Below are 57,671 nucleotides of genomic sequence, written 5' to 3'. Positions count from 1 at the left end.
ACTTCAAAGGAGAAACCATGTCCATCATGAAAACCACCCGACGCAGCGCGGTTGCGCTGCTCAGCGTAGCGGCACTCGGATTTTCCCTTGCCGCCTGCACCTCGAACGAACCTCCGGCACCGGCTGAGGGCTCCGAAACTCAACAAGCCGGTGGTTCAGGCGCAGTCAGCGACAATGACGCCCCTGGTGAGAAGGTCGTCATCGGCTTCTCAGCCCCTGCTGCTGACCACGGCTGGATGGGTGCCATCACCAAGGCTGCCATCGCTGAGGCTGAACGACACGAGGACGTTGAATTGCGCCTCGCAGAGGGCACCAATGATGTCTCGCTGCAGATCTCCCAAATCGAGGGTTTCATCAACGACAAGGTCGATGCGATCGTACTGCTCCCCTTTGACGGCGATGCCCTCACCGAGATCGCACTCGAAGCCATGCATGCTGGTATTCCGGTCATCAACGTCGACCGCGAGTTCTCCAGTCCATTTGCCGCACGCACCACGGTACTCGGCGACAACTACGGCATGGGCGTGAGCGCCGGTTCGTACATCTGTCAGGAGCTAGGCGATCAGTCGGATGCGGTCATCGCCGAGATCGCTGGAATCGACAACCTTCCGCTGACGCAGGACCGTTCGCAGGGCTTCGCCGATGCGCTGAGTGACTGCGGCCTGTCCGTCTCCAACCGCGTGGCCGCGGACTTCACGGTGGCCGGTGGCGAGACGGCAACCGCGAACCTACTCCAGTCCGCTCCGAAGATCGATGCGATCTGGAACCACGATGACGACCAGGGTGTCGGTGTCCTTGCTGCAATTGACGCTGCTGGCCGCGACGAGTTCTTCATGGTCGGTGGCGCCGGTTCGAAGAATGTCATGCAACACATCAAGGATGGCGACTCAGTACTGAAGGCGACCGTCATCTACCCGGCAACCCAGGCCGCTGACGGTATCCGTCTGGCTCGCCTTGTTGCGCAGGACAAGTCCGTAAGCGACTTCGTGTCCCACACGGTGCCGCGTTACGTGCAGATGTACGCACCGGTTGTCACGGTCGACAACGTTGACGAGTACATCAACGACGCGTTCGAGTCCTAAACCACCAGCAGCGTTTCCGCGGGTCCCGTACGGGACCCGCGGCCGCACGAAAGGACTCAGGCATGTCCACTGAAACACAGCGTGAACTCGGCGTCGCGATGATCGGCTATGCGTTCATGGGAGCCGCCCACTCACAGGGCTGGCGCACCGCGCCACACTTCTTCGACCTCCCGCTGCGACCTGCCATGCGGGTCGTTGCGGGTCGCAACCCGGACGGAGTCGCGGCCGCAGCCGAAAAACTCGGCTGGTCCGAATCGTCGACAAGTTGGAGTGAACTGCTCGAACGAGACGATATCGACCTGATCGACATCTGCACGCCGGGCGATTCGCACCGCGATATCGCGCTCGCCGCGCTCGCCGCCGGCAAACACGTGCTGTGCGAGAAGCCGCTCGCCAATTCCGTTGCCGAGGCGCAGGAAATGGCGGATGCTGCGGAGCGTGCGGCGGCACGCGGAGTGGTTGCGATGGTCGGTTTCACTTATCGACGAGTCCCCGCCATCCAGTTGGCCCGTTCGCTTGTGGAGCAGGGCCGGTTGGGCACGATTCAGCACGTGCGGGCGCAGTACCTGCAGGACTGGCTCGCGGACTCGCGAGCGCCTCTGACCTGGCGTCTGGACAAGGAGAAGGCGGGCTCGGGGGCGCTCGGTGACATTGGCGCTCACATCATCGACCTGACGCAGTTCATCACCGGGCAGCAGATCACCAACGTTTCGGGGGCACTCAAGACTTTCGTGTCGGAGCGGCCCATCGCGGAGGATCTGTCCGGCTTGTCCGGCACTGCGGGAACGGACATGGGGCCGGTGACAGTGGATGACGCGGCGGTTTTCCTGGCTGAGCTTTCGGGCGGAGCGCTCGGTGTCTACGAGGCGACCCGATTCGCACATGGACGCAAGAATGCGATCCGCATTGAGATCAATGGTTCGCGGGGTTCGCTTGCGTTCGATTTCGAGGACATGAACGTCCTGCACTTCTTCGATGCCACCGAGCCGTCCGAAACCGGTGGGTTCCGGCGCATCGTGGTCACCGAACCTGAGCACGCCTACGTGGCCAACTGGTGGCCTGCCGGTCACGGGTTGGGGTACGAACACGGGTTCACGCATCAGGTCGTCGACCTTGTCACGGCCATTGCGCAGGGCACGCGACCGTCCCCATCCTTTACTGATGGGCTTTACGTGCAAAGGGTGCTCGATGCCGTGGAACGCAGTTCACACAGCCGTGCTGGCTGGACTGAAGTCTAGTTATTTTGAGATAAGGAGCCGAAGATGTCTCGACCAATCACGTTGTTCACCGGCCAGTGGGCCGATCTGCCGTTCGAGGAGGTAGCGCGACTCGCCTCAGAGTGGGGCTACGACGGCCTCGAAATCGCGTGCTGGGGTGACCACCTCGATCCGTGGCGTTGGGATGATGACGAATACGTCGCGTCCAAACTCGCACTGTTGGAGAAGTACAACCTGAAGGTTTACGCGATCTCGAACCACCTGAAGGGTCAGGCCGTATGCGATGACCCGATCGACCAACGCCATCGCGACATCCTGCCGGATGTCGTGTGGGGCGACGGCGACCCTGAGGGCGTGCGCCGTCGGGCCGCCGAGGAGATGAAGCACACGGCCCGGCTTGCCGCGAAACTCGGGGTCAAAACGGTGGTCGGGTTTACCGGCTCGGCCATCTGGAAGTACGTTGCCATGTTCCCTCCCGTATCCCAGGAGGCCATCGATGCGGGCTACCAGGACTTCGCAGACCGCTGGAACCCAATCCTCGATGTGTTCGACGAGGTAGGAGTCCGGTTCGCACACGAGGTACACCCCTCCGAAATCGCCTACGACTACTGGTCGACCGTGCGCACACTCGAGGCCATCGGGCACCGCGAAGCCTTCGGGTTGAACTGGGATCCCAGCCACATGGTCTGGCAGGACATCGATCCGGTCGGTTTCCTGTGGGACTTCAAGGACCGCATCTACCATGTGGACTGCAAGGACACGAAGAAGCGGATGAACAACGGGCGTAACGGCCGGATGGGATCGCATCTTGCCTGGGCCGATCCACGCCGCGGATGGGACTTCATCTCAACCGGCCACGGTGACGTGCCGTGGGAGGATTCGTTCCGCATGCTCAACTCAATCGGCTATACCGGCCCGATCTCGGTGGAATGGGAAGACGCCGGAATGGATCGACTCGTCGGCGCACCCGAGGCGCTTGAGTTTGTGCGGCGGTTGGCATTCGATCAACCGGATGCCGCATTCGACGCTGCGTTCTCCACTCGATAGCGCCCATCGTTACCGCATAGTAACCCGCTTGGTGATTTTCCGGAATCAGGGTCATTTTTCTTGGTCATTGACTCCGGAGAATCACCATGTTGGTTTAGATCCCATGCCCCGAACTCCTTAGCGCGTAAGACAGCGCTGGGAGGAGGGCGTCGTCGGCAATCAGTGAATCAGTTGTCCGTACGTGCGCGCGCCCTCAAACTGATCCGCAGCAGTATAGAGTCTTATGAAAGAGCAGTGTAGTGCGATTCCGCTCCACGGCTTCGAATGTCAGAGGGTGGTGCCAGTGTGTGGACCACCACTTATCCGAATGGAGATGATATGGAAATCGCGCTACTTGTGATCCAGTTGGTCACACTGGTTCTACTCGCACTCGTTTGGCAGAAGTCTGGCGGATCGAAGAGTGATGATCCCGCTACCGCACGGATTCTTGAAATGCTGCAATCAAGCGGACAAGACGTTCAATCTGGACTAAGCGCGCAGCGCACTGAACTTACGCAGAACTTAAGCATTCAGTCGCAGAGCCTTGATGCCCGGATTCAAGGGCTTGCGACCGCTCTAAGTGAGGAGCAACGCAAGTTCACTGAGGGACGTATTACGGCAGAACGGAGCCTTCGTGAAGAGACCTCGAAAACAATCCAAGGACTTACGGAGATGTTCCGCGCACACGCTAAGGAATCATCTGAGCGACAGGACACGTTTAAGGAGCAGATGACGGCACGTTTTGAGTTGTTGAAAGCCGCGAACGAGGAAAAATTAGAGCACGTACGAATCGCTGTCGGTGAGAAACTCCAAACTACGCTCTCAGAGTCCCTCGAAAAGAACTCAAAGAGTATCGAACTACTCAATGAACGCAACGCGAAGAAGCATGCTGAGTTGCAGGAATTGCTCACTGTTGAGCTAACGAAACTACGAGAGGGCAACGAAGCCAAGCTCGAGAAGATGCGTGAGACCGTTGATGAAAAGTTGCAGGGAACCCTAGAGAAGCGTCTGGGCGAATCCTTCCAACTGGTCAGCACCAGACTTGAAGAGGTCCACAAAGGGCTGGGCGAGATGCAAACTCTAGCGTCCGACGTTGGCGGGTTAAAACGAGTTTTGACCAATGTGAAGAGCCGTGGTGGCTGGGGTGAGGTGCAGCTAGCCCGACAGCTCGAGGATCTCCTTACGCCTGAACAGTATGAATCGAACGTTGCGATCAAGCCAAGTTCCTCAGAACGAGTTGAGTTCGCGGTGAAACTTCCTGGGAAGGACCACAATGACAAGCCAGTGTTCCTTCCAATCGATTCCAAGTTCCCGCAAGAGGACTACGAACGCCTCCTTATAGCCGCTGAGCAAGGCGACAAAGAACAAGTTGAACTTGCCGGACAAGCGTTAGAACGCGCGATCATTGCGCAGGCCAAGACGATTAACTCGAAGTACATTGATCCGCCACACAGCACAGACTTCGCAATCATGTACCTCCCAACCGAAGGATTATTTGCTGAGGCGGTTCGGCGGCCTGGTTTGGTATCCAAGCTTCAGAATGAATACAGAATCAACATCACGGGTCCCACTACCCTCTCATCCCTCTTGAATTCACTGCAGATGGGCTTTCGTACACTTGCAATTGAGAAGCGCTCCTCCGAAGTGTGGGAGGTTCTAGGACAAGCAAAGAAGGAGTTCCTCAAGTACGGTGAGGTCTGGGACAAACTGGAAAAACAACTGTCAACTGCACAAAACACAGTCAAGGAGGCGGGCGTTCGTACTCGCGCAATCGGGCGTAAACTCCGCGACGTTGAGACTATTGCAGAAGCTGTAGTTGATGAGGCACCGCTCCTAGAAGATGTGCTTTCTGATCTCGTTGGCGACGATTCAAGCGCATAGAACTTAGGCACAGGACCGGCAGAAACCGTGACAGATACCCCATACCTGTCATGGTTTCTGCTGAGCAGTGTCCGACAGCATGACAGAAGCCCCGAACACGTGGCCGCTTCAGGCAGACGGCTCGAATGTTGACCAACTTGCATGGTGATTTTCTCGTGCTGGAAGGGGTTAACTCTCGCCAGCAGGACATCAACTGTCGTAGGTTGCGCGCAAAAGTCTGCTCTGCTGGTCTGTCAAATAGGTTATCCACCATTCATGAGACGTGATTTGAGATAGAGCGCGCCTGAGAAAGAATGGTTACACACCCCGCGAGATCGCAATGATCAGGAACGAAATGGTAGAGCCACAGTTGACTCGACCGGAGAGAGTCGGATCGTAAGCGACTGGTTCTTTCACGCCTTACCGCTACGGGTGTTACGGCACAGATTTTTCATTGCACGACCAAAGACCCGGTACGTGGCCGTAATATCTGCCTTGCAGAGATCGTCGCTTACGCAGCGGAGGGCTCTTTTACGAAACTCGTGATCGAACGCGACGAATCGATTGAAAAGTCTGATCGCCAAACTCTTTTTCGTGAAGTCCGGCGTCACGGTCTCACCGATGAGCTCAACTATGTCCTGGAGACTCCATATCAGGAGCCACTCCTATGGGTTGCAGATGCCATTGCTTGGAGTTACACGAAAGGTGGCGAATGGCGGCAACGGGTGGATCCGCTGATTGCTGGCATCACGATACTGTCGCCATAAAACGCGAAACTCGGCTCACCGACCGTCCGGAAGGCTACCGAGTTCACTTCACACCGCTACTGCAATGCGCTATCTCATTCTAGCCCAGCGGGGCACTACATTTCTATGGCTTCAGAGAATGGGATAAGCCAGACTCCTGCCCAGCGCGAGGTGGGGCTGGAACAAACCCTGCTCGTCGGCAAGCAGACAACAAAAACGTCACCGACCGTCCGAAAGAACCCACACACTAGTTGTCGTACGTGCGCGTGCCCTCGAACTGATCCGCATTCGAAGCCCACCATTCGAGCAGGCGCTCGCGCGCCACATCCTCGCCCAGTGGACCTTCATCTAGACGCAACGACATGAGGAACTTGTAGGCTGCACCCACTGCTCGACCAGGCTTGATGCTGAGAATGGACATGATCTGCGCACCATCAAGGTCCGGACGGATAGCGTCCAATTCCTCTTGAGCCGCCAACTGTTCAATCCGCGTTTCGAGCGAATCGTAGGCTGCCGAAAGCCTGCGGGCCTTGTTCCTGTTGCGGGTGGTGCAGTCGGCGCGGGTCAATCGGTGCAGGCGTTCCAGGAGTGGACCGGCGTCGGTGACGTAGCGGCGCACGGCCGAGTCGGTCCAGGCACCGTCTCCGTAGCCGTGGAAGCGCAGGTGCAACTCGACCAGACGTGAGACGGCCTTGGTGGTTTCCTTGTCGTATTTGAGTTCGCGCATGCGCTTGGTGGTCATCTTCGCTCCCACCAGTTCGTGGTGGTGGAAGGACACGGTTCCGTTGGCTTCGAACTTGCGGGTTGCTGGCTTGCCGATGTCGTGGAGCAGCGCGGCGAGACGCAACACCAGGTCGGGGCCGGGAACAACTCCGTCCGGGCCAGTCTCAAGATCGATGGCCTGTTGGAGCACGGTCATGGAGTGGGAGAACACGTCCTTGTGCCGGTTGTGTTCATCCGTGGCCGCCTTCATGCCGGGCAGTTCGGGCAGTACCTGGTCAGCGAGGCCGCAGTCAACGAGGACCGTGAGCCCACGCACAGGGTCGGCGGACAGCAGAAGCTTGTTGAGTTCGTCGCGAACGCGCTCGGCGGACACGATCTTGATCCGCTCGGCCATCAGCACGATCGCATCAAATGCCGCTTGCTCCACAGCAAACCCGAGTTGCCCGGCAAAGCGGGCGGCACGCATCATGCGCAGGGGGTCGTCGTCAAAGGACTTGACCGCCTCGATTGGGGTACGCAGCACTCCAGCAGCCAGGTCCCGGACTCCATCGAAGGGGTCCACAAACTCTAGGTCGGGCACTCGGATAGCCATGGCGTTCACGGTGAAGTCTCGGCGCGAGAGATCGCCCTCGATGTTGTCGCCAAACACCACCAGCGGCTTGCGGGAAGCGGGGTCATATTCGTCGGTGCGGTACGTCGTGATCTCAACAACGATCTCTTCGCCGCCAGAGCGCGCGAACCGCTTGGCTCCAATGGTCCCAAACTCCTTGCCGATGTCCCACACGGCGTCACCCCACTGGCCGAGCAGGGCGAGGGTCTCGTCGGGAGAAGCAGAGGTGGTGAAGTCGAGGTCGTTAGAAGACCGGCCCAGAAGCGCGTCACGTACCGGACCGCCAACGATGGCGAGTTCGTGGCCAGCCTTCTTGAAAACCTCGCCGAGTTCTACAACGGTGGGGTTCATGTGCGCCAGTACGGCGGACACACGCCGCTGCAGAAGATCGAGGGTTTCGGACTGTGGCTGGGATGACACGCAAGTCTCCTGGGTGGTGCGCCCTCCACGATGTGAATCGAGTGGGGCTGCACTTGGGTTGGACCGTTACGCAGGCAAACTAGGCTGCCGACCTGACGGCGCCTCGTATGTGAGGCTAAAAACGAACTGAACTTAAAAAGTCTGCCACATCTGCTGGCAGATTTGGTGGTGAATGTGGGGGTCTTACGGGTAGCCGCACCACAAAGTCAGGCAGATAAAGATATGGTTGCAATATGTCCACCAACGAGCGCCCCGAAGACCGTACTGCGGTCCCCGCGCCCCCAGGTGGTCACCCCTTGAGGATAAACCCGAATCGCCCGCGCTACGCCCCGGTCGTGCACAACAATCCGTCTGTGAACTCGAGTGATCTTCCCGTGGTTGAGGAAACCTCGGCTGGTGGTCTCGTGGTGAAGCACGAGTTCGGCACGTTCTACGCGGCCGTGATCGCTCGCCGCAACCGCGCGGGTCGGCTCGAATGGTGTCTTCCAAAGGGGCACCTTGAGGGGGAGGAAACGGCTGAGGAAGCCGCGATCCGCGAGATCCAGGAAGAGACTGGAATCACGGGTGAGATTCGTCGCGCTTTGGGCAAGATCGACTACTGGTTCACGGGCGATGATCGCCGCGTGCACAAGGTCGTGCACCACTTCTTACTTGATGCGATTGGTGGTTATTTGACCGTTGAGGGCGATCCGGATTCCGAGGCGGATGACGTGGAATGGATTGCATTTGAGCGGTTACCGGAGCGTTTGAGTTACCCGAATGAGCGGCGCTTGGCCGCGCTCGCTCATGAGTTGCTGCTGCATCGTCGGGCAGAGAATCTGCGCCGACTGCATGCCCCTTCTATGGGTTCGTTCTCGCAAGATGACGAATCGCGGTCATCGGCGGGACAATAGGGACGATGCTCTTACACAGACGAGAACCGATTACAGCAAAGAGTGCACGGTACGTGCACTCTTTTGTTGCTGTGGTGTTGTTCGCGTGCGCCGTGCTGATGGCGGCACCGGCAACGCCGGCGCATTCGCTTCCCGACGAGCCCTCCCCCTCGTCCGTCACTCCGGCCTCGTCGTCGCAGATCTTGCAGTCCTACTCCTATTCGAGTGGGATGCCGCTGGCCAGCACCGTGGGAAGGTCGGTGGAGCAGCCCGGTTCGAAGCGGTCGATGATGGAACTCTCCGAGCTCTCGCCGACTCTGGTCGAGCAGGATGATGAGCTCCGCGCCTCACTGCGGGTCACAAACACCACAAGCCAGCCGATCAGCAACGCAACGGTTCATTTCAACATGACTCGTGTTCGGTTTATGACTCGATCCGGCCTGGACGTGTGGGATGCTCAGGAACTCGAGGATGCGGGCGGCACGCGCCTCATGTCGGAGACTCTTGACGAGGTTCTTGAACCGGGTAGCACGGCGTCGTTCCAGTTCAAGGTAGATGCACGGCAGTTTGGCCTGCTGACCGGCCTTGAAGGATGGGGGCCGCGCGGTATCACGTTCGAACTCGTGGGGGATGTGGAAGGCCAGACGCAGCGCATCGATGCGTTCTACACCTATGTGCTGTGGTATCCGGCCGCAGATGCGGTTGAGCAGAATCTGAGCGTTGCGACGGTGGCCGCGATCACCGGTGTCACGTCCGATCCATTGAACCCGGATGCCAATGCCGGTCAGGTTCTTGCACAGACCGGATCAGATGAGCGTCTCCCCCGGGTGCTCAAGGCGGTAGAGAACTCCGAGCACGTTGGGCTTGCCGTCGATGCGGCAACGATCCAATCCATCCAGGACGCAGCCACGGTCACGACCGAGGACGACTCCACATCGGAAGAGGCCGCAGCCGAAACGGTTGAGAGCACTCAGGCCTCGTTTGAGCAGGGAGTGGCAAGCCGCTGGGTGGATGCGTTCCTAGAGGTCGCGCCCAAGCATGAGTTACTCTCCCTTCCGACCTTTGACGCGAGTTTCGCCCCCTACCTCGCCACTGCCGCGGACGTTCCCACCCCGCGGACAAGAGCCTATGGGGCACTCGGAGATCTTTCCTTCACCTCACCCATCGCATGGCCAGTTGCGAGTGATTTCAGCACGTCCGTTCTGAATCGAGCCGCGTCTTCGGGTTATCCCATCACCGTTGCGCAGTCTCAGGTGCTCCCCGACAGCGAGGCTCTGCCGTACACGCGCTCGGGTACCTTCAAAACCGAAGAGGACTCTGAGACAACTGTGTTCGATGCGGACGAGCGCATCACCGAGCTCCTGCTCAACCCGGGAACCGAAAACCCGATTCAAGCACGTCAACGGCTCATCGCGGAACTCGCGGTGCTGTCGAAGGAACGACCAAACGAGCAACGCAACGTGGTGATTGCATTGGATCGGTCGTGGAGTCCCGATCCGGCGGTCGCGCAGGCCCAGTTGACGGCAATCTCCGGGTTGCCGTGGATCCGGACTGCCGGGTTGAGCGAACTTGCGGGTCAGGAACAGCCGGTTGATGCTGAACGTGTGACTGTAACCTCACCGCAGAGTCCCGCATTGTTCGCGCAGGGGGAGTTTGCCCAGTTACGCGATAACCAGCGAGCGCTCGTACGGTTCGCAACGGTCACTGAGGATCCCTCACTGATCACTGAACCGCACTGGCGTGCGGTCTCACGCCTGACAAGTCAGGCGTGGTACTCAAACACCTCTGAACATGCGACAGCGGTTGCCGCGTTCAACGAGTCTGTTTCCGGACTCATGAACTCCATCAATATCGTGCCAAGCAGCGACATCAATATGATCAGCACGGGGGCGGAAATCCCGCTCACAGTGCAGAACAACCTGGATCAGGATGTCTCGTTCTCGGTTCAGTTGAGTCCCTCGGACTCGCGTTTGCAGGCTCCGACGACTCTCCCCGTGCAGATCACGGCAAGCTCAACGCAGTCGATCCGCATTCCAGTCACGGCGGTTGGTTCTGGAAACGTCGAGGTGAAGGTCCAGATTCTCGACGAGTCCGGCAAGTATGTGGCCACGTCCGGTGTGTTCCGAGTGCGGGTACGTGCGGACTGGGAGAATGTGGGCACGGGCGTGGTCCTCGGGCTTCTCGCACTCCTCCTTGCCGGAGGTATCTGGCGTACGGTGCGCCGCGGTCATTCCGAACGGCGAGTCTCGGCGCTGGACTCCAAAGAGGCTCTTGCCCTCGTTGAGGCGGAGGCTGAGGAACGCAAGTGACCGACCGCAGAACACCCCCACAGCCCGATCCGCAGCGTCCGCAGGGACGGCGTATCTCGTCGCAAAGCTACACCCCTGACGCGCACCCACGTGGGTCGCAGGGAGAATCCAGCGTAAGCGAGCCGGGCGGCGAAACGCGCCGTCGGATGGTTTCCTCCTCGACTCATCCGGCTCCGCCGACTCCTCCACCCACTCCACAGGGTTCTGGACAGCCAGGATCCGGCACGGCAACTGGGCGTAGGCGAGTCAGTGGCAGTTCGGAGCCTGGCCACCCTGTTGGTGCCTCTCGTGCACCGCAGCCAGAACGTGCCCCCCGGTCTGCGGCGGATTCACGGTCCACATCCAGTGCTGAGGTTGCCGCAGATCAGGGGAACAACGGTCCACAACAGCAGTCCATGGGCAAGAGTTCACTGCTCATGGCGTCGGGTACTGCCGTTTCCCGCGTGCTTGGACTGGTGCGTAACGTCATGCTCGTCGCGGTTCTCGGTGCCACGGGATCCGTCGCAGATGCATTCGATATCGCCAACAAGATCCCCAACATCCTGTTTGCGATCATCGCCGGTGGTGCACTCAACGCTGTGATCGTGCCGCAGGTGATGCGCGCATACAAGTCGAGGAACCCGCAGGAACGCCTGGACAAACTACTGACCCTCGCCGCTGCATCGCTGTTCGGCCTCACCCTGATCCTGACAATTGGGGCCTCCGCACTCGTCAGCCTGTACACAGCCGATTGGTCCGATGCCCAGAAGGGATTGGCCGTCTCGTTTGCGCTGTGGTGCATCCCGCAGTTGTTCTTCTACGGGCTGTACACCCTCCTTGGTCAGGTGCTCAACGCACGCGGACAGTTCGGCCCCTACATGTGGGCGCCAGCGCTCAACAACGTGGTCTCGATCATCGGTTTCGGTATCTTCTTGATCGTCTACGGCCCGGTGGCAACCGGGCAGATCCAAACTCTCGATGACTGGTCCGGCCCAAGCATCGCCCTCATCGGCATCTCCGCAACGCTTGGCGTTGCAGCCCAGGCGCTGATCCTGCTCGTCCCGCTCTACCGCTCCGGCTTCCGCTGGCACATCCGCTGGGGCCTGCGCGGCATTGGTCTACGATCTGTTGGCCGCGTCGGCATGTGGACGTTCCTGACCCTCATCCTCGACCAGATCGGCGTGCTCGTCTTCTCGAAGATCGCGACCGCCGCTCCCCTGGCAGCATCAGATGGCGTGACCGTCATCGCGGGTAACGCCTCCTACACGCAGGCACTCATGATCTACCTGCTGCCACATTCGCTTGTCACCGTGTCCGTGGCAACCGCTCTGTTCACTGGCATGTCTGCGGCAGCGGCAAAGAACGACACCGACGCCGTGGCCCGACTCGTGGAGCGAGGGCTACGAGTGATTGCCGTATTCACCGTGTTCGCAACCGCAGTGTTTATGGTGCTGTCCGCACCGATCACCAAGTTGCTCATCCCATCGCTGACCGCAGCCGAGGTTGATGTGGTCTCCCCCGTCGTGTGGTCGATGGCACTCGGCCTGATGCCGCTCGGTGCGATGGTGCTCATGAAATGGGTCTACTTCGCATTCGAAGACGGCAAGAACGTGTTCTACTTCCAAGTGCCAGTGACACTCGTGCTCATCATCGGCAGCTATATCACCACGGTCGTCGCACCAGGCGAATGGTGGGTTGTCGGCATCGGCCTGTCTATGAGCCTCGGCAATCTGCTCTGCGTCCTTCTCCGCATCAACGGCATGCGGAGACGGTTGTCCACATTCGATGTCAGCGGGGTGGTCCGTCTCCACGTGCAACTCATCGTTGCCGCGGCGATCTCTGCCGGTGCTGGCTGGCTCATCCTGAACGTGTGGGGATTCCAGGCAAGCGACTCGATCGCATGGGCTTTCGTGGTCACGGCAATCGTCGGCGTGTTGATGGTCTGTGTCTACGCGCTCATCCTGCAGATCTTCCGCGTGCAGGAATACAACGCACTTCTTGACCCAATCCTCAAGAAACTCTCACGTCGCGCTGGCTGAATCACGCCGGTTGCTCGCGTACCATGTGGGATAGAAAACACGACGCCTCGAAACCCTTACGCTCACGCCACTGTCAGGAGGAACCAGTGCCACGGCTAGAGCCTGGAACCACCCTCGTTGCCCGCTATGAGGTCAACACCCTTGAGACCTCACCGCGTATAGACGTTGAAAAATGGCGAGCACGGGACAAGATCTTTGGCCGTGATGTCAATGTGTACGTACTTGATGATGCAATTGCTCGCGGCGCCATCAACCGGGCAAAGGAAACCGCCCAACTCTCTGTCGAACACATCGCCCGTATCGTCGATGTCATCGACAAGGGTTCCGGCCAACGATACGTCATCACAGAACGCCCCGCAGGCGTCACCACCGCAGCGGCAATCGCAGGTTCTCCGTTCACCACCCCACAGGCCAAGGCAGTCATCGGGACCATCGCGCGCAGCCTCGTCAAGGCCGCGGACACCCAGGGTTTCAGGCACGGTGGCATCACCGCCGACTCCATCTACTTCCACAAGAACACCGCGATCCTCACTGGCCTCGCACCGCGCAACTTCCTTGGGCTCAATGAGGATATCTCCGACGACGTACTTGCGTTCCAGGACACCCGCGGCCTTGCCGCACTCACCTACTTCATGCTGACGGGGCTCATGCCCAACTACATGACGGAAGAGTCCACTCCGCTCCCACGCCTTACGGGTTTCCTCGAGGACGCAGACGAACATCTTGACCGGTTCACAACCGATCTGCTCAATGGAACCGAAACCGGTATCGCAACCCCGCACGACTTCCTTGAAGCACTCGGGGCCTGGTCGGAATCCGATCTTCCAGAGGTCACCGAGGTGAGTTCGCCAGACGAACCGCAAGATCCTGTTCCCCCGGTGACCTCTGACCCACCGAAACGGACGAGCGCACGTACCGGAGCGTCGGCAAGCGCACCACTACCATCGACCCAGCCACCAGCGGTTGTCGCAGGACTGGGTGCCGCCTCGATTGGCGGCGCAGCCGCCGCCCTTGCGGGCAGTGCCGAACTCAATGCAGCAAACCCCCTCGCTGTGACGAGCAGCCCCGATGCGACCGCAGCACGTGAATCGGGCAGACCACCGCGGTTCCTGCCGGCAACCAACGACATCACGCTCGGTGAAACCACCCCGCCACCCGCCGTACCACCACCCGTCCCACAAGAACAGGCGGCCCCGCAAGCCATGGAATGGTCTCAGCCACCAACACAGCCAGCCAAGCACGGCGGGTTCAACCCGACCCCGTTCATCCTCGTGTTGTTCCTTGGAGCAATCGTCACAGGCGGCGTATGGGCGGTCAATGCCCTCACGGCACCCATGGATCCAGTTGTCGTGGCGCCGAGCGGTCGTCCGACCAACCCTGCAGCAGAGGTCACTGACGAACCCACTGAAACGGAACCGACCGAGGACATCATCCTGCCGGTCATGAAGACTGCTCAGGCCCTTGACCCCGATGGCGATGGCAACGAACACCCCGAACTACAGGACCGCCTGATCGACGGCTCCACCACTCAACCGTGGTACTCGCGCACCTACCGCACCGCCGCGTTCGGCGGCATCGCGAAATCGGGAATCGGAGTACAGATCGGCCTTGAGGAAGAGTCGACCGTTACCTCTGTCCTGATCTCGAGCGCCAACACCGGCGGCAAAGTAGAGATCCGAGCAACCAGCGCTGATGATCCAGGAGGTGGCGAACTTCTCGCCTCCGGCTCGATGAACGGCGAAACCATGTTCCGCCTGGAACAGCCGGTAAAGACGGACTCCATTGTTATCTGGTTCACCGAACTCCCCTCAGATGACACCGGAAAATTCCGCGCCTACATCTACGAGGTAACCATCACCTGACTCCTCAGGAATGAATCCGACCACCGCACTGTTAGCCACACTGAACGGCTTCATACAGCCCTTGCCGCATGCGCCAAAGACACACCAAAGGAACTCACGTGACCGAGACCGCCACCCACGACGTCGTCATCATCGGCTCCGGCCCAGCCGGGTACACCGCGGCCACCTACGCCGCACGCGCAGGGCTCACCCCCTACGTGCTCGCCGGTTCCATCACCGCAGGCGGCGCGCTCATGAACACAACCGAGGTCGAGAACTTCCCCGGATTCCCCGAGGGGATCATGGGGCCAGACCTCATGACCAATATGCAGCAGCAGGCCGAGAAGTTCGGTGCCATCATCGAGTGGGATGACGCAACCGAGGTGCACCTTGATGGACCCGTGAAGACCATCATCACCGGCGGTGGCGAAACCATCACGGCGCGTGCGGTCATCCTCGCGACCGGGTCCGCATACCGAGAGATCGGACTACCCGACGAGAAACGGCTCTCCGGCCGTGGCGTGTCCTGGTGTGCAACCTGCGACGGGTTCTTCTTCAAAGACCAGAACATCGTTGTGGTCGGAGGAGGAGACTCCGCAATGGAGGAGGCAACCTTCCTGACCCGCTTCGCATCCAAGGTCACCATCGTGCACCGACGCGACGAACTGCGCGCCTCCAAGATCATGGCAGAGCGGGCTCTCAACGATCCAAAGATCGAGTTCGTCTGGAACTCCGCTGTCGTCGGCATCAACGGCGAGGACAAAGTGGAATCACTTGTCCTGCGCGACACGGTCACCGGTGAAGAACGCCTGCTCGAGGCGACCGGCCTATTCGTCGCGATCGGACACGATCCCCGCTCCGAACTGTTGGCCGGCCAGATCGAACTCGACGACAATGGCTACGTCAAGGTCCAGGGGCGCAGCACCAAGACCAACCTCACGGGCGTCTTCGCCTGCGGCGATCTCGTAGACCACACCTATCGTCAGGCAATCACAGCAGCAGGTTCCGGATGTTCCGCGGCACTTGACGCACAGCACTACCTTGAGTCCCTCGCGGACAACTGATCAGTTCGACACTCACCGGCTTTCATGCCTCGGGTGAACCCAACGGACAGGCTGCGGCCCAGGATCTCGCGGGTAACACCGCCCGTGGCGCACTGACATGGCAACAGCCCCATTCACACCAACGCAGTTCTCAGGAGAATGACATGAGCGGTAACACCGTTGAAGTATTCGATGACACCTTCGCCGACGAGGTCCTCGGCTCAGATCTCCCCGTTCTCGTGGATTTTTGGGCAGAATGGTGCGGGCCGTGCCGCCAGGTCGCCCCAATCCTGGATGAGTTGGCGAACGAATACGACGGCCGCGTCAAGATCGCCAAGATCGACGTGGATGCCAACCCCGAGACTGCCGCGAAGTTCGGAATCGTCTCGATTCCCACGCTCTACATCTTCAAGGGCGGCGAACTCGTCGAGTCGATCAACGGGGCGCGTCCAAAGCGTGAACTGAGCGAAAAACTCGAGGCCGCACTCTAGAGCTTTCCAGCCACATCCACTCCTCTGACCCGCGAATGGTCACAGGCTTTTCCTGAAGTGGAACGAACTGATGTCCATGCGCTCCCGAAGGTAGAACCTGTGGGCGTTGTGGCGCTGCACTCCTGAATCCAGTTCGATCGTAGAGCACCCGAGTGCACGGGCTCGTTGATTCAGTTCCGCCAGGAGTTGCGCACCATGTCCACGTGAGCGTGCCATGGAGGTCGTCGAGAGATCGTCCACGTACAGTTTGCGGATCGCGCTGGTGTTGGAGATGATTCGCCATCCTGCCACCGCCACGCACGCTTCGTCCTGGAAGAGTGCGGTAAACCTCAGCCCCTGCGGCTGTCCTTCGACAAGGACCTGCGTAAGTAGCTCTCGGGTGAGGTGAGGACGCAGTTCCTGGAGCACCGGCAAGGCAGTGCTCCACCGTGGATCATCGATACCCTCAAGATCAATAATCATCCAAACCTCCCAGAGACGACGGCGCGAGCATACACAGACCATGGTTTCATGTGCCGTCACATGGCTGTGAGCGGGTCTCACGACAGTGGATGTCAATGCTCCTCCAGATTCAGAACTGACCCAACCCATATCGTGCGGCGCGATGCGAGGCCAACTCGACTGATCGTCGCCAATACGACGGTGCCAACAGCACCGTCAACTGTGAAGAACTGCGACAGATTATGTTTCACATTCTGGGTTGAAACCTCTCGATGCACAGGATCGCTCGTAAACCGTGGCAAACTGGAATGGTGACCTCGAATACTCCACCCGCACAGGGAACACGTTTAGACCCATGGTTCGGCGCCTACGCGCAGCGCGCACACAACATGCGAGCGTCCGAGGTCCGAGCGTTGTTCGCGGTGGCGAGTCGCCCCGAGGTCGTCTCCCTTGCAGGCGGGATGCCCAACCTCGCCGATCTACCACTCGATGACATCGCCGAACTCACGGCAAAGGTCATCGCCACCGAGGGCATGACCGCGCTCCAATACGGTTCCGGACAGGGCCGCCCACTCCTGCGCGAGAAAATCGTGGACGTCATGCGCCTCGAAGCGATCGACGCCCACCCAGACGACATCGTCGTGACCACCGGATCACAGCAGGCTCTCGACCTCGTGACCCGCATCTTCATCGACCCAGGCGATGTCATCATCGCAGAAGCACCCTCCTACGTTGGTGCGCTGTCCGTGTTCCGCTCCTACGAGGCAGAGGTCGAGCACGTCCACATGGATGCTGCTGGACTCGTGCCATCCGAACTCGAAGAGAGCATCGTGCGCCTCAAAGAGCAGGGAAAACGCGTCAAGTTCCTCTACACCATCCCAAACTTCCACAACCCCGCGGGCGTGACCCTCTCGTTGGAGCGACGCCACCAGGTCGTCGACATCTGTAAGCGCCACGGCGTGGTCGTGATCGAGGACAACCCCTACGGACTACTCGGATTCGATGGCGAACCACTACCGGCAATGCGCTCATTCGAGGAAGAAGGAGTGGTCTACCTCGGTTCCTTCTCCAAAACCTTCGCACCGGGGTACCGCGTTGGATGGGTTGTTGCGCCACACGCCGTCCGCGAGAAACTCGTGCTCGCCCAAGAGTCGGCAATCCTGTGCCCCTCACACGCCTCTCAAATGGCCATCGAAGCCTACCTGTCCAACCATGACTGGAAGAGGCAGATCGAAGAGTTCCGCTCGATGTACAAGTCACGCCGGGACGCCATGATCGCCGCACTCTCCGAGTTCCTGCCCGACGCCACCTGGAACGTTCCCGAGGGCGGATTCTACGTGTGGGTCAAACTCCCACCAGGCCTCGACTCCAAAACCATGCTGCCGCGCGCCGTCACCGGTCGCGTCGCATACACCCCCGGTACCGCATTCTTCTACGATGGAACCGGCGCCGATCATCTGCGCCTCTCGTTCTGTTATCCCGACGAGGCAACGATCCGCGAGGGCGTGAGACGCCTCGCAGCCGTTATCAGCGCCGAACGTGAATCCGTCGAAATCTTCGGAACCACACCTCAACTAGACGATGTAACCGACGTCGACGTACCAGGACCAGATATCGCATGAGCACCTCACCACACGTAGTCATCCTCGCCGGTGGGCTGTCCCACGAACGCGACGTATCCATCCGCTCCGGACGTCGAGTCGCCGAAGCGCTCCGCGCCGCAGGACACACAGTCGATGTCCTCGACGTTGACGCCAACCTCATTCCCACGCTTTCAGCCTCGCAGCCCGATCTGGTCTGGCCACTCCTCCACGGGGCAAGTGGCGAGGACGGATCACTACGGGACATCCTCGAACTCCTTGACCTGAACTACCTTGGCACCCGCCCTCGCGAGAGCCGCATCGGGTGGAACAAGCCCGTGGCCAAGTCCGTGCTTGGCGCAGCTGGAATCTCCACGCCACAGTACGTGACGCTGCCTCAGTCACTGTTCCGCGAACTCGGAGCGCAATCCGTCATGGGTGCCGTCGTGTCCAAACTTGGTCTGCCACTCGTGGTCAAGCCAGCCCGTGGTGGCTCCGCTCTCGGCGTGACCCTGGTCAAGGATGCCAACGCGCTGCCTCAGGCGCTCGTGGACTGCTTCGCCTACTCCGAACTGGCACTCATCGAGAGGGCCGTATCCGGAACCGAGGTTGCAGTGTCCGTGATCGACACCCCTTCCGGGATCGAGGCACTGCCACCCGTTGAAATCGTTACCGATGGACCCTACGACTACGATGCGCGGTACAACCCCGGGCGTACCCAGTACTTCACTCCAGCACGCTTGTCCGCGGATCTGATCGCTGAGGTTCAGTCCACGGCAATCACCGCACACAAGGCACTGGGACTTCGACACATTTCGCGCACCGACATGATCATCGGCGAGGACGGCACCATCTGGTTCCTCGAGGTGAACGTGGCTCCTGGGATGACCGAGACATCGCTACTACCCCAGTCCGTTGTTGCAACAGGTTCTTCTCTGGCGGCAGTGTATAGCGGCTGGGTTGAAGCCGTACTCGCAGATACCCCAGCTCCGGAGTTCGAGTCTTCCGTCAGTGCGGTACCTGTTCTTGACTCAGAGGCGACGGAACCGGACTCCAGACCCGCCTCCAAGTCTCCTGAATTCCCGCTCAGTGATGCCGAGGCTGACGTGATCTCCGATTCTGTTGGCGAATCAATCACTGATTCGGACCCTGAACCGCCCGTCAGTTCGCTCGATGGTGATCCAGCTACGCCCACTCAAGGTGCAACCTCGACTACCGAGTCAGTTACACCGACTGAGCAACCCGACGACATCTTCACTGCGAGCAACGACTCAGATCCCACGGCCCACATGCACGGCAACGAGTTGTTCTAGTCCGCATTCTCGATGCCGTGTGAGTTTCTTGCAGCACGCGAGATCATCACGACCATAGAAAACGCCCTCTGAGGGCCGCTTATCTGCACTGATGGGGAATCACCCCACCTACTCGCAGAAAACGCGTCCCAGAGGGCGTTTTTACATTCACTTATCTGACATTCTTTGTAAAATTCGTCAGATAGGATCACTTTGCCAGGCACTGTCTACTGGAGGGTTACCACGGACAACCAAGATCGAAAACCATCATCACTTGGCTGCTCGGAACCTTCGACCGCCTAAGACCAACCAGACAAACCTCAGGAATGCTGAGCCGGCAGACCATCTTCGTCAGGCGCCATAACGGCAAGGATGCGATTCAGGTCCTCAATCGTTGCGAACTCAACGGTGAGCCTTCCCTTGGTCTTGCCAACATCCACCTTCACGCGTGTATCGAAACGGTCCGAGAGACGTGTGGCGAGACTTTCCGCTGCCTCATTGCGCTGCGCCCGTGCAGCACGCGTCTTCTTGACCGCGGGCTTATTCGAACCAAGTGCAACAGCCTCCTCCGTTGCGCGCACAGAGAGTCCCTCGGCAACGATACGCTGAGCAAGTCGTTCGATCTGTTCAGAGTCCGGCAAGCCAAGCAGCGCCCGTGCATGTCCGGCAGAGAGAACACTCGCGGCAACCCTGCGTTGCACAAGCGGGGGAAGGTTCAACAACCGCAATGTGTTTGAGATCTGTGGACGCGACCGCGCAATACGAGTCGCAAGCTCCTCATGCGTGCAGCCAAAATCATCAAGCAACTGGCGGTATGCAGCAGCCTCTTCGAGTGGATTGAGAGCGCTGCGGTGCAGATTCTCAAGCAGGGCGTCTCGAAGCAGGTCCTGATCTTCCGTGACGCGGATGATCGCGGGGATGGAGTCAAGTCCAGCTTCTTGGGTTGCCCGCCACCGGCGTTCACCCATGATGAGTTCGTATCCATCTTCTGCCGGCCGGACAACAACAGGCTGAAGCACACCGATCTCTCGGATTGAATCAACGAGTTCTTGGAGTTCGTCCTCGTCAAAGTTTACGCGCGGCTGTTTTGGGTTCGGCCGAATACTTGCAACAGGCAACTCAGCAAAGTGTGCACCTGGAACGGGCACCAGTTCCACTCCCCCGTCAAGATCTGGCGTTGATGCGGAGCGTGCTGTTTCACGTGAAACATCGGATACAGGCTTTTTGGTTGCCGCCCTGCGAGAGGTGTTCTTCGCCTTCGACGGACTCGTGGACTCCACATCAGCAGAGGTCCGGATACGTGGCGTGGATGTTAGCAACTCCCGCGCTGAGTCAGACATCAAGGATGGGCGTTGAGTGCCGCGCCCTGCTGCGTTTTGGTCAGGAAAGAACACGTCAACGGGACGTTCACCCTCGGGAGTCGTGGGAATGAGTGCGCCAAGACCACGACCCAGACCACGCTTCTTTTCTGCCACGATGGATCCTCCATAGTTGTATACATTTTCCGCCGCAGCGGAGTGGAAATGGGTCAGTTACGGACGGCTAACTCATAGGCAGCCTGACGATACGCAAGAGCACCCGTCGATGTCGGTTCATAGGTGACCACCGACTGCCCGTAGGAAGGAGCCTCGGATATACGCACCGAACGCGGGATCGTTGTCTCTAGGGTCTGTTCACCAAAGTGGTCGCGCACCTCTTGAGCAACTTGCTGAGCAAGATTCGTACGCGCATCGAACATGGTCAACAGAATTGTAGATACATGAAGTTCGGGGTTCAGGTGCTGTTGAATCATTGTGATCGTCTTGAGCAGTTGGCTCAAACCCTCAAGTGCGTAGTACTCGCACTGAATCGGGATGAGCACTTCACGCCCCGTCACAAACGCATTCAATGTCAACAGTCCGAGGCTCGGTGGGCAGTCCACGAGAATATAGTCGAGTCGCGGAAGGCCCGCCTGTTCGCGTTCAAGCACGTACTCATCCACTGCCCGGCGAAGCCTTGTTTCACGTGAAACAAGCGATACCAGTTCGATCTCAGCACCTGAGAGGTCAATCGTCGCGGGGACCACGAGTAGATTCTCAAGATCAGGGCACTGAGTGATCGCATAACTGAGCGGCTCCTCATTGACGAGGACATCGTACACCGAGGGGATTCCCGCGCGATGGTCCACTCCAAGCGCTGTTGAGGCATTGCCCTGTGGATCGGAGTCAATGACCAGAACGCTCAGACCGCCCTGCGCGAGTGCCGCGGCCAAATTCACGGTCGAGGTGGTCTTCCCTACCCCACCCTTTTGATTCGCGACCGTGATGATGCGTGTTCTGTCGGGATGGGGGAACTGCAGCCCCTGCAGTGACACTCTTCTACGGGTATCCTCGGCAAGTTGCACAGCCAGTGGAGTGGACTCATCAACCTCGGGCAGAGACCTGAGGATCTCTTCCACCCTCACTGCTCGCTCGCCAGGTCCGGTACTGAGCTGGTTGTGCTGTACTGACGAGTCGGTAGACACGTAAGTCCCCTCCAAGGCTGGGATTGGTACTTGAGAAACGAGTACCCTCATTTAATCACCGACCACTGACATTTCACGTGGGATCAAAATGGGCAACAGTTCAACGATACTTTGTGTGACGCCGCATTGCAGTCTTCCACACAACATATCCATGTGATTATCGTTCGGCTCACAACGAAAAGTGGGGGTGATGTTTCACGTGAAACATCACCCCCACTCGATTGCAACGTCATTCATCGCTCACGTATTGAGTCAACGGTCTCTGGGCCGGCATCATAGGGGCAGTCACCATTGGTTGGACACGACGTACCCTCCACAGGAAATCGTGCCGTAGGCAGCGTGTAGTTTTAAACGATCAACTGGCGCACTTGTGCGTGTTTCCACGCATCAGAATGATTACTTACCCCGTATCGTTCGGAGTACCGTGGTTGTCTCCACGCCGACAATGGTGCCAGCGCTGAGGATTTCAGGTTCACTGCACTTGAACTTGCGCAGAACCTTACGAGCCGGTTCGATCTCATCAGCCACAGATCGACCCTTGAGCAACACCATCTCACCACCGGTACGGAGTAGTGGTAGCGCCCAACGCGACAGCTTGTCGAGCGCAGCCACTGCGCGCGCCGTGACTGCGTCCGCTTCAAATGCATCATGGAACTCCTCGGCGCGTCCGCGAAGGACCTCAACGTTGGGCAACCCCACCTCCTGCACCATCTCGCTCAGCCAGGTGCAGCGGCGCTCCATTGGCTCGATAAGCTTCACTGACGCTTCTGGAAGCATGCACCCGATGATGATGCCTGGCAGTCCAGCGCCAGACCCGATATCAACGATGGTCCCGGATGAGGGCAGATACTGCACCACGGCAGCAGAGTTCAGGATGTGGCGTTCCCATAGTCGGTCCAACTCGCGCGGACCGATAAGCCCACGCATCTCGCCTTGAACCGCCAATTCATCCGCGTACGTGGCAACCTTCTCGAATGAGTCTCCGAAGAATTCCACTACCCTCTCTGGGTTGAGTGTCGCGTCCATAAAACTCCAATCAATACACGAGGGTCTGCATGTTTCACGTGAAACATGCAGACCCTCGAGCTACGCAAGATTACTGTGCTGGTGAGATCTCAATGTACCGATCTGGGTCAACACCGTGCGACTCCGAGGAAAGTCCTGCGGCTGTCACGACATCGTGTACGACTTTACGTTCAAAGGCATTCAAAGGTTCTAGAGCCACCTTGCGCCCCGTCTCCTGCACCTTCGCGATCGCGTTGTTGGCGAGGACAGTCAACTCTGCCTTGCGCCCTGCACGGAATCCAGCGATATCCAACATCAGTCGGCTCCGCTCCCCCGTCTTCGCCTGAACTGCGAGTCGAGTCAGTTCCTGGATGGAATCCAGAACCTCGCCTTCGCGACCTACAAGGTGCTTTACACCGGTTGGATCATCGGCAACGATCGCGAGTGCAGCACGACCGTGTTCGACATCTATCTCAATATCGCCATCGAGGTCTGCGATGTCGAGCAACTCTTCAAGATAGTCTGCTGCGACCTCGCCCTCTTCCTCGAGCATTGAAACGCGGCTACGAGGGTTAGACTCCTCGGACTTGGGTGCCATGTTTTCTCCTGTAAAACTCATGAACTACTGATGCAAAAACTATTTCTTCTTCTTGCGGTTCTTCCGCTGCGGCTGCTGGCGTTGTCCACGCGGAGCCTCAATGATGACCGGCTTGTCCTCCTCGAGAACGATTCCCTTGGCGGCGGCCTTGCGCGCCTTGCGCTCGTTCAGACGACGCTCCGCTTCCGACCCCGGGGTTGGCATGCGGCTGATCGTGTAATACTGCTGACCGGTTGACCAGAGGTTGGTGACAACCCAGTAAATGAGAACACCAATCGGGAAGTTCACACCGGAGATCATCATCATGACTGGCATCATGTAGAGCATGATCTTCTGAGTCTGAGCCATCGGGCCTTCGAGGGCAGCCGGTGGCATGTTCTTCATCGTTAGCTGGCGCTGGGTGATGTAGAGGGTTGCAGACATCAGAACGATCAGAATCGCTGCGATGACCTTGGTCGTGGGATCGGTCGGCTCGTGTAGGAACGTACCGGACAGTGGCGCGCCAAAGAGGGCCGAGTTCTCAGCAGCTTGCGCAACAGCCTGGTTAATTGGACCGATCGCGTCGCGATTTCCCTCGGCGATGTTGGAGAGGTTGCGCAGAACGTTGAACAGGCCGAAGAAGATCGGCATCTGCAGCAGGATTGGCATACACGAGGCCATCGGGTTCGTACCGTGTTTGCGGTAGAGCTCCATGGTCTCGCGGCCCATGGCTTCGCGCGACGCAGGGTCCTGGCGAGTCTTGTACTTCTTCTGAATAGCCTGCAGTTCAGGCTGGATCATTTGCATCGCGCGCGATGCCTTGATCTGCTTGAAGAACAGCGGGATCAGGATGATACGGACAACCAGTGTCAGTCCCACGATTGAAAGCACCCAGGCGGCACCCTCACCGTCGGGGAGACCTAGAAACACGAAGAACTTGTGGCAAAGATACATAATCCATGCCACGGCCCATTCGATGGGGTAAAGAATGTTCATCTGGTTCACTCTCAACTGCGAGCACGCCATGGGTGGCTGCTCTTAAGCCAACACGCAACTGAACTGTGCGCTGTTTTAAGGTTTATTCTTCTTTGGTGGAACGTCGTCAACGCCGCCGAGGTTCCAAGGGTTACATCTCAGCAATCGCCATGCTGCGAGTCCTGTTCCCTTGAAGACTCCGTGTATTTCCAGTGCTTCAACCGCGTATCTGGAACACGACGGGTAAAACCGGCATCGTGGCCCACTCAGTGGTGAGATGTACCGCTGATACAAACGTATGAGTCCGACCAACGTTCTCTTGGGAAATTCACGTAACCTCACGGTTTGTCCACGACCTTCCCAGAAAACGACAATACTTTGTCGATACAGGCACCGAAATCGCGATTCAGTTTCGCATGATCAGCCTGTGCGGCCTGTGGGAGTGCTCGCACCACCATCATTGAACCGGCTGGAAGCTGTGACAGGTGTCCGCGAACGATCGAACGCAGCCGACGCTTCACAAGGTTGCGGGTGACCGCATTCCCAATAGCCTTAGATACAACAAAACCGACCAGTGGTGCGTTCTGATTCTCCGCCGTCGCGGCGAAGTGAACGACCATGGTCGATTTTCCTGTACGCACACCAGACTTCACCGTCTGACCGAATTGATCAGATCGGCGCATTCGGTGCGCCGTATTTAGCACCGAGCTCAGGCAGAGAGCTCAGCACGACCCTTACGGCGGCGTGCTGCGAGAATCGCGCGACCAGCGCGGGTACGCATACGCAGACGGAAACCGTGGGTCTTCGCACGACGCCGGTTGTTCGGCTGGAAGGTCCGCTTGCTCACGAGGTACTCCAATAAGTTGTTCTGACATGTCCGTGGTGGACATGAGGCTTAAATGCATTCCTGCTCCTCGGAGTGATCCTCAAGAGCCCATCACGCCCGGAAGTGCCCCACTTTAGGGCATGGCGAAATTACTTGGAATGGCCTTAAAACGTTACGCCAGAACTTATCTGCTGGTCAATCGAAATGACAAACTGCAGCCTGTGTCAATGGTCACCATCGTCTGGACCTACTCGAGGGGTCCGTCGCATTCCTGTCACCCTCGACGGGGTGTCGTGGAACCGGAAAGTTCTCACCCACAACTTATACACAGGCCCAAAGGAGTGCTGTGGATAACGCGTCTAGATGTGGAAACTTTGTCCACACTATCACCGTCAAACTACATGAGTGCAACTTACTGATCCCTGTTGATCCCAGAAAACTCGGGTATTAGGCTACGGAGAAGCAGATACCCACAGCCTGTGGAAAACTTTGTGGATGACCAGTTCTGTGGGAGACTTGGTTACCGCTCTCTGGCAGTTTTAATCCACAGTTGTTGAAGGTGGGCTTCCACAGTTGAAACGTAAACACCGTGAGGACTTCATTAAGTGACTTCGCAAGATGAATCCATCGACGCGCTCTGGCAGCGGGTCCTTGAAGTTTTAGCAACCGATCCAGACGTGACTCCCCGCGTCCTCGCTTCGGTCAAGATGGCCAAGGTTCTGGGAATCATCAATGGCACCGTCATCATCAACGTGCAGAGCGAAGTCCAGCGCGACTTCCTGCAGAGTCGGGCCTCTGACGGTGTAGTCGAGGCCCTTTCCCGTGAGTTGGGAACTGAGGCTCGTTTCGCTATTACGGTTGATCCGACGCTCGAGGTAGAGCCTGAGCCTGATCTGACGTTGCCAATCGTTGTGCAAGAACCTGAGGAAGCGGCTCTGCCCACTCATGCCGAGCCCGCCATCGAGGTGCCATCCACGACCGTCCCTGGTGCAGCGAACGACGACAACCGGCTCAACCCGAAGTACACCTTCGAGTCTTTCGTCATCGGTGCCTCCAACCGGTTCGCACACGCCGCTGCAGCGGCAGTGGCGGAAGCCCCTGCAAAGGCTTACAACCCCCTGTTTATCTACGGTGGCTCAGGCTTGGGAAAAACGCACCTGCTTCACGCAATCGGCAACTACGTGCTCAATCTCTATCCGAATGCCAAGGTCAAGTACGTTAACTCGGAAGAGTTCACGAACGACTTCATTAACTCGATTCGTGATGAGAAGGCGGGTGCTTTCCAGCGCCGCCACCGCGAAGTCGATTTCCTCATGATCGATGACATCCAGTTCCTCCAGGGCAAAGAAGCCACAATGGAGGAGTTCTTCCACACCTTCAATACCCTGCACAACGCGAACAAACAGGTCGTGATCACCTCCGATCTTCCTCCCAAGCAACTCAACGGCTTTGAGGATCGCCTACGTTCGCGCTTTGAGTGGGGACTGATCACCGATGTTCAGCCACCGGACCTTGAAACCCGTATCGCAATTCTGCGGAAGAAGGCTGCCAACGAAAACCTTGCAGCCCCAGATGATGTCCTCGAATACATCGCATCCAAGATTTCCTCGAACATTCGCGAACTCGAGGGTGCTTTGATCCGTGTGACTGCGTTTGCGAACCTCAACCGTCAACCGGTTGATCTGGCGTTGGCCGAGATAGTGCTCAAGGATCTCATCACGGACGATGAGGCATCACAGATCACGGCTTCCTCGGTTATCGCACAGACTGCCGCTTATTTTGGTCTGACTATTGAGGATCTGTGTGGCACATCGCGTTCACGGGTGCTCGTCACCGCCCGTCAGATCGCGATGTATCTGTGCCGCGAGCTCACAGATCTGTCCCTTCCAAAGATTGGGCAGCAGTTCGGTGGACGCGATCATACGACCGTCATGCATGCGAACAAGAAGATCACTGAGCAGATGGCAGAACGACGTTCCACCTACAACCAGGTCACGGAACTCACGAGCAGGATCAAGCAGCAGCATCGTGGTTAATGGCTGGCACAACCTCACAGACACGCCGTTACGATCCGTCCTGGCGAACGAAATGACGAAAATCACCCCATCCACACCTGTGTATAACTCTGGGGAAAACCTTGGGACAAACAGCCAGGTGTTGTGCACAGGGTAAGTCGAATCTGTGGATAGAGAACTGGACAAAATCGTGAATTCACCGGTGCCGCGTTTGATTCACAACTTGTCCCCTTCCACATTCACAACCAAGACTGTGGATAATTCAACGAAAATCAGGGTTTTCCACATGATCCACAACCCCTAACACGACTACGAACCTTTAACTTTGGAGATTTCCACACACCTTCAAAAAGGCTTGAGCCTCGACCAACCGGTTCAGTGCACACAAGATCAAATTCAAGCCCTAGAAGACCTGGAAGTTCCGTGAACGACCACTAGACTTGACCTAGTATCCACAGACATATCTGAGCAACTCTGCTCGAGAGGAGTACACATGAAGTTCCGGGTCGAACGAGATGTTCTCGCGGAAGCAGTTACCTGGACCGCCCGTACTCTGCCCAACCGTCCTCCAGCTCCGGTGCTGGCCGGTGTTCGCATCGAAGCGACAAACGAGGGAATACTGAATCTCGCCTCCTTCGACTACGAGGTATCTGCTCGCTCAGAGATTCCCGCTGAGGTCATTGAGCCGGGCACGGTTCTCGTCTCTGGTCGTCTTTTGGCTGAGATCTCGCGTGCACTGCCGAACAAGCCTGTTGATGTCACTGTTGAGGGCACGAAGGTATCCGTTGTGTGCGGCGCTTCCCGATTCACACTTCTGACAATGCCCGTTGAGGAGTATCCATCCCTGCCGAACATGCCTGAGGTCACCGGTGTGGTTGCCGGCGATGTTCTGACTGAGGCAGTCAATCAGGTCACGGTTGCGGCATCGCGCGATGACACCCTTCCGCTGTTGACAGGCGTGCGCGTGGAGATCGAGGGAGAGAAGGTCACTCTCCTGTCCACTGACCGTTACCGCCTAGCGTTGCGTGAACTTGTGTGGAGGCCTGCGTCCCCGTCAATCTCCACCGTGGCTCTGGTTCGAGCACGTACCCTGAACGATGTTGCCAAGTCTCTTGGAGCTTCAGGTGATGTCAACATTGCTCTTTCGAACGGTCCCGGTGTTGATCTGATTGGTTTCGAGGCGGGTGGACGGCACACTACCTCGCTTCTGGTTGAAGGCGATTACCCACCGGTTCGTCGTCTCTTCCCCGACGAGACCCCGATTCACGCGGTTGTTGCGCGTCAACCACTCATTGAGGCTGCTAAGCGTGTTTCTCTTGTGGCAGAGCGCAACACTCCTATCCGTCTGAACTTCGCCGAGGGTCAGGTTGTTTTGGACGCGGGCCAGGGCGATGATGCGCAGGCGTCCGAAGCTCTTGAGTCTGTCCTTGAAGGTGAGGAGATTTCGGTTGCGTTCAACCCGCAATTCCTACTGGATGGTTTGAACGCGCTCAGCACAGACTTTGTACGTTTGAGTTTCACGCACGCAAGCAAGCCAGTTGAGTTCACCGGTCAGGAATCACTCGAAGGTGAGGACTCCAAGGAGTATCGTTACCTTCTCGTTCCCATCCGGTTCGCCAACTGAGCGCACATTGCGAATGACAGGGTTGCTATGTTTCACGTGAAACATAGCAACCCTGCGGTTTTGAAGGGATCTGTTTAGGCGTGTACGTCTCGCACCTGTCGCTCATGGATTTTCGGTCCTATGAGCACATCGACATTGAGTTTCACCCCGGTGTCAACATCTTGGTGGGCCACAATGGACAGGGCAAGACCAATCTTGTTGAGGCTGTGGGTTACGTTGCCACGCTCGGTTCACATCGGGTGGCCGCAGACACCGCTTTAATTCGTGCGGGAGCGCAACGTGCGATGATCCGTTCCAAGATCGTACGAGGAGATCGGTCCGCAACGGTCGAGATTGAGATTGTCAATGGCAAGGCCAATCGCGCACGGGTCAACAGAGGTACTCCCGGTCGTCCGTCCGATGCACTTGGACTACTCAAGACTGTCCTGTTTGCGCCCGAGGATTTGGTTCTGGTCAAGGGCGATCCCGATTCCCGCCGTCGGTTCCTCAATGAGTTGATGATCTTCATTTCGCCGCGAATGTCTTCGGTTCTCAGCGACTATGAGCGAGTCATCAAACAGCGTTCAGCACTGCTTAAATCCTCGGTTGTGGCAAGCCGTTCCGGCCGCGCGATAGACCTGACAACACTTGAGATCTGGGACGGAAAACTCGCACAACTCGGCGCGAGCATCATGGCCTTTCGTCAGCGTCTTGTCGCAGCGCTACGCCCTTACGTACGCACCAGTTACGACGAGGTTTCTATGAGTCAGTCCGTGGCTGAGGTGCAATATGTGTCCTCCGTTTCGACCACACTGTCTTCTATTGACGACGAGTCGGTCGAGTCGGTTCCCGAACTCCAGTCGGTCCAGGACATTGAGAGAGATCTGTTTGAGGCACTCGGCGTTGTTCGTCAGCGTGAGCTTGAGCGTGGAGTTTGCCTGGTTGGACCGCATCGCGACGAGATCGCGATGACTCTCAATGATCTTCCTGTGAAGGGATACGCGAGTCATGGTGAAAGTTGGTCCTTTGCACTTGCGCTGCGTCTGGCCTCGTATCGTTTGATGACCGATGGACCGGATGAGGAAGCGGGAACAGACGAACTCTCCCGGTATTGGTGGACCGATTCCGATGTGGACACCGAGCCCGTGTTGATCTTGGATGACGTGTTCGCCGAGTTGGACACGAAGCGTCGAACCCAACTGGCGCGTATGGTCTCAGATGCTCGGCAAGTACTCATCACAGCAGCCGTTTTGGAAGACATTCCCCAAGAACTTGGTGGTCGAGTCCTCTATGTTTCACGTGAAACATTGCCTGGCGCGACAAGCACCGTTGTCGTTCCAGAAGAGCAGGGCTCCTCCGATCTTGATGTCTATGCGCAACAGATCATTGCGCAACAAAACGAGTCGAGCACACAGATAGAGGTATCCCCCGCTTCAGTGCAGGATGGAACTCGCGATGGTGCCTCCTGAAACACCTGGCTTGTTCGACCCTGGGGACATGCCCTCCGACGGTCGCCCGATCGCGGAATCGCTCGGACTCAAGCCCGCTGGGGAGGTAGCTCGTGAATCTCTCAACCGAGCGAAGGCTGCGGCAAAGGCTAAGGGACTCTATCCGGGCAAAGAACCACGACGTGCCCCTCTCGAACCACAGGTCTCCGGTTCGCGCGCCGGCGGACGGGACCCGCGTACTCTGACCGAAACACTTGGTGCCTTGCTGGCACAACGCGGTTGGAATCAGGACGTCGCCGTTGGCGGTGTCATCGGGCGTTGGCCGCAGATCGTGGGAGAGGATATCGCCGCACATAGCACTGCCGAGACCTTTGAAAACAATGTGCTGACCGTGCGAGCACACTCAACGGCGTGGGCAACCCAACTCAAGTTCCTTATCCCCAACCTCTTGAGCAGGATCGCATCAGACATCGGTGATGGCGTTGTCCGTGAAATCCGGATTATAGGACCCGATGCTCCCAAGTTCTCGCGCGGAAAATTCTCCGTCAAAGGACGTGGCGCACGCGATACCTGGGGATGATCGCAGGACGAAATCCTCTGGCGTGGACCTCATTGTGGTGGGTTGCGCTGGGAACGTGGTTCAGCTGATCCTCACTCACGCAGCCTCCGCCTCGTCCACAGCCGGATCGTCGCGAATGAGGGCCTTTCGTTTACACCTCGTGACACACCCTGTGAAACTTGCAGGTCAAGGCCGGGCGAAAGGGGCGATTAGTCTGCCATTTCACTGTGTGAAAACGCCGAAAAACGGGCCCCTCTTGGTAAGATGGTGAGGTAACTCTGGTCGTAGTTTTTCGGCCGGATATCGAGCGAAATCACTGCTATGCCCGCGGTACACGATCCCCTGGGGGATCCGTATGCACCGATGAGTACGCAGGATCCGCATGATGACTAGGAGCACCACCTCTCGTGGCAGAACTCAATAACGAGCCGCAAAATTCACAATCGCTCAACGCCGTAGTCCCAAACAACGGCAACTACGATGCAAGTGCGATTACGGTTCTTGAAGGCCTTGAAGCAGTCCGTAAGCGTCCCGGCATGTACATCGGTTCCACCGGTGAACGCGGCCTCCACCACCTTGTCTACGAAGTAGTCGACAACTCGGTCGATGAAGCACTCGCCGGGCACTGTGACCACATTGAAGTCACAATTCTGGAAGACGGCGCTGTACGCGTAACAGACAACGGTCGAGGTATTCCCGTTGACATCCACCCAACCGAGGGAAAGCCCACCGTTGAGGTCGTCATGACGATCTTGCACGCCGGTGGAAAGTTCGGTGGTGGCGGCTACGCAGTGTCCGGTGGTCTGCACGGAGTGGGTATCTCTGTCGTCAACGCACTTTCCACTCGAGTTGAGACCGAGGTCAAGCGCGACGGCTACACCTGGCACCAGTCCTTCGCTGATGGTGGCAAGCCGCGAGGAACACTTCGCAAGGGTGAGGAGACTGAGGAAACCGGAACCACTCAGACCTTCTGGCCGGATCCAGAGATCTTTGAAACTGTCGACTTTGACTTTGAAACGCTCCGTGCACGCTTCCAGCAGATGGCATTCCTGAACAAGGGACTCCAGATCACGCTGACCGATCTGCGCGTCGAGGTAGACACCGAGGTCAACGAGGTGGCTGGTGAGCACGAGGAGGAAACACCAGCCTCCAAGGTCAAGACCGTCACCTACAAGTACGACAACGGTCTGTTCGACTACGTCAAGCACATCAACTCCGCCAAGAAGGTGGAGATCGTCAACGATGAGATCATCGACTTCGAGTCCGAGGACACCGAGCGAAAGATCTCCGTTGAAATCGCGATGCAGTGGACCTCAGCCTATTCGGAATCGGTGTACACCTACGCCAATACGATCTCCACGACAGAGGGTGGAACCCACGAAGAGGGCTTCCGCTCCGCGCTGACCGGTCTGGTGAACCGTTACGCTCGGTCGAAGAACATCCTGCGCGAAAAGGATGACAACCTCACGGGTGAAGACATTCGCGAGGGTCTGACTGCCGTTATCTCGATCAAGCTCGGTGAACCGCAGTTCGAGGGTCAGACCAAGACCAAACTCGGAAACACCGAGGCACGCACCTTCGTTCAAAGCGTTGTGACCGACAAACTCGGTGACTGGCTGGATGCACACCCGAACGAGGCAAAGGAAATCATCCGCAAGGCAATGCAGGCTTCGGCTGCTCGCCTTGCAGCCCGTAAGGCCCGCGAGGCAACCCGCCGTAAAGGCCTGCTCGAGTCGGGTGGTATGCCGGGCAAGCTCCGTGACTGCCAGTCCTCCAAAGCTGAAGAGTGCGAGATCTACATTGTGGAGGGTGACTCCGCAGGTGGATCGGCTGTTCGTGGCCGTAACCCACACACCCAGGCAATCTTGCCGCTGCGCGGAAAGATCCTCAATGTTGAGCGTGCTCGTCTTGATCGTGCACTGTCCAACAGCGAGGTCCAGGCGCTCATCACCGCGTTTGGAACCGGAATCGGTGAAGATTTCGATGAAGCGAAGCTCCGGTACCACAAGATCGTGCTCATGGCCGATGCAGATGTTGACGGACAGCACATCACGACCCTGTTGTTGACCCTGCTCTTCCGCTACATGCGCCCACTGATCGAGCACGGCTACGTCTACCTTGCGTTGCCACCGCTCTACCGCATCAAGTGGTCGAACGCAGAACACGACTACGTCTACTCCGACAAACAGCGCGACGAGACCGTTGCCGCTGGAACCGCCTCGGGCAAGCGCCTGCCAAAAGACAACGGCATTCAGCGCTATAAGGGTCTTGGAGAGATGGATTACACCGAGCTGTGGGACACCACCATGGACCCAGAACACCGCACCCTGCGTCAGGTAACCCTTGATGATGCCGCGGCCGCCGATGAGATCTTCTCCATCCTCATGGGAGAAGACGTGGAATCACGGCGTAACTTCATCCAGCGCAATGCCAAGGACGTTCGATTCCTAGACATCTAACCGGTTAACGGGTGCGCGGTGCTTGGCGCTGCTGCCAGCCGAAACGGACACCGCGACGAAACCGCTCAACGAGGGAATCGTCGTCAAGCAAAGAAACTAGGAATCAAAAGACTTAACCAGGCGCTTGCGCCGGAGAATGAGAGAGAAAAATCGTGTCAGACGATCAGACTCCAGAAAACGACCTCCCCGAGACCGATGACACCGTGGGCAGCGATGTCATCGTGCACGGCAACATCGAGCAGGTCGACCTCAACACCGAAATGCAGCGGTCATACCTCGATTACGCGATGTCAGTCATCGTGGGGCGCGCCTTGCCGGAGGTCCGCGATGGACTGAAGCCGGTGCACCGTCGCGTGATCTACGCAATGTATGACGGTGGCTACCGTCCAGACCGTGCGTTCTCGAAGTGTTCGCGTGTGGTCGGTGATGTCATGGGTAAGTACCACCCACACGGTGACTCGGCCATTTACGACACTCTTGTGCGACTCGTCCAAGACTGGACCATGCGCTATCCGCTTGCCGCAGGTCAGGGTAACTTCGGGTCACCCGGTAACGACCCTGCTGCAGCGCCGCGATACACCGAGACCCGCATGGCCCAGCTCGCCATGGAGATGGTCCGTGACATCGACAAGAACACCGTTGACTTCCAGGACAACTACGATGGACGTACCCAGGAACCATCGGTTCTCCCGGCTCGCTTCCCCAATCTGCTTGTCAATGGTTCCGCTGGTATCGCCGTGGGTATGGCCACCAACATTCCACCGCACAACCTGCGCGAAGTCGCCGATGGCGTGCACTGGTACCTGGACAACCCCGATGCGACGAGTGAGGAACTACTCGAAGCACTCATCGAGCGCGTCAAGGGTCCAGACTTCCCTACCGGAGCCACGATCCTTGGTCGTTCCGGGATCGAAGACGCCTACCGCACTGGACGTGGTTCAATCACGCAACGCGCAGTGGTCAACGTGGAGGAAATCCAGGGACGCCAGTGCCTCGTCGTCACCGAACTGCCCTACCAGGTCAACCCCGATGCGCTTGCCGCAAAGATTGCTGACCAGGTCAAGGACGGAAAACTCACCGGAATCGCGGACATCCGCGATGAAACGTCCGGTCGTACGGGACAGCGCCTGGTCATCGTGCTCAAGCGCGACGCAGTGGCAAAGGTCGTGCTGAACAACCTGTTCAAGCACACCCAGATGCAGGAGAACTTCTCCGCAAACATGCTCGCGCTCGTCGACGACGTGCCACGTACTTTGTCGATCGATGCGTTCATCCGACACTGGGTCAACCACCAACTCGACGTCATCAGTCGACGTACCGCCTACCTGCTCAAGGAAGCAGAGGACAAGATCCACATCCTGCGCGGATACCTTCGCGCTCTCGATGCGCTTGATGAGGTTATTGCGCTCATCCGCCGCTCCCCCACTGTGGAGGAAGCACGCGAAGGCCTGATGGAACTGCTGTCTATCGACGAGATCCAGGCAACCGCGATTTTGAACCTCCAGTTGCGTCGTCTTGCGGCAATGGAGCGACAGAAAATCCTGGATGAGCACGCCGAGCTCGAGGAACTTATCAAGGACTACAACGCAATCCTCGGTGATCCGGCACGTCAACGCACAATCGTGGGTGAGGAACTCACCGAGATCGTGGACAAGTACGGCGATGAACGACGCACCTCGATCATGCCGTACGGCGGTGAGGTCTCCATGGAGGACTTGATCGCTGAAGAGGAAGTGGTTGTCACGATCACCCGTGGCGGATACGTCAAGCGCACTCGTTCAGACAACTACCGGGCCCAGAAGCGTGGTGGTAAGGGCGTGCGCGGAGCGACCCTGCGTGAAGACGACATCGTTGAGCACTTCTTCGTTACGACGACCCACCAGTGGCTGCTGTTCTTCACCAACTATGGCCGCGTGTACCGCATCAAGGCATACGAACTGCCAGAGGGTTCACGCGATTCCAAGGGTCAGCACGTTGCGAACCTGCTCGCCTTCCAGCAGGACGAGCGCATCGCTCAGGTCCTTGACATTCGCAACTACGACGATCACGACTACCTTGTACTCGCAACCCGTCGCGGACTCGTCAAGAAAACCCGTCTCGCCGAATACGACACCAATCGTACGGCCGGACTCATCGCAATCAACCTGCGTGAAGACGAGGATGGAAACGCTGACGAACTCGTATCGGCGCGGGTGGTCGACCACACCGACGACCTCATACTCGTCTCCCGTAAGGGCCAGTCCATCCGCTTCACCGCAGATGACGACACGCTGCGCCCAATGGGACGGGCAACCTCAGGTGTCACGGGCATGAAGTTCCGTGATGGCGACGAACTGCTCTCAGCAGACGTGGTCCGTGAGGGCTCCGACATGTTCGTGGTCACCGAAGGCGGATTCGCCAAGCGCACCGACATCTCCGAATACCGCGTCCAGGGACGCAATGGATACGGAATCAAGGTCGCCAATCTCGTCGAGGAACGCGGTGACCTGGTCGGTGCACTGATCACAGAGGCAGAAGATGAAGTTCTTGTGATCATGGAGAAGGGAAAGATTGTACGTTCCGCTGTTTCCGAGGTGAACCGTACCGGACGAAACACGCAGGGTGTAACCTTTGCTAAACCAGACAAGAACGACCGCATCATCGCAGTTGCACGAAATGTCGAGCGTAACCTCGGCGATGAGGAGCCAGGCGACGATGACACCGAAGCGACCACAACCGACGTCGAAGTAGAGAACGCATGAGTGCTCCCAAGAAGACGCAGTCCCAGGGCAACAAGACCAATGCCCCGGCATCAGTGCCACCAAAGCCATCATCTGACGGCAAACCAGCGAGTTTTGCGCCCAAGCCCAAGAACGTCACTGCACCGAATGCGAAGGACGCCGTGGTTGTGGGAACCGGCGCCATCAACACCGCCGACGTCAAACTCGGTGCCTCACAGTCAGCTCAGGGGAAGCTCATGCCCGAAAGCAGCCAGAGCGCAACCTCCCCACGGGAATCCAAAGCAGCACCGGCGAGTGTGGGACCGCGTCGTGTTCGTCTTGCCGTGACCCGCGTGGACCCGTGGTCGGCCATGAAGATGTCGTTCCTGCTGTCAATCGCGGCGGGCATCATGCTCGTGGTAGCAGCGGTCGTTTTCTGGAAGGTTCTAGACGGGCTTCAGGTCTTCACCGAGATCGATGCGATCATCAAGGAGATCCTCGGCGAGAACACTGAAGTCAACGTTCTTCAGTACGTGGAACTCAGCAGGGTCGTGTCATTGGCCACACTCATCGCTATCATCGATGTTGTTCTACTTACTGCACTCGGTACCATCGGTGCATTCCTCTACAACGTTGTTGCTGCTCTCGTCGGTGGAATCCATCTCACACTGACTGACGACTGACGCAGAAACATGCGGCTTCACTGGTCGTAGGGTCGCTGCACGCGAAAACACGGCGGCGGGGATGCCCAATCGGTTTTGGAATCCCCGCCGAAGTCGTGTACATTTAATTCTCGTTGCGAGGGAAGATAACCCCCGAAACGGTACGGGCCTATAGCTCAGGCGGTTAGAGCGCTTCGCTGATAACGAAGAGGTCAGAGGTTCAAGTCCTCTTAGGCCCACTCTGTACTCACACCCTAGGGAGTCACAATGAAGAAGATCCTAGTTGTTCTTCTCACTGCGGTCGCGGGCTATGCGATCTGGCGCAAGGTTGCCGGAGACGATGGTCAGCGTGATCTGTGGGCAGAGGTTACAGACCCAATCGACTGATTGGTTTCCCATCTGGGGCTATGGCGCAATTGGTAGCGCACCTGCTTTGCAAGCAGGGGGTTAGGGGTTCGAGTCCCCTTAGCTCCACAAGCATGAAAGGCCTGGAACTCACGTGAGTTCCAGGCCTTTCGCGTTGCCTGGACCCAGGCGGCGTTGAACGGTTATCCTGCTGAACCAGACCTGATGTCTGGAAGCACCATCACGACGGAATCATAGGTCTTTCCATCCCAGTGGATGATGTCGCGGCGTTCGAACCCCCACCGACTGTAGAGTCCCACGAGATGTGTTGCGGGGACTGCTGTATCTACTCCGATGGATGTGGCTCCCTGCTGTGCGGCCCATTCCCTTCCGAGAATCCACAGGTGGCGTGCGAGACCTCTACTGCGGAGGGATGGGGAAACAGCAACCTGGTTGAGCCAGGCTCGCTGTGGGTGTTGGGCCTCGGCGGTCAGTTGCTGCAGGGCTTTTGCCGGTGGCAGGGACATAGTGAGGGTCGCCACGAGAGAATCATTGTGCTCGATCACCCAACATCGTCCCCCTCGTGCCCGGTACCTGGTTGTCTCCTCGTTTTGATCAACCGCCGTGTAGTTCAGATTCATCCTTCCCAACTCGGCGTATGAGGCATGGAGCAGTCTCGTGAGTTCTGGCGTGTCAGCGTCATCAAACAAACGGATGGTGAAGGACGAATCTATGGTGTTCACACTGTAAGTATTTCACCGAGATGTGTTAGTTCGAGCCTTTCCATCCCTGTTGTGGCCCTTGAATTGATGTGTGAAAGTACGCCTGGTCAATGGTGTCCCGCATCGCGGGCCATGTCCTAGATTGCCGACGATCCCACGGTTCCAGCAGTCTCTCCCCTGCGTTTCTGCCGCAGGATTGGCACAAGGCTGAATGCCGAGAGTATTGCGCCCACAATCAGGATCGTCCAGTAGGGCGTGACGCCGATCAGGACTGCGACGAGCGCGGAACTGAGCACCTGAGGTGCGTTGAGCATCATGTTCATTGCCGCGCCGCTGCGTCCCTGCACCTCCATTGGCAGCTCGGTCTGCTTGATCGTCATCACGACCATCGCCATGATCGGCATGCAGAAACCGAGAGCGACGCTGGCCAGTAGGACAGCGATGACGTTTGGGATGGCGAAGGCGACATAACCGAGGGTGAACAGTACGAGACCGAGAATCATGAGCCGGTCGAATCCGAACCGACGCATCAGTGCGGCTCCCAGGAGACCGGCGGCCACTGCTGCAGCGCCTTGAAGCGAGGTGAAGATCGGTAGGGCCTCGGGCTGCAAACCAAGTCCCTGGTCGAGCACCGGGAAGATGAGTGCGTTGATCGCGCCGCCGACAGTGACCACCACGACGAGTGCGATCAGGAAGGACCACAGACGCTTGCGGGCATACACCTCGGGGAAACCGCGAAGCGAGGTCTTCAACCATGAGCTATCGAAGCGCACGTCGTTCGCGGTCTCCTTGATACCCACGAATTTCAGGAACATCGCACCGAGTACAAACATGATGATCGTGAAGATCAAGATCGGTTGGATGCCCCACAGCGCGAATGCGCCTGCGGCGACGAGCGGAACAACGATCCGGAAACCGTGGTCAATCGAGGTGAACAGACCGTTTGCCGGCCCGAGTAGACGCAGATCGAGGGTGTCGCGCAGCAGACCTGATTGGGCTGCCGAGTTGATATAGGTGGTGCAGGAGTACAGCACCATGACCACGTAGACGATCCATATGTCCCCAGTGTCTTGGACAATAAATAGCAGGAGGATCGACAGCGCAACCAAAATGTTTGACAGTGCCACAAGTCTGATCCGTGAGAATCTGTCCGCCATCATGCCAAACACCGGTGCTGCCAGAGCAGGAAGTCCGATGGCAACGAAGGTCAGAGCAGTGTACACATCGTTGTCTGTCATGGTTTTGATCCAGATCGCGACCGTGAGGAAGAGGGCTGAATCGCCGAGGTTGGACAGTGTCCAGGCTGTGAGTAGCCGACGGAATGCGGGGACCTTGAGGGCTTCTCGCGTTGTTCCGATCTCTGTGGAGCGAGCTTCGGCGGGTGTGGCCACTGAAGGTGTTGGTTCAGACGCTGAGCCAGTGTCTTTGATGGGTGGGTCTTGATTCTTGCTGGTGTCAGGTGCCTTGGTCATGAGTTTTCTTCCGGTGTGTTCGATTCGTAGGCTGAGAGTTCAGGCGTCATGACCAGGAACATTCGAGAGTGACTCGCTCCTTCTGGCCGTAGCGAGGGATCTTCGTTGCGTTTGTGGAATGTGCTCAGTGCCTTCTCGATCACCGACATGAGTTCTTCATGTTCTTGGTCGGTCAGCCAGAGGTTCTGCGCGGTCACGAGGGCACGATTGATCGCTTCTTCCGGGAGGGTGGGAGCGGCTGTGATGAACTCGTTGACCCGAACCGCCAGTTGGGAGATCATCGCGTTGGTTAGCGCGGAGATCGCGGCTGCTTTGGCTGGAGAGTCGGGTTCGAATGAGCGACTGCGATTGGCCGGTAGGACACGCCAGGGCTTACTCTTTGCGTCCGGGGCATCGGCCTGTTCGATGTACCCGTGTTTGGCGAGCGTGCGCAGATGGAACGAGCAACTTGCAACCGATTCCTTGATGGCCTCGGCGCACTGCGTTGCGGTGGCCTGCGGAACGGACCCCAGAAAGTCGAGGAGTGCAAGCCTGATGGGGTGGGCAAGAGCCTTGATGTGGGCTGGATCGTGGATCGGTTGCGGCTGGGTCATACCTACACTATAAATACTAAAGAAAACTTTAGCAAGACTTCTTTAGAATATTTATTGGCGACGATCTACTCCGTCCCAGCGTCACCCCACTTCCTGCGTTACTGCTCTTGCTCTGGAGCCTGATCAGCACGAAGGCGGGCTGCGAGTACCTGTTCCATGTGCGTGGTTGCCCAGAGTTCGAGTTCTTTCAATGGTTCGCGTAGCGAAACGCCCAGATCGGTGAGAGCGTATTCGACCTTTGGCGGGATCTGCGCATATATGGTGCGGGTGACCAGTCCATCGCGTTCAAGTGCGCGCAGTGTCTGCGTCAGCATTTTCTGCGAAATACCCTCAACGGCCCGGGCGATCTCATTGAAACGACGTGGCCCATCGTTCAGGGTGCCGATGATGAGCACGGTCCAACGGTCCCCGATGCGATTCAACAGTTCACGTGTGGGGCAGTTGCGTGCGTAGGGGTTCCAATCCAGTGAGGTCATAGCCGTCTCCTTGGCTCTATGGGTAAGTTAGTTACTAGAAAGTGCCTACTTCCGAAAAGTCACTGACTTTACTATCGTAAGTCTTCAGGGAGAGACACGAAAGAGCCCTACACAATTCACAGTTCAGGAGAGAATCATGGCACGCATCGTGGTGCTTGGTGGCACAGGCTACGCGGGTGGCAACATCGTCGCAGTGGCAGCAGCAAGGGGACATCAGGTACTGTCCTACAGCCGTAACCTACCGCAAACGTCAGTTGCTGGAGTCGACTACCGCACCGGCGACATAACCGATGACGCTCTGATTACGGCTGCGGTCGAGGGAGCAGATGTGGTCGTCTCCGCGCTGTCACCTCGAGGTGCCCTGGAAGGCGTGGGAGTTCTGCGCGCAGTCGAGACCAAGATTGCAGATACCGCGAAAGAAGCCGGTGTCAGGTTTGGCGTCATTGGGGGCGCAGGATCCCTCTTGGTGGCCGAGGGCGGTCCAGCCCTTGCTGAGACTGACAGTTTCCCTGCTGACTACAAGGCCGAGGCTGATGAGATGGCTTCCGTGTTGGAGGATCTTCGTGCAAGTGACGCGGCACTCGACTGGTTCTTTGTCAGCCCTGCCGCGAGTTTTGGTGCATGGGTTCCTGGCGAAGCAACGGGAACCTATCGGATCGGTGGGGATGTCCTGCTCGTAGACGCAGACGGAAACTCGAATATCTCCGGCGCTGACCTCGCGGATGCAGTGGTGACAGAGATTGAGCAACCTCGTCACGTTCGTGCGCGTTTCACCGTTGCCTACTGACCCAACGAGTCCAACATGGCATAGGCTGGAGGGACAACGTCCGTACGGGAAAAGGTCATGCGTCAAACTCCGATCTACTTCTATTCGTCAAAGTCTGGAATGGCACGACAGTTCGCTCTCGCACTGAAACGCCCCGTCTTTGATCTGACTGATCGTGCCGTGCGCACATCGGTACCGGATGGCCCTTGGGTGTTACTGACACCGTCGTACAAGACTGGGAATGCTGACAACGACACCGTCCCGGAGCCGGTTAAACGATTCTTGAGAGATCCAGCCGTGCGCCGCAAGATGGTCGGGATCATGGGATCTGGAAACCGAAACTTCGGTGCGCATTACCAGGCTGCCGCACGTCAGATCGCGAACATATCCGGTCGACCGATGCTGTTTGAGTTCGAACTTCAAGGAACTCAGTGGGATGTTGAGGATGCTCGCGCGATCCTTGAAGAACTCGACCGACAACTCGCTCACGCACACGGTGAGGAACCAGCGAAGCAGTCCATCGCCTGATCGTGCCAGGTACAGCATGCAGTAGTCAGCGTGTGAACGTGCCCGCTGCATCGTATAGTGCGGCAGTACCCTTGAGAAAGCGTCTCCACGACTAAGGAGCATTACCCAAGGACTAGGTCAGTGTCTAACGAGTTATTTCCCACCCGCACCACTTCATCAAACAGTGATGATGCCGGTGGGCGCGTCTATCGTCGGCAATATGAGCCTGCGATAACCGTTGCGGACTTCACGCTCAATCGGCAGGTGGTGCAGCAAAACATTGCACGCGCGGCGCAGCGCGCAGGCCGCAACTCAGAGGGTGTGCGCCTGCTCGCAGTGTCGAAGACCGTCTCACATGATCGGGTGCGCAATGCGCACGTGGCCGGACTAAACCAGTTCGCGGAGAACAAGGTGCAGGAGGCACACGCCAAGGCGCATGATCTGGCTGATCTTGACGCACGCTGGGTCATGATCGGCCACCTGCAAACCAACAAAGCCAAGCAGGTGGCCGAGTTCGCGCATGAGTTCCAGGGCCTCGACTCGGCTCGGATAGCGGCTGCGCTTGACCGGAGACTTCAGCAACTTGGCAGGTCGCTCGATGTGTTGGTTCAGGTCAACGTGTCTGGTGAGGCCACTAAGTCCGGTGTGGAGCCCAGCGAGGTTGAAGTGCTGCTGGGCGAGCTCAAACACTGTGACGCCCTGCGGGTGCGTGGGTTCATGACGATCGCCAGCCACACCACCGATGAGCAGCAGGTCCGCAACTGCTTCCGGGACCTGCGTGACATTCGGGATCAGGCGCAGCAGACCGTCGAACATCCAGAGCTATTCACCGAACTGTCGATGGGTATGTCCGGGGACTATGAGATCGCTATCGAAGAGGGCTCGACCGTGGTCCGCGTGGGCAGTGCCCTGTTCGGGTCGCGTTACTACCCCGCCTAGCAGGCAGTGCGGGCGAGGTGCGACTGTCTACTTGGGCCGTCCCATAGCCAGCGTTCCCGCTACTTCGCTGCGAACCGCACGTTCACCGAAGCGCCGACCACGACATCTTCAGGTCGAGCCTCGAATGCCGCATCGCTGTGAATGGGTGCGGCACTGCGCATGAGCATCTTGCCCTCGAATCCCGCACCCGAATCGGACATGAGTCCAATGTCCGCGATTTCCTCGTAGGCGATGGATTCGATTCCGGCAGCCCCCGCGTAGGTGAGGGCCTTGTCGTATGCGTTCTTGACTGCCTTGACGCGTACGGCATCGGTGGCTTCCTGCAGTTCCGGCTCGGACAACTCCCACGCCACGTCCTGTAGTTGCACATGCTCGGTTCCAGCAACCGCCTCGAGCAGGCTCGCGAGGGCCGTGAAATCGGTGAAGGTTATTCGATAGGCAACATGCGCCGTGTAGAGCGGTGCACCGGGGGTGCCGTCGTTGGTCCAGGGCCGGTGGGAGGATAGCGTGAGTGGGTTGCGGGTCCAGTTCTCGACCGCTCCGGCAGTTTCGTGCTGTGCGATTGCCGACGATACGGCGTGGCTGGTCTGTTCGGCCCACTGTGTGGCGGTGCGTGCGTTGGGTGCTTCCGCGGTGACCACTATGGGTAGGGTGGCACGGCTGGGTGCGTGACGGGATTCGGCTGATCCGGTGACGGTGATCTTCATGTCTCTCAGCGTAGCCATGTTTGGGAGCGAGGGCTCATCCACACGGGGATATCCCCCTGTGGATTGCGTGGAATACAACACCTCCCCCAGTAGTTTTCGTGAGGGAAACCAGCGTCAGAAAGAAGAGCACATGACCGACTACGGCCAGGAACTTCAGTTCGGAACGTTCATCACGCCCACCAACGCCGACCCGATGCACGGTGTCGACCTTGCCGTCCGTAGCGAGCAGGCAGGTCTTGACCTGGTGACGTTCCAAGACCACCCCTACCAACCATCGTTCCTCGACACATGGACGCTGCTCAGTTTTGTGGCTGCACGTACGGAAAAGATCAAGTTGTCGGGCAACGTCCTCAACCTGCCGTTGCGCCCACCGGCGGTTCTGGCCCGGGCGACCGCTTCACTCGATCTGTTGAGTGATGGACGCTTCGAATTGGGCTTGGGCGCTGGAGCGTTCTGGGACCCCATGGTTGCGATGGGCGTTGACCGGCTCACGGCGGGACAGAGCGTTGAGGCCCTCGACGAGGCAATCGACCTCATCCGGGAACTGTGGGACACCGATAAGCGCGAACGCCTGACCTTCACCGGTGAGTACTACCAGCTCGATGGTGCAAAACGCGGTCCCGCGCCGGCACACAGGGTGGAGTTCTGGCTAGGTGCGCTCAAACCCCGCATGCTCAGACTCATCGGACGCAAGGCAGACGGCTGGCTGCCCTCGCTCATGTACCTGGCCTCCCACGAGGACCTTGCGGGCATGAACCAGATCATCGATCAAGCGGCACACGATGCTGGCCGCGAGCCACACGAGATTCGCCGCATGCTCAATGTCGCGGGGAAGCTCCTGCCCACGGACACCTCGGAGTTCCTAGCGGGAAGCCCGGAAAAGTGGGCGCAGGATCTAGCCTTCCTGACCCGCACGTACGGCACCTCAACCTTTATCCTCGCCTCCGATTCAGGCGACTTCATCGACCTGTTCGGACAGGAAATCGCGCCGCGCGTACGCGAGATCGTGGGAAACGACCGCGCCAGCAATTAAGCCCTCCCATAACCCCGTTCCACGAGCGCCATCACACGAAAAGCACACGAGAAAAACATGGACTACGGCCACCCCCTCACCTTCGGCGCTCACCTGAGCGACCCCACCCGTCAAGCGATAGAAACAACTGCGCTCGCAGAAAGACTCGGGCTGAACTATCTCTCCATTGGTAGCGGCTCCATTGACGGCAGTGAAATCGGCGAGGACGCACACCTCGAACACTGGACGCTGGCCAGCCAACTAGCGGCCCGCACAGGTTCGATCATGCTGCGCACTGCGCCACAATCGGGAGTGAACCCCGTGGTCATCGCCCGTTCAGCAGCAAGCCTAGACCTCCTGTCCGGTGCCCGCACTGAACTCACACTCCCCCAGTTTGGCGGAACACAACTGGAGGAACTCGCTACCGTCCTGAGCGCCATCTGGGACAGTGGCACCGAAAACCCACTCACATTCCACGGCAGGCACTACAGCATCCCCGCAGCGCAACGCGGTCCCGCGCCGGCACACCGGATTCCCCTATGGGTCACCGGGATTTCCGACGACTCCCTACGAGCCGCCGGGCAACTCGCTGACGGGTGGGTGGTCCAGTACGCCGACCTCACCGCAACCAACGCAGAGTTTGCGTCTACGGTGAACGCGCTCAACGACCTCGCCCGCGAGGTCGACACCCACGCCATCGCAACGGGACGTGACCCGAGGGAAATCCGCCGCCAGATCGTCGTCAAGCAGGAAGACCTTCCCGGACTTAACACACAGGACCTCGATGCTGCGCAGGCATCCGTCCTGGCGCTCGCGGATGCCGGATTCGCGGAGATGCTGTTTGAAACCACCGACTCGGATCTTCTGACCTGGATCGCAACAGACTTGGCTCCAGCAGTCGCGGACGACCTCGCGCAGGTGCGGGCGGAAGCCGGAACCAGAGTCGGGGTCATGCGCAATGCGGGCGTGCGCGCACGGCGCGTGGGAACCATCGACTATGACTCCATGCCGGCTCGGCTCCAACAGATTGCGATCGAGCCGGGCGACCCTCACCATGCCCACCACCGCAACACGTACCTGCGCGGCGGAAACCCGGGCGTTGTTCTGCTGGCCCGAGACATCCAGGACGTACGTGACGCCGTGACCTGGGCCGCCAGCCAAAACGTGCCGTTCGCGGTGCGCTCGGGAGGGCACGGATTCTCTGGCCGGTCCACCAACAACGCCGGAATCGTGCTGTCGCTGCGCGGACTACGAGACGTGACCGTGCTGGACCCAGAAGCGGGCCTCGTGCGCGTGGGACCCGGCGCTCAGTGGGCCGAGGTGGCGCGTGCACTCGAACCGTACGGACTGGCGATCAGTTCGGGAGACTCCGGTACGGTGGGCGTCGGAGGACTGGCAACCGTTGGTGGAATCGGGTTCTTTGCCAAAGAACACGGACTGACCATCGACTACATCGAAGCGCTCGACATAGTGACCGCCTCCGGCGACGTCGTGAGGGCCAGCCGCACCGAGAACCCCGAACTGTTCTGGGGCATGCGCGGTGCTGGACCGAACTTTGGCGTGGTGACGTCCTTTGAGTTCCGGGTCCAAAAGACCGGGCTCATAGCGCACGTACAACTCGCCATCCGCACCGACGACCTCACATCATTCCTGTACGAGTACGGCCAGGTTGTCGAGGCGACACCCAACGACACCACACTGTTCCTACTCACCGGTGCCGCACGACGGGGCCAACCCAGCGTTGTGCAACTCTACGGCGTAGTGAACAGCGCGGACCGAGACACGATCCTGGCGCGACTCCAACCGTTCGCCGACCTCGGACAACTCGTGAACCAGCAGGTGTACCTGACCACCTATGCCAGCGCTATCGGTGAGCCGGCAACCGGAGCGCAACACGGACACGGCGAACCACTCAGCCGAGCCGGTGCACTCCCCCACATCACGCGCGAAGCAGCCCACGATCTGGCTGGACTCATCCACGGCGGACTGACCGGATTCTTCCAGATCCGAACTACAGGAGGAGCCGCAGGCGCAGTGCCCGAGGACGCAACCGCATACTCCGGGCGAGGCAACACCTTCCACGTGGTTGCGCTCGGCAACAACCGGGCACGACTTGAAGCCGCGTGGTCTGGGCTGTCCCGACACTTCACCGGGTATTACCTGAACCTCGACACGGACACCAACCCCGAACGCATCCAAGGCGTGTTCAGCGCGGAGAAGTGGGAGCGGCTCGTTGCGCTCAAACGCGAATGGGACCCAGGAAACCTGTTCAACGACAACTTCAACATCGCGCCCTAGGTGATCACTGGATTGATGGAATATCCATATGCAAAGCCTTACTGGTGTGAGCGTCGTTCAACGAGGATAGCAGCTCGCAGAACGTCCTTGCGTTCAGTGCGGTTCATGAGCCAGCCAACAAGTGGTTCAAGCAGCCTTTCCACACCTTGCAGGGTTATCTGGCGTTCAGTTTTGAATAGACACTTGCCATCAGGGAGTTCTTCCAGCGTGCGGATGCCGTGTGCCTTCGTGCCGTCAACTGCCCGCCACGAGAACCCCGTGAGTGGCCGAACATCGCTGACTTCGATGTGAGTGGTGATGCTCCTGCCAAGGACCCGTAGTTCCTCGATCGCCTGTGCCCCATCAAACACTGGACCCGAGGGGCTTTGTTCCATCTTGAGTACGTTTTCCCGCCATAGCGGATCGTTCGCATAGTCAGCCAGTATCGTCCATGCAACGTCAGGGGAAGCATTGATGATTGCCTGTGCTGTGGTCTTGATTGTCATCCATGCACCTATCTAGTTTCCAAAGAAATAGTTTCCGTGGTAACTATATACACATGGTTTTCGATGCAACAAGGGATGCAGAACACAAAGCTCCTCGCCGAGGCACCTCCACCAACACGACGGATGATTCCCCAGATTTCGCCGATCGAGCGGTGACACAGTGGGCCGCGCAACGCCCGGACCTCGACTTCTCAGCGATGGGAACCCTGGCACGATTCGCACGACTTGGTCTCTACGGAGGGCAACTTGTCGACCAAACTTTCGGCGAGGTCGGATTGGACCGAGGCGACTTCGACGTGCTTGCGAGCCTACGCAGAAACGGTGCCAACCACCGCATGATGCCCTCTGAACTCGCGGACATCCTCCTCACCACGCGCGGTGGCATGACAAAACGCATCGACAGGCTCATAACGCGTGGACTTGTCATCCGCGCGCCCCATGAGACCGACCGACGTAGTTCGTACATCTCCCTCTCAGAGGAGGGGCTACGCTGCATAGACACACTCGTGGAACAACACGTCACCCGCGAAGCGGAACTCCTTGGGGTACTGACCCCAGAAGAACGAGTCGCCTTTGACGGCATCTTGCGCAAACTGCTCCGCACCTATGAGAACCACGACGAAAGGTAAGTCGGTAATCGACTCTTCGTGGACACAACATCACAAGCGACACGGTGGCACTGCGAGTTGAGTGAGAGGCTGGAGAACATGGCTTCTCCAACACCTGTAGCAGCAGGCTCCCTTAATTGCTAAACAGCGGTGGGGAACAGTAGATGAGATCCCTCCATCGAAGTATTTGCACTCTATATCCATACGCCCGCGCCGAAAACGCGATATGGTTACAACCCACGGCACCTGCTCCTTGGCCGCACGTTGACCTTAAACAAGTGGCACTCACGTTCTGGATGAATCATGTTCAAAAAAATCGATCTGCGCGCAGCAACTTTATTCCTCGCTATGGCTCTTTTCATCGCTTCAGCCGTCATTACGTGGAGCAACGACCGGATTATGGCATTGTCTTTTGCTCTCTTAGGGGTTGTCTTCGCACTACAGACACTTACCTCGACTGAGCCACGTGATCGCACGAAGATCATCACAACTTTGTCTGCGATCAGAATAGTCTTAACGATTGTCGCTGGGGCGCTCTTGCTAATTAGCCTTTTTCAATAAGCTAAGTATTCCTCATTGACTTTTCTCACTATGTGTGAAAGTGTTTATCGAGGTCATCGATGACCTGCAGTTACACATTTTCAAGTGATTGGAAGAGCATGATTAGTAGAGCGCGAAAAACCATCACCATCGCACTCGTGACAATCCTTACACTGTCATTCACCGTCCAAAGCGCTACGGCATCCACACAGATCGAAGATGACACAAGTGGCACATTTGTGGTTACTGACATCACAGGCATTGACAGAGAAGTCAACCTTGAAGAGTTTGAAGAAATACTTCAAAAGTTTGAAGAAACAATCGCAGCAGACGCCCTTGGCCTCGATGGTTTTTCAGGAGTAAGGCCTATGGCCCATGCCCAGACTGAAGGTACAACTTTCCGAAGTGTCAAACTCTACTTTAACAAGAGCGAGACATCACGAATTGCTGCTGGAGCAGGCCTATGCCTCACTATTGTTTCCAGCATTCCAATGGCAGCCGTATTGAAGCCTGCGTGCTTTGGTCTGACTGTTTATGCAACAAGCGCAGTTGTTGCAAACACTTGCATAGGAATCGCAAAATCCCAAGTCCCACTCACCCCGTATCCGATCTACCACAAGGGACAGTGGTGTAAGTAAGTAGTCAAAGGTGGAGCCTCGGAGTCGAGGCTCCACCTTTTTGTGGAACGTGTTGAGTTCATCAGCGTAGGAAATTTTTTCGATCAGGCACCATACGACTACATGCTTGGTGATTGTACGCCGCGAAAGTATCGGAACACGTTCTTGGTGACCGCGATGACAGAACTCAACCTCATAGACCATATGGGTAGCGGGATTCACCGGATGGTGGATCAACAGCGCAAACGCTTCCTCCCTTTACCCGACTACGAAAAGCCGGGTTGGCGGAAGGACGCAAACCGAACCTGCACGTTTCCTCGTCAGTTGTTAAGACGTTAGGTAGTAAGGCCGACTACATTCGGACGCGCGGGCAAGACGATGCCTTCTACAGGAAGCAAGTTCAGAACTACCTTGAGAAGTTTGGGTCAGCCTCTAGGGAAGAAATCGATACGTTGCTCCTTCCTCAGTTGAGTGCTGCCCTTGATCAGTCTCAGAAGACAAGCAAGGTAGGGAATCTGCTTCCGAGCATGCGCAAGGCAGGAACGATTCGTAACGCAGGTAGTCGGACTCGATCAAAGTGGATCTTTTCTTAAAACGGGTTAAAGCACTCCGTGTATCTTTCAATCAAGAAAGAAAGATGGAAAGAAATCTATCTTTCATGATGCTCTGAACAGGATGTTTGCCTGCCCTTGGGTCCTGTAGGCGGTAGATTATTTAAGAAAGGTGAAGCCAAAGAGATCTCTTCCACCAGGGTGATGTGTTAGATACGCGATGATCTAACGGAGGCTGTTGTCTGAACCCACGATCCAAGTTGAAACGTAAGCCGAGGCTGGGAGGCAACCGGCTCGTCGGGAAGGGAACTGCCGCGAAGTCGCGCCAAACCTCTTCGAAGTATGCCAGTATGAACTATGGCCTTGAATCTGCGTGAAATTTACGTCGACCTGCACGAAAACCCTGAGCTTGCGTTCCAGGAATACCGGACTGCGGCTATCGTGGCGGACCATCTGGAGCAACTCGGCTACGAGGTGCACACCGAAATCGGTCAGACCGGAGTCGCCGGGATTCTAGCCAACGGCGACGGCCCGGTCGTGCTGCTACGCGCCGACATGGATGGGCTTCCCGTTCACGAGGAAACCGGACTCGACTACGCGAGCAAAGCCCGTGCGATAGACCGCGATGGAAACGATGTTCCCGTCATGCATGCATGTGGCCATGACGTGCACGTCACCGCCCTGTTGGGAGCAGCGGAACAACTCGCGGAGACCACCGATGAATGGTCGGGAACCGTTGTGCTCGTGTTTCAACCCGCTGAGGAGGCCGGTGGTGGGGCACAGGCGATGGTCGATGACGGTCTGTTCGAGATCGTGCCGAAGCCCGACATCGTGCTGGGCCAACATGTCGCTCCCCTGCCCGCTGGGATGGTAGCCGTGCATCCAGGGGTTGCGATGGCCGCGGCCGACTCAATCGACATCACGCTTTACGGCGTGGGCGGTCATGGGTCGCGTCCAGAAACCACGGTCGATCCGGTCCTCATGGCCGCCTCGCTCACACTGCGGCTGCAACAGATCGTGTCCCGTGAGATTGCCTTCACCGAACAGGCGGTTGTCACAGTCGGGCAGATACACGCAGGCACCAAAAACAACATCATCCCGTCCACGGCGAAACTTGGTCTCTCCATCCGCACGCTAGATGCAGACCTGCGAGAACGCGTGCTCGGCGCTATCGAACGCATCACCAACGCAGAGGCGGAGGCCTTCGGCGCACCAAAGCCACCCACGATTCACAATACTGAGTCCTTCCCGCTGACCTACAACGATCCGGAGTCAACCGAGAGGTTCACCGAAGCACTCGGTGAGGTGCTCGGAACCCAGCGGGTCATTGGGGCGGGAGTTATCTCAGGATCGGAAGACGTTGGCGTTCTCGCGACCGCTGCGCAGGTGCCTCTCGTATACTGGTTCCTCGGCGGTGGGGATCCTGCGCTGTTCGCTGGGGTAACCCATGAAAGTGGACTGTCCAGCGATATTCCGTCCAACCACTCACCTCACTTCGCACCCGTCATCGAGCCCACCCTCAGCACGGGTGTGCTCGCTCTGGTCAGTGCCGCACGTGAATGGCTCGACTAGTATCGCTTGAGATGAGCGACGATACGGCTGGTCACATGATCACGTTACGGAGTCTGCGTGGTAGGTTGCGCACCCAAGCGCGGCATGCGCGCTTGCCCGGTACAGAACCTCCGTGAGTTGAGGCTGGGAAGTAACCGGCTCGTCGGCAATATAACCAACACAAACACCAGGAACCACAATGGTCAATGTTCTTCTCTTCGGCTGGATTGGGCTGTTTGTCCTCGCGGGAGTCGGGTTCCTGCGCAACCGTACGGCGCTGCGCAATGTTGTGGTGCTGTTCGTGGGCATTGGCGTGTTTTTCCTGTGGGGTGGGCTGAGCGTTGATTCGAGCCTCTTCTTTGCCCTCTTCGTGTTCCTCGTCATTCTCCCTATCGTGTTCTCACTACCGATACTGACCCTTGCGCTGCTTGCCAACGGGTTGGTCATGTACCGGCGAGAGGCACGGACGCTCGGCAATCTGCTGTCGCTTGTTGTGGGGCTGGTCATCGTTGCGATGACCTGGACCATGAATGGAATATTCGGCTCTGGGTACGTGAATCTCTATCTTGGGTGGGGCTGGATTTCTGTCGCGATGGTGCTCGGCTACTTTGCCGTCGCCTTTGTTGTGTACCTCGTGGCCTCATGGCTGTACTCGGTCGTTCCAACCCGGATTGCGCCTGACTACGGAATCGTGCTTGGCGCCAGGCTTATCGACGGCAAGGTTCCGCCCCTGCTGCGTTCACGACTCGATCGAGCGATCGACCTGTACCGTGAATCTGAGGCTCAGGGCCGCACGCTCACCCTCATTCCAAGCGGCGGTCAGGGCGAGGATGAGGTCAAGCCCGAGGGCGTGGGCATGGCTGAATACCTGTACGCGAACAACATCCCTCGCGAACATGTCGTCGTCGAGGACAAGGCCATCAATACTCGCGGCAATCTGACCATGTCCCGTGAACTCATGTCACGCCCGGACGCCCCCACGGCTATCATCACAAACAACTATCATGTGTTCCGGGCCGCGCTGCTTGCCCGCAAGCTCGGCATGAAAACGCACGTATATGGCGCAAAGACCAAGTTCTACTATCTACCGAGTGCGATCATCCGGGAGTTTCTCGCGATCATGGTGCAGTACAAATGGCTGAACCTGCTTGTGGTGCTCGTGGTCTTGGCTGTGGGCATGGTTGGTCTGGTCGAATCCGCCCGGGCCAACTAGGTTAGATCACTCGCCAGTCAACAGGGGCCGCACCCATCTGTTGGAGCAGTTCGTTTGTGCGTGAGAAGGGTCTGGATCCAAAGAATCCACTGTTCGCAGACAGTGGTGAGGGATGTGCCGACGCAACGGAGGGCACTCGTCCGAGCATGGGCTGCAGATTGCGGGCATCGCGGCCCCAGAGGATAGCGACGAGCGGTTGATTGCGTGCCACCAGCGATGAGATGGCAAGTTCTGTGACGGATTCCCAACCCCAGCCGCGATGGGATGCAGGCTTGCCGGGCTGCACTGTCAAGACCCTGTTCAGCAGCATCACACCCTGATCGCTCCAGGAGGACAGATCACCATGCTGCGCAGGAGGGATGCCAAGGTCGGTTTCAAGTTCGCGGTAGATATTGATCAGACTCTTGGGCAGCGGACGCACCTGACGGTCCACGGCGAACGAGAGTCCGATTGGATGACCGTGCGTGGGGTAGGGATCTTGTCCCACAATCAAGACCTTGACCTGGTCGAAGGGTCGCGAAAACGCCCGCAGGATGTTGTTCCCCGCAGGTAGATATCCACGCCCGGCTGCGTTCTCGGCGCGTAGGCGGTTGCCGAGTTGCGCGATCATGTCGCCGGCAGGTTCAAGTGCGTGAGCCCAGCCTGCGTCGATCAAACCCTGTGTGGCGAGGTCATTGAGGCTGCTGGGCATGGGACTCCCTGGTAGTGATGATTGTTCACTACGAGATTACTAGGCGGGAACCTCAACTCTCTCGGTTTGCACGAACAGGCCGATGAGTTGCTTTTTCACGAACCGGCCCTTGAGTCTTGCCTCAAGGAAATCCTGGTAGACCGTGAACGGGACACGGTGGAACACAACGATGTTGCCTTCCTTGTCCTTGATGTGCAACTCTGATTTTTCCTTGTCGTATCCGGCGGCAACGATGTCACGGGATGAGACTGAGTTAAGGCGGACCATATCTCTCTCCTTTGAGAACTTCTTGGAAGAAGCGGGTGTCGCTACAACCCTGTAGTGAACGAAATAAATGTACCCACTTGGTAAGTGTTCGACAAGGCCTTGTCTCACCTGTTGTTGTACGGTGCTGCATTCCGTTTGCCTGCGGGCGCTGGCTTGGGGCTGTACCACTCGATGGGCTAAAAATGGTCCAGATACCCTAGCTTTTGTGTATATCTGGACCAAAAACAGCCCATCGAGGTGGGCCGCTGAGTACTCGACATCATAATTACTTGACGCTTCAACTATTGAATGAGATGGTTGAAGGGTCAACTAAATGATGAGTGGTGTCGTAACAGCGCATCACGCAGTGCGTCACCGAGGGATCAACATGCCAGAAAAAACCAATAGCAATACCGTTGAACAGCGAGAATATTCGGTACAGGCACCACGTACCCCTGAGAGATATGTCTTGTCCGCGCAGGATCTACTGTCCAAAGACCTTGATATGGATGCAGTCACGCTGTACGTGCGCGACATCGACAACATGGTCGATTTCTACACAAAGGTCATCCGCCTCAGTGTGCTGAACTCCGACGGACACCTGTCTGCAGCACATGACAAACGCGAGGGTGTGGTGACGTTAGGGCGTGGAACGACGCCGATCATGGTGTTGCGTCACGAACCTGATCTGCCATTTGCACAATCACGTCAGGCAGGCCTGTTCCACACGGCAATCCTGTTCGAATCGCAGGCAGCATTGGCCGCTGTCGTACTCAGCGTTGCTCAGAATGCAGGAACCCTCTACACAGGCTCTGCAGATCACCTCGTCTCCGAGGCCTTCTACCTCAACGATCCAGAGGGCAACGGCATAGAACTGTACTGGGATCGACCTCGTGACCAATGGGCGTGGAATGGATCAACGGTTGTGATGGACTCGCTGTGGCTCGACCCCAACGCATTTGTACAGAAGCACGTGACCGATAAAGCTCTGGCCACACCAGAGGAGGAGCAGGCAAAGGTCGGGCATGTGCACCTTCAGGTCGGCGACACGCGCGCTGCTCGGGAGTTCTATGTGGACACTCTAGGATTTGAAGCCACCGCAGAGATGCCGGGTGCGCTCTTTGTCTCCGCGGGTGGATACCATCACCATATGGCTATGAACACGTGGCACTCGCGTGGAGCCGGACCGCGTGCCTCTTCGCTTGGCCTAGGAGAAGTCTCCATCCTTGTGCCCAACGATGATGAGGTTCAGGCACTTCAGGATCGGCTGAAATCCAAGCGAATCGCCGCCCGCCATGACGGTGTGGCGTTACGGTTCGAGGACCCGTGGAAGAATCAGATCGCCGTCTCGGTCAACTAGAACCGCCCTTTCGCGTGCGCTCTATCCAATAGCGGAACTAGAACTCCGGCCAATGCTGTTCAAGCCCCAAGAGAATGAACTCCACCTTGGTGTCCATAATCGTGCGGCCAGCCCACGATTCCTCCGGCTGAAACAGGGCATCCTCACTGACCACGGCATCGCGCATGAGGTCAAGGCCGGTCTTGCCATTCTCATGGATCGTGCGCAGGGCCTCGACCCCGAGATGAGAGGCGAAAACCGTGTCACCAAGAAAATCGAGTGCAAACATCGACTGTCGTACGGTCTTCCCCTGGGACACGAGATTCTCGCCGTATCGTGCGACAACGCTCTCGATCCTCGTCGTAGCCGCTGGATGAGCGAAAACGGCTCGATTCAATCCGGGGTACTCCTCGCACAGTCGCCAACACTCATTCGCCCACAGCCGTAAGGAATCGCGCCAGTGTAGGTCTGGCTCCGGAGTCTTGATCGTGGAGCCAGCCCTGTCCAAGCATGCGATGGCGAGATCCTCGCGTGACGGGAAGATGCGATAGATCGCAGCCGTGACCACGCCCAGTCGTTCGGCGACAGCGGACAGGGTGAACCGGTCAATCCCCTCCGCGATGGCCGCGTCTACGGCGTCATGCGCCGTGAAGGTGGCTTTACGCCCTGGCTTGGGACCTGTGGACACGATGCGCCGGACAGAGGTATGCCGCTCACCTGGCGCATTGATCAAATCACCCACGGGGTCAGAATATCGGATTACGCGTTGGTGAGGTGCCACCCCTGTGCGCTCCGTAGCCGGTCCCAGAACTGGGCGTATGTCCCGTGAGATGCAAGAAGTTCCTCGTGGGTGCCCTGTGCCTCGACGCGACCATCGTCTGTGAGCGCGATGATCTGGTCGGCAGCCACGATGGTGTCGAGACGGTGCGCGATGATGACGACCGTCGCCTCCTGTCGAAGTCGCTCGACCGCTGCGACAATGTTTGCCTCGTTCTCCACATCAAGGGCCGAGGTGGCCTCGTCGAGCAGCACGATCGGCGACTTCTTGAGTAGGGCACGAGCTATCGCCACACGTTGACGTTCACCACCTGAAAGCGCACGCCCACCCTCACCGACCCGGGTCTCCCAACCATCTGCGAGGCGGTTGACGATCTCGGTGACCCCGGCAAGCGCTGCCGCAGTTCTGATCTCCTCACGCGTCGCATCGGGACGACCAACCGCCACATTCGCCTCGAGGGTGTCGTCAAACAGATATACGTCTTGGAAGACCATTGAGAGCTGCCCCATCAACTGTTCCGTGGTCTGCTCGGTCACTGGAGTGCCACCAACCAACACTGTCCCGGAATCAACGTCGTAGAAGCGACTGATTAGACGAGCAATCGTGGTCTTGCCCGAACCGGACGAGCCGACCAGGGCAATCATCCTTCCGGATGGCACCGTGAACGAGACATCACGAAGCACGGGGTCGGGTGCGGTTCCATAGCCGAAGGTGACGTTACGGAACTCCACGGTTCCAGGAGCAGATAGTTCGGATGGAGCAGAGGGCTCAGGAAGCGGTTCAGCGGTGAGTACCTCATCAATGGAATCCAGGAGTGGGCGACGTGACTCTGCTGCCATCGCACTTTCGGTGATGGCGGAGAGCGTTGAGGTGAAGCGTAGTGCAAGGCCCATGAAAGCCAGTGCGGGTATCGGCTGAAGCGTACCGGAGACGGCCAGCGAACCGGTGGCACTGATCAAGGCGACGATGACGCCCTGGGTCACTGCCCCGCTCAACAGCATGCCGATCGTCTCGGTCCACTGTGCCCGCACACGTGCTGACCGAGTCGACTCCAGGGCGTTGCCAAGCGGAGCGAAGCCATCGCTTTGTCCACACGAGCGCAAGGCTCCTTGGCACTGCGCATACTCCACGATCCGATTCGCCAGATTGATCTCCTCTGGTTCGTGGATGGCGCTGCCTCGACGCATGAAGTGTGTTGAGGCCAGGGTGATGAGTATGAACACTGGCGCCGAAAGGGTCAGAATGAGCCCGAGTAGTGGGTTCCAGAACCAGGCCGCAACGACGATGACCACCGCGGAGGTTATGCGAGAGATCAGGGGACCGATCATATGGGCGAAGATCTCGCCGGCCAGCATCAGTTCAGTTGAGACCATGCGCGAGAGTCGTCCGGACAGAGGGCGGGCAAACCATCCGAGCGGTTGTTTGGATACCTGGTCACCGATGAGGCGGTGGATGGAGTACAGGAAGTCCAGTGCGATCGCATAGGTTCCGGTCGATTGCAGATAGTTCAGGGCAAACGAGGTCAGGGCCAGTAGGACGAACACCCAGAGCCATCCCGTGGTGTGCAGACCCCAGACCGCGGTGCCGGACGCCAATGAACTGATACCGGGGAGAAGTGCAGCGAGGGCCAAACCCTCGATGAGGCCGCACAGTGAGGCCACCAGGAGCGCTGGACGTAGTTTTGCTGGTGTGGAGATCATGCGTCCAAGCCGGGGGACGATGTCGATCAGAGGGAGGTTCATGCGTTCGCTCCTCGGGTGAGAGTGGCTGTGGTGGCATCCCAGAGATGGGCGTAGCCGGGCTGTGTCAACAGTTCATCGTGGGTTCCCGTGGCGACCACTGCGCCGTTCTCCACGAGAACGATGTGATCGACCCCCTTGATGACCTCTGGGCGGTGCGCTATGAGCAGGACCGTCTTGCCGCGTACCAACTCCGAGAGCGCCTGCTGGATCTGATGCTGCGACTCTGGGTCGGTGAGAGCCGTTGCCTCGTCGAGGATGAGGACCGGGGCATCCATCAGAATCGCTCGTGCGATCGCTATGCGTTGGGCTTGGCCTCCCGATAGCCCGGTGTCTGCTCCGTAGATGGTGTCGAAGCCGTTTGGTAGGGCTGCTATCTCGTCGAAGATACGAGCGGCACGAGCTGCCTTGTATATTTGCTCGTCGGTCGCATCGGGCCGACCGAGGGAGATGTTGTCGCGGATGCTGATGGAAGGCAGTTGAGGATCTTGCAGGACGAATCCAACGTGCGCGTACAGGTTGCCGATCTGTCGTAGCGGGATGCCGCCCAGTGTGATCTGTCCCGAGTGGGGAT

The 57,671-nt window shown here is 58.1% G+C and carries 51 protein-coding genes, 2 tRNA genes and 1 pseudogene (1 of these 54 only partly in view); 33 read left to right on the top strand and 21 right to left on the bottom strand.

What is annotated here, in order from left to right:
* Positions 1 to 17: 17 nt before the first annotated feature.
* The 4 genes from ACFSYH_RS08700 (at position 18) to rmuC (ending at position 5,206) form a co-directional block, all read left to right on the top strand.
* Positions 18 to 1,082: a substrate-binding domain-containing protein gene (locus tag ACFSYH_RS08700; RefSeq protein WP_377466510.1), complete on the top strand. Its 1,065-nt coding sequence runs from the start codon at positions 18 to 20 to the stop codon at positions 1,080 to 1,082.
* Positions 1,083 to 1,144: 62 nt separating this feature from the next.
* Positions 1,145 to 2,320: a Gfo/Idh/MocA family protein gene (locus ACFSYH_RS08695; RefSeq protein ID WP_377466509.1), complete on the top strand. Its 1,176-nt coding sequence runs from the start codon at positions 1,145 to 1,147 to the stop codon at positions 2,318 to 2,320.
* 24 nt (positions 2,321 to 2,344) lie between these two features.
* The gene (locus ACFSYH_RS08690) at positions 2,345 to 3,346 is read left to right on the top strand and encodes a sugar phosphate isomerase/epimerase family protein (RefSeq protein ID WP_377466508.1); all 1,002 of its coding nucleotides are present in this window, start codon (positions 2,345 to 2,347) and stop codon (positions 3,344 to 3,346) included.
* A 318-nt stretch (positions 3,347 to 3,664) separates the two neighbouring features.
* On the top strand, positions 3,665 to 5,206 hold the full coding sequence (gene rmuC, locus ACFSYH_RS08685) for a DNA recombination protein RmuC (protein WP_377466507.1): 1,542 nt from the start codon (positions 3,665 to 3,667) through the stop codon (positions 5,204 to 5,206).
* A gap of 972 nt (positions 5,207 to 6,178) precedes the next feature.
* Here rmuC and ACFSYH_RS08680 read toward each other — a convergent pair.
* Positions 6,179 to 7,615 (bottom strand): CCA tRNA nucleotidyltransferase, encoded by a 1,437-nt coding sequence (locus ACFSYH_RS08680; RefSeq protein WP_377466707.1) that lies wholly within the window; start codon positions 7,613 to 7,615, stop codon positions 6,179 to 6,181.
* A 302-nt stretch (positions 7,616 to 7,917) separates the two neighbouring features.
* Between ACFSYH_RS08680 and ACFSYH_RS08675 the strand changes: the two genes are divergently transcribed.
* The 6 genes from ACFSYH_RS08675 to trxA all read left to right on the top strand — a co-directional run bounded on the left by ACFSYH_RS08675 (position 7,918) and on the right by trxA (position 16,258).
* Entirely contained in the window at positions 7,918 to 8,577 is a 660-nt protein-coding gene (locus tag ACFSYH_RS08675) for an NUDIX domain-containing protein (protein WP_377466506.1), read from the top strand.
* A 53-nt stretch (positions 8,578 to 8,630) separates the two neighbouring features.
* A complete protein-coding gene (locus tag ACFSYH_RS08670; RefSeq protein WP_377466505.1) occupies positions 8,631 to 10,865 on the top strand; it encodes a DUF6049 family protein in 2,235 nt (744 codons plus the stop codon).
* Positions 10,862 to 12,883 carry a murein biosynthesis integral membrane protein MurJ gene (gene murJ, locus ACFSYH_RS08665; protein WP_377466504.1) on the top strand — a complete coding sequence of 674 codons (2,022 nt, stop codon included), beginning with the start codon at positions 10,862 to 10,864 and terminating at the stop codon, positions 12,881 to 12,883. Before ACFSYH_RS08670 ends, murJ begins: the two co-directional genes overlap by 4 nt.
* A gap of 86 nt (positions 12,884 to 12,969) precedes the next feature.
* Positions 12,970 to 14,745, top strand: a complete 1,776-nt coding sequence (locus tag ACFSYH_RS08660) for a hypothetical protein (protein WP_377466502.1) — start codon at positions 12,970 to 12,972, stop codon at positions 14,743 to 14,745.
* Between the two features lie 98 nt (positions 14,746 to 14,843).
* Positions 14,844 to 15,788, top strand: a complete 945-nt coding sequence (trxB, locus tag ACFSYH_RS08655; protein WP_377466500.1) for a thioredoxin-disulfide reductase — start codon at positions 14,844 to 14,846, stop codon at positions 15,786 to 15,788.
* Positions 15,789 to 15,931: 143 nt separating this feature from the next.
* Entirely contained in the window at positions 15,932 to 16,258 is a 327-nt protein-coding gene (trxA, locus tag ACFSYH_RS08650) for a thioredoxin (RefSeq protein ID WP_377466499.1), read from the top strand.
* Positions 16,259 to 16,297: 39 nt separating this feature from the next.
* Here trxA and ACFSYH_RS08645 read toward each other — a convergent pair whose 3' ends face one another.
* Complete coding sequence (locus ACFSYH_RS08645; RefSeq protein ID WP_377466498.1) at positions 16,298 to 16,720, bottom strand: GNAT family N-acetyltransferase; 423 nt, start codon at positions 16,718 to 16,720, stop codon at positions 16,298 to 16,300.
* 287 nt (positions 16,721 to 17,007) lie between these two features.
* Here ACFSYH_RS08645 and ACFSYH_RS08640 point away from each other — a divergent pair, with 287 nt between their 5' ends.
* Together ACFSYH_RS08640 and ACFSYH_RS08635 are read left to right on the top strand one after the other, a co-directional pair.
* Positions 17,008 to 18,321: an aminotransferase-like domain-containing protein gene (locus ACFSYH_RS08640; RefSeq protein WP_377466497.1), complete on the top strand. Its 1,314-nt coding sequence runs from the start codon at positions 17,008 to 17,010 to the stop codon at positions 18,319 to 18,321.
* Entirely contained in the window at positions 18,318 to 19,592 is a 1,275-nt protein-coding gene (locus ACFSYH_RS08635) for a D-alanine--D-alanine ligase family protein (RefSeq protein WP_377466496.1), read from the top strand. The genes ACFSYH_RS08640 and ACFSYH_RS08635 overlap by 4 nt, the downstream gene beginning before the upstream one ends.
* A gap of 299 nt (positions 19,593 to 19,891) precedes the next feature.
* On the opposite strand, the gene ACFSYH_RS08630 is transcribed toward ACFSYH_RS08635, so the two are convergent.
* The 8 genes from ACFSYH_RS08630 to rpmH form a co-directional block, all read right to left on the bottom strand.
* Entirely contained in the window at positions 19,892 to 21,046 is a 1,155-nt protein-coding gene (locus ACFSYH_RS08630) for a ParB/RepB/Spo0J family partition protein (protein WP_377466495.1), read from the bottom strand.
* A gap of 53 nt (positions 21,047 to 21,099) precedes the next feature.
* Positions 21,100 to 22,074, bottom strand: coding sequence for a ParA family protein (locus ACFSYH_RS08625; protein WP_377466493.1), 975 nt, complete (start codon positions 22,072 to 22,074; stop codon positions 21,100 to 21,102).
* Positions 22,075 to 22,470: 396 nt separating this feature from the next.
* On the bottom strand, positions 22,471 to 23,100 hold the full coding sequence (gene rsmG / locus ACFSYH_RS08620; RefSeq protein WP_377466492.1) for a 16S rRNA (guanine(527)-N(7))-methyltransferase RsmG: 630 nt from the start codon (positions 23,098 to 23,100) through the stop codon (positions 22,471 to 22,473).
* Between the two features lie 70 nt (positions 23,101 to 23,170).
* Positions 23,171 to 23,677: a Jag family protein gene (locus tag ACFSYH_RS08615; protein ID WP_377466490.1), complete on the bottom strand. Its 507-nt coding sequence runs from the start codon at positions 23,675 to 23,677 to the stop codon at positions 23,171 to 23,173.
* Between the two features lie 39 nt (positions 23,678 to 23,716).
* Entirely contained in the window at positions 23,717 to 24,652 is a 936-nt protein-coding gene (gene yidC, locus ACFSYH_RS08610; protein ID WP_377466489.1) for a membrane protein insertase YidC, read from the bottom strand.
* 75 nt (positions 24,653 to 24,727) lie between these two features.
* Entirely contained in the window at positions 24,728 to 24,973 is a 246-nt protein-coding gene (yidD, locus tag ACFSYH_RS08605) for a membrane protein insertion efficiency factor YidD (protein WP_377466488.1), read from the bottom strand.
* A complete protein-coding gene (gene rnpA / locus ACFSYH_RS08600; RefSeq protein WP_377466487.1) occupies positions 24,970 to 25,335 on the bottom strand; it encodes a ribonuclease P protein component in 366 nt (121 codons plus the stop codon). The genes yidD and rnpA overlap by 4 nt, the downstream gene beginning before the upstream one ends.
* A 5-nt stretch (positions 25,336 to 25,340) precedes the next feature.
* Positions 25,341 to 25,478, bottom strand: a complete 138-nt coding sequence (gene rpmH, locus ACFSYH_RS08595) for a 50S ribosomal protein L34 (RefSeq protein ID WP_010849920.1) — start codon at positions 25,476 to 25,478, stop codon at positions 25,341 to 25,343.
* Positions 25,479 to 26,062: 584 nt separating this feature from the next.
* On the opposite strand from rpmH, the gene dnaA reads away from it, so the two are divergent.
* The 10 genes from dnaA (at position 26,063) to ACFSYH_RS08545 (ending at position 37,376) form a co-directional block, all read left to right on the top strand.
* The gene (dnaA, locus tag ACFSYH_RS08590) at positions 26,063 to 27,493 is read left to right on the top strand and encodes a chromosomal replication initiator protein DnaA (RefSeq protein WP_377466486.1); all 1,431 of its coding nucleotides are present in this window, start codon (positions 26,063 to 26,065) and stop codon (positions 27,491 to 27,493) included.
* 472 nt (positions 27,494 to 27,965) lie between these two features.
* Positions 27,966 to 29,096: a DNA polymerase III subunit beta gene (gene dnaN, locus ACFSYH_RS08585; protein WP_377466485.1), complete on the top strand. Its 1,131-nt coding sequence runs from the start codon at positions 27,966 to 27,968 to the stop codon at positions 29,094 to 29,096.
* A gap of 80 nt (positions 29,097 to 29,176) precedes the next feature.
* A complete protein-coding gene (gene recF, locus ACFSYH_RS08580) occupies positions 29,177 to 30,544 on the top strand; it encodes a DNA replication/repair protein RecF (RefSeq protein ID WP_377466484.1) in 1,368 nt (455 codons plus the stop codon).
* A 28-nt stretch (positions 30,545 to 30,572) separates the two neighbouring features.
* A complete protein-coding gene (locus tag ACFSYH_RS08575) occupies positions 30,573 to 31,103 on the top strand; it encodes a DUF721 domain-containing protein (RefSeq protein ID WP_377466483.1) in 531 nt (176 codons plus the stop codon).
* Between the two features lie 470 nt (positions 31,104 to 31,573).
* Positions 31,574 to 33,541, top strand: coding sequence for a DNA topoisomerase (ATP-hydrolyzing) subunit B (gyrB, locus tag ACFSYH_RS08570; protein WP_377466706.1), 1,968 nt, complete (start codon positions 31,574 to 31,576; stop codon positions 33,539 to 33,541).
* Positions 33,542 to 33,693: 152 nt separating this feature from the next.
* Positions 33,694 to 36,282, top strand: coding sequence for a DNA gyrase subunit A (gene gyrA / locus ACFSYH_RS08565; protein WP_377466482.1), 2,589 nt, complete (start codon positions 33,694 to 33,696; stop codon positions 36,280 to 36,282).
* On the top strand, positions 36,279 to 36,923 hold the full coding sequence (locus ACFSYH_RS08560; RefSeq protein WP_377466481.1) for a DUF3566 domain-containing protein: 645 nt from the start codon (positions 36,279 to 36,281) through the stop codon (positions 36,921 to 36,923). The genes gyrA and ACFSYH_RS08560 overlap by 4 nt, the downstream gene beginning before the upstream one ends.
* Before the next feature lie 144 nt (positions 36,924 to 37,067).
* Positions 37,068 to 37,141, top strand: a tRNA-Ile gene (locus ACFSYH_RS08555).
* A gap of 28 nt (positions 37,142 to 37,169) precedes the next feature.
* Positions 37,170 to 37,289: a DLW-39 family protein gene (locus ACFSYH_RS08550; RefSeq protein WP_377466480.1), complete on the top strand. Its 120-nt coding sequence runs from the start codon at positions 37,170 to 37,172 to the stop codon at positions 37,287 to 37,289.
* Positions 37,290 to 37,303: 14 nt separating this feature from the next.
* Positions 37,304 to 37,376: transfer RNA gene (locus ACFSYH_RS08545), tRNA-Ala, on the top strand.
* Positions 37,377 to 37,450: 74 nt separating this feature from the next.
* On the opposite strand, the gene ACFSYH_RS08540 is transcribed toward ACFSYH_RS08545, so the two are convergent.
* The 4 genes from ACFSYH_RS08540 to ACFSYH_RS08525 form a co-directional block, all read right to left on the bottom strand.
* On the bottom strand, positions 37,451 to 37,990 hold the full coding sequence (locus ACFSYH_RS08540; RefSeq protein WP_377466479.1) for a GNAT family N-acetyltransferase: 540 nt from the start codon (positions 37,988 to 37,990) through the stop codon (positions 37,451 to 37,453).
* 116 nt (positions 37,991 to 38,106) lie between these two features.
* Complete coding sequence (locus ACFSYH_RS08535) at positions 38,107 to 39,441, bottom strand: MFS transporter (protein WP_377466478.1); 1,335 nt, start codon at positions 39,439 to 39,441, stop codon at positions 38,107 to 38,109.
* Positions 39,438 to 40,034, bottom strand: coding sequence for a winged helix-turn-helix domain-containing protein (locus tag ACFSYH_RS08530; RefSeq protein WP_377466476.1), 597 nt, complete (start codon positions 40,032 to 40,034; stop codon positions 39,438 to 39,440). The genes ACFSYH_RS08535 and ACFSYH_RS08530 overlap by 4 nt, the downstream gene beginning before the upstream one ends.
* A gap of 98 nt (positions 40,035 to 40,132) precedes the next feature.
* Positions 40,133 to 40,510: a winged helix-turn-helix transcriptional regulator gene (locus tag ACFSYH_RS08525; protein WP_377466474.1), complete on the bottom strand. Its 378-nt coding sequence runs from the start codon at positions 40,508 to 40,510 to the stop codon at positions 40,133 to 40,135.
* 136 nt (positions 40,511 to 40,646) lie between these two features.
* On the opposite strand from ACFSYH_RS08525, the gene ACFSYH_RS08520 reads away from it, so the two are divergent.
* The 3 genes from ACFSYH_RS08520 to ACFSYH_RS08510 all read left to right on the top strand — a co-directional run bounded on the left by ACFSYH_RS08520 (position 40,647) and on the right by ACFSYH_RS08510 (position 42,722).
* On the top strand, positions 40,647 to 41,297 hold the full coding sequence (locus tag ACFSYH_RS08520) for an NAD(P)-dependent oxidoreductase (RefSeq protein ID WP_377466473.1): 651 nt from the start codon (positions 40,647 to 40,649) through the stop codon (positions 41,295 to 41,297).
* 57 nt (positions 41,298 to 41,354) lie between these two features.
* Complete coding sequence (locus ACFSYH_RS08515) at positions 41,355 to 41,804, top strand: ribonucleotide reductase stimulatory protein (protein WP_377466472.1); 450 nt, start codon at positions 41,355 to 41,357, stop codon at positions 41,802 to 41,804.
* 120 nt (positions 41,805 to 41,924) lie between these two features.
* On the top strand, positions 41,925 to 42,722 hold the full coding sequence (locus tag ACFSYH_RS08510; RefSeq protein WP_377466470.1) for a YggS family pyridoxal phosphate-dependent enzyme: 798 nt from the start codon (positions 41,925 to 41,927) through the stop codon (positions 42,720 to 42,722).
* 59 nt (positions 42,723 to 42,781) lie between these two features.
* Here ACFSYH_RS08510 and ACFSYH_RS08505 read toward each other — a convergent pair whose 3' ends face one another.
* Positions 42,782 to 43,429 (bottom strand): SIMPL domain-containing protein, encoded by a 648-nt coding sequence (locus ACFSYH_RS08505; RefSeq protein WP_377466469.1) that lies wholly within the window; start codon positions 43,427 to 43,429, stop codon positions 42,782 to 42,784.
* Between the two features lie 130 nt (positions 43,430 to 43,559).
* On the opposite strand from ACFSYH_RS08505, the gene ACFSYH_RS08500 reads away from it, so the two are divergent.
* Both ACFSYH_RS08500 and ACFSYH_RS08495 read left to right on the top strand, forming a co-directional pair.
* Complete coding sequence (locus tag ACFSYH_RS08500) at positions 43,560 to 44,462, top strand: LLM class flavin-dependent oxidoreductase (RefSeq protein WP_377466468.1); 903 nt, start codon at positions 43,560 to 43,562, stop codon at positions 44,460 to 44,462.
* 57 nt (positions 44,463 to 44,519) lie between these two features.
* Positions 44,520 to 46,739, top strand: coding sequence for an LLM class flavin-dependent oxidoreductase (locus ACFSYH_RS08495; RefSeq protein ID WP_377466467.1), 2,220 nt, complete (start codon positions 44,520 to 44,522; stop codon positions 46,737 to 46,739).
* Positions 46,740 to 46,777: 38 nt separating this feature from the next.
* Here ACFSYH_RS08495 and ACFSYH_RS08490 read toward each other — a convergent pair whose 3' ends face one another.
* Entirely contained in the window at positions 46,778 to 47,224 is a 447-nt protein-coding gene (locus ACFSYH_RS08490) for an SRPBCC family protein (RefSeq protein ID WP_377466466.1), read from the bottom strand.
* Between the two features lie 53 nt (positions 47,225 to 47,277).
* Between ACFSYH_RS08490 and ACFSYH_RS08485 the strand changes: the two genes are divergently transcribed.
* From ACFSYH_RS08485 to ACFSYH_RS08465, 5 genes and pseudogenes are all read left to right on the top strand, one after another.
* A complete protein-coding gene (locus ACFSYH_RS08485) occupies positions 47,278 to 47,853 on the top strand; it encodes a MarR family winged helix-turn-helix transcriptional regulator (protein WP_377466464.1) in 576 nt (191 codons plus the stop codon).
* 638 nt (positions 47,854 to 48,491) lie between these two features.
* Positions 48,492 to 49,010 carry a hypothetical protein gene (locus tag ACFSYH_RS08480; protein WP_377466463.1) on the top strand — a complete coding sequence of 173 codons (519 nt, stop codon included), beginning with the start codon at positions 48,492 to 48,494 and terminating at the stop codon, positions 49,008 to 49,010.
* Positions 49,011 to 49,046: 36 nt separating this feature from the next.
* Positions 49,047 to 49,328 (top strand): annotated as a pseudogene (locus ACFSYH_RS08475) (ATP-binding protein); the annotation flags it as partial.
* 569 nt (positions 49,329 to 49,897) lie between these two features.
* A complete protein-coding gene (locus tag ACFSYH_RS08470; protein WP_377466462.1) occupies positions 49,898 to 51,112 on the top strand; it encodes an amidohydrolase in 1,215 nt (404 codons plus the stop codon).
* A gap of 178 nt (positions 51,113 to 51,290) precedes the next feature.
* On the top strand, positions 51,291 to 52,304 hold the full coding sequence (locus ACFSYH_RS08465; protein WP_377466461.1) for an ElyC/SanA/YdcF family protein: 1,014 nt from the start codon (positions 51,291 to 51,293) through the stop codon (positions 52,302 to 52,304).
* Between the two features lies 1 nt (position 52,305).
* Here ACFSYH_RS08465 and ACFSYH_RS08460 read toward each other — a convergent pair whose 3' ends face one another.
* Together ACFSYH_RS08460 and ACFSYH_RS08455 are read right to left on the bottom strand one after the other, a co-directional pair.
* Positions 52,306 to 52,995, bottom strand: coding sequence for a uracil-DNA glycosylase (locus ACFSYH_RS08460; RefSeq protein ID WP_377466460.1), 690 nt, complete (start codon positions 52,993 to 52,995; stop codon positions 52,306 to 52,308).
* Positions 52,996 to 53,034: 39 nt separating this feature from the next.
* Positions 53,035 to 53,262, bottom strand: coding sequence for a KTSC domain-containing protein (locus ACFSYH_RS08455; RefSeq protein WP_377466459.1), 228 nt, complete (start codon positions 53,260 to 53,262; stop codon positions 53,035 to 53,037).
* 367 nt (positions 53,263 to 53,629) lie between these two features.
* Between ACFSYH_RS08455 and ACFSYH_RS08450 the strand changes: the two genes are divergently transcribed.
* Positions 53,630 to 54,601 (top strand): VOC family protein, encoded by a 972-nt coding sequence (locus ACFSYH_RS08450; protein ID WP_377466458.1) that lies wholly within the window; start codon positions 53,630 to 53,632, stop codon positions 54,599 to 54,601.
* 37 nt (positions 54,602 to 54,638) lie between these two features.
* Here ACFSYH_RS08450 and ACFSYH_RS08445 read toward each other — a convergent pair whose 3' ends face one another.
* The 3 genes in view from ACFSYH_RS08445 to ACFSYH_RS08435 are tightly spaced (at most 17 nt apart) and all read right to left on the bottom strand, a layout consistent with a single transcriptional unit that may run on beyond the window.
* Positions 54,639 to 55,322 (bottom strand): TetR/AcrR family transcriptional regulator, encoded by a 684-nt coding sequence (locus ACFSYH_RS08445; protein ID WP_377466457.1) that lies wholly within the window; start codon positions 55,320 to 55,322, stop codon positions 54,639 to 54,641.
* Between the two features lie 17 nt (positions 55,323 to 55,339).
* A complete protein-coding gene (locus tag ACFSYH_RS08440) occupies positions 55,340 to 57,100 on the bottom strand; it encodes an ABC transporter ATP-binding protein (protein WP_377466456.1) in 1,761 nt (586 codons plus the stop codon).
* A protein-coding gene (locus ACFSYH_RS08435) for an ABC transporter ATP-binding protein (RefSeq protein ID WP_377466455.1) crosses the window boundary here: on the bottom strand, positions 57,097 to 57,671 show its end. It continues 1,252 nt past the right edge of the window; only the last 575 of its 1,827 coding nucleotides appear in the window; the start codon falls outside the window, past its right edge — the gene reads right to left on this strand; its stop codon occupies positions 57,097 to 57,099. The genes ACFSYH_RS08440 and ACFSYH_RS08435 overlap by 4 nt, the downstream gene beginning before the upstream one ends.

The organism is Populibacterium corticicola (genome assembly GCF_042683685.1).
Taxonomy (GTDB): domain Bacteria; phylum Actinomycetota; class Actinomycetes; order Actinomycetales; family Cellulomonadaceae; genus Timonella; species Timonella corticicola.
This window is presented reverse-complemented; position numbering and strand designations above follow the sequence as displayed.

What these genes read in the sequence shown, in the direction of transcription:
- ACFSYH_RS08490 (WP_377466466.1), bottom strand. Translation starts at nt 47,224, where the DNA reads ATGACAATCAAGACCACAGCACAGGCAATCATCAATGCTTCCCCTGAC.
- ACFSYH_RS08495 (WP_377466467.1), top strand. Translation starts at nt 44,520, where the DNA reads ATGGACTACGGCCACCCCCTCACCTTCGGCGCTCACCTGAGCGACCCC.
- ACFSYH_RS08530 (WP_377466476.1), bottom strand. Translation starts at nt 40,034, where the DNA reads ATGACCCAGCCGCAACCGATCCACGATCCAGCCCACATCAAGGCTCTT.
- trxA (WP_377466499.1), top strand. Translation starts at nt 15,932, where the DNA reads ATGAGCGGTAACACCGTTGAAGTATTCGATGACACCTTCGCCGACGAG.
- ACFSYH_RS08635 (WP_377466496.1), top strand. Translation starts at nt 18,318, where the DNA reads ATGAGCACCTCACCACACGTAGTCATCCTCGCCGGTGGGCTGTCCCAC.
- ACFSYH_RS08525 (WP_377466474.1), bottom strand. Translation starts at nt 40,510, where the DNA reads ATGACCTCACTGGATTGGAACCCCTACGCACGCAACTGCCCCACACGT.
- ACFSYH_RS08615 (WP_377466490.1), bottom strand. Translation starts at nt 23,677, where the DNA reads ATGGCACCCAAGTCCGAGGAGTCTAACCCTCGTAGCCGCGTTTCAATG.
- ACFSYH_RS08520 (WP_377466473.1), top strand. Translation starts at nt 40,647, where the DNA reads ATGGCACGCATCGTGGTGCTTGGTGGCACAGGCTACGCGGGTGGCAAC.
- ACFSYH_RS08550 (WP_377466480.1), top strand. Translation starts at nt 37,170, where the DNA reads ATGAAGAAGATCCTAGTTGTTCTTCTCACTGCGGTCGCGGGCTATGCG.
- ACFSYH_RS08575 (WP_377466483.1), top strand. Translation starts at nt 30,573, where the DNA reads ATGCCCTCCGACGGTCGCCCGATCGCGGAATCGCTCGGACTCAAGCCC.
- ACFSYH_RS08460 (WP_377466460.1), bottom strand. Translation starts at nt 52,995, where the DNA reads ATGCCCAGCAGCCTCAATGACCTCGCCACACAGGGTTTGATCGACGCA.
- ACFSYH_RS08505 (WP_377466469.1), bottom strand. Translation starts at nt 43,429, where the DNA reads ATGAAGATCACCGTCACCGGATCAGCCGAATCCCGTCACGCACCCAGC.
- ACFSYH_RS08645 (WP_377466498.1), bottom strand. Translation starts at nt 16,720, where the DNA reads ATGATTATTGATCTTGAGGGTATCGATGATCCACGGTGGAGCACTGCC.
- rmuC (WP_377466507.1), top strand. Translation starts at nt 3,665, where the DNA reads ATGGAAATCGCGCTACTTGTGATCCAGTTGGTCACACTGGTTCTACTC.
- ACFSYH_RS08455 (WP_377466459.1), bottom strand. Translation starts at nt 53,262, where the DNA reads ATGGTCCGCCTTAACTCAGTCTCATCCCGTGACATCGTTGCCGCCGGA.
- ACFSYH_RS08560 (WP_377466481.1), top strand. Translation starts at nt 36,279, where the DNA reads ATGAGTGCTCCCAAGAAGACGCAGTCCCAGGGCAACAAGACCAATGCC.
- dnaN (WP_377466485.1), top strand. Translation starts at nt 27,966, where the DNA reads ATGAAGTTCCGGGTCGAACGAGATGTTCTCGCGGAAGCAGTTACCTGG.
- ACFSYH_RS08690 (WP_377466508.1), top strand. Translation starts at nt 2,345, where the DNA reads ATGTCTCGACCAATCACGTTGTTCACCGGCCAGTGGGCCGATCTGCCG.
- rsmG (WP_377466492.1), bottom strand. Translation starts at nt 23,100, where the DNA reads ATGGACGCGACACTCAACCCAGAGAGGGTAGTGGAATTCTTCGGAGAC.
- ACFSYH_RS08470 (WP_377466462.1), top strand. Translation starts at nt 49,898, where the DNA reads ATGGCCTTGAATCTGCGTGAAATTTACGTCGACCTGCACGAAAACCCT.
- ACFSYH_RS08695 (WP_377466509.1), top strand. Translation starts at nt 1,145, where the DNA reads ATGTCCACTGAAACACAGCGTGAACTCGGCGTCGCGATGATCGGCTAT.
- ACFSYH_RS08485 (WP_377466464.1), top strand. Translation starts at nt 47,278, where the DNA reads ATGGTTTTCGATGCAACAAGGGATGCAGAACACAAAGCTCCTCGCCGA.
- yidC (WP_377466489.1), bottom strand. Translation starts at nt 24,652, where the DNA reads ATGAACATTCTTTACCCCATCGAATGGGCCGTGGCATGGATTATGTAT.
- ACFSYH_RS08440 (WP_377466456.1), bottom strand. Translation starts at nt 57,100, where the DNA reads ATGAACCTCCCTCTGATCGACATCGTCCCCCGGCTTGGACGCATGATC.
- ACFSYH_RS08480 (WP_377466463.1), top strand. Translation starts at nt 48,492, where the DNA reads ATGATTAGTAGAGCGCGAAAAACCATCACCATCGCACTCGTGACAATC.
- ACFSYH_RS08675 (WP_377466506.1), top strand. Translation starts at nt 7,918, where the DNA reads ATGTCCACCAACGAGCGCCCCGAAGACCGTACTGCGGTCCCCGCGCCC.
- ACFSYH_RS08450 (WP_377466458.1), top strand. Translation starts at nt 53,630, where the DNA reads ATGCCAGAAAAAACCAATAGCAATACCGTTGAACAGCGAGAATATTCG.
- ACFSYH_RS08515 (WP_377466472.1), top strand. Translation starts at nt 41,355, where the DNA reads ATGCGTCAAACTCCGATCTACTTCTATTCGTCAAAGTCTGGAATGGCA.
- ACFSYH_RS08640 (WP_377466497.1), top strand. Translation starts at nt 17,008, where the DNA reads ATGGTGACCTCGAATACTCCACCCGCACAGGGAACACGTTTAGACCCA.
- ACFSYH_RS08500 (WP_377466468.1), top strand. Translation starts at nt 43,560, where the DNA reads ATGACCGACTACGGCCAGGAACTTCAGTTCGGAACGTTCATCACGCCC.
- ACFSYH_RS08535 (WP_377466478.1), bottom strand. Translation starts at nt 39,441, where the DNA reads ATGACCAAGGCACCTGACACCAGCAAGAATCAAGACCCACCCATCAAA.
- ACFSYH_RS08700 (WP_377466510.1), top strand. Translation starts at nt 18, where the DNA reads ATGTCCATCATGAAAACCACCCGACGCAGCGCGGTTGCGCTGCTCAGC.
- ACFSYH_RS08680 (WP_377466707.1), bottom strand. Translation starts at nt 7,615, where the DNA reads ATGAACCCCACCGTTGTAGAACTCGGCGAGGTTTTCAAGAAGGCTGGC.
- ACFSYH_RS08465 (WP_377466461.1), top strand. Translation starts at nt 51,291, where the DNA reads ATGGTCAATGTTCTTCTCTTCGGCTGGATTGGGCTGTTTGTCCTCGCG.